A 56,469-nucleotide genomic window follows, 5' to 3' on the forward strand; every position below is an offset into this window, starting at 1 on the left:
CCGATTTGTTCAACGCCGTCGTCAGCCAGGTGCCGCTGCTCGACATGCGCCGCTATAACAAGATGCTGGCGGGTGCCTCGTGGATGGGAGAATACGGCGACCCGGACGTGGCGGAACAATGGGCCTACATCAGCAAGTACTCGCCGTACCAGAACGTCTTCAAGGACAAGAAATATCCGCGCGTGCTGTTTACCACCTCGACACGCGACGACCGGGTCCACCCCGGCCATGCGCGCAAGATGGTGGCGAAGATGGAAGAGCAAGGCCACGACGTGCTGTACTGGGAAAACACGGAAGGCGGCCACGCGGGTGCCGCCAACAACGACCAGCAGGCGCTGATGTGGGCGCTGACCTACACCTTCCTGCACGAGCAGCTGAAGTAAATGGTGATGTCGGATTACGCGCTCACGCGCTAATCCGACCTACCCGGCTACCGGGCTGTCGGCCGGCGTAGGTCGGCGTAGGTCGGCGTAGGTCGGCGTAGGTCGGCGTAGGTCGGCTTAGCCCAACGGGCGTAAGCCGACAACATTGTTGGCCCGCCCGCGATGATGTTGGATTACGCGTCCCGCTAATCCAACCTACGGGGCGTAGGTCGGCTTAGCCCAACGGGCGTAAGCCGACAACATAGTTGAAGCGGCCCGCACGCAAGGCCTACTTCGCCTGCGCGCTGGGCCGCTCGGCGATGCGGTCGCGGTAAGCCTGCAGGTTGGACAACCCTTCCGCGCCCGGCCGGTACTTCATCAGCCCGCGCACAAATTCCAGCGCGCAGAAGGCCGTGATGTCGGCAATCGTAAAGCGTTCGCCGGCGATGTAGGGCTGGTGGGCCAGCACCTGGTCCAGCCATTGCGCCGTCTCGCGCAGCTTGCCCGCCTGCGCCGTGGCGAAATCGGGAAACTGCGGGTTTTCCAGCGCCACCAGGGCCGGATGGCCGTGACGCACCCAGTTGGCGGCGGCGCTGAACAGATGCAGCTCCACGCGGCGGTCGGCCATTTCGATAAATGCGCGCTCCTCGAATCCCTCGCCCATCAGGTTCGGCTGCGGCTGCAAGCCTTCCAGGTAGGTGCAGATGGCGCGCGTCTCGGTCAGCACGCGCCCGTCGTCCAGTTCCAGCACGGGCACGCGGCCCAGCGGGTTTTTCGCCAGGAAGGCGGGATCGCGGTGCTGGCCCGCCATCAGGTCGAGCGCCACTTCCTCGATGCCGGTGATGCCCTTCTCGGCGATGAACATGGTGACGCGGCGCGGATTGGGCGTGCGGGGGCTGATAGTGAGTTTCATGTGCAGGTCTCGTCTCGTTATGGTGGTGGCCAATCAGGCGCGGCACCAGCCTGTGGCAATGCAGTCAGACGCCCATCATACCAGCGCACCGGCATGGTGCGGCGCCCCTGGCGCGTTGACTTTGCCCCCGTTTCGCCTTAGATTGCTGTACGGGAACGCTGGCCGCCAGTTCCAGCGATGTCCCCCACACGTCATCAACGCCCGCAGCCTATCCGGCTGGCGGGCGTTTTATCCATGAACCAAGGGCATACCATGCATCGCACACCGACTCCGCGCTTCCGGCGCAGCCAACTGGCCGCCGCCGTCCTGGCACTGGCTTCCATCACCGCAGCCCATGCGGACAATGCAGCTCCCGCCGCCAGGTACGTCTCGGCCAGCCATGCGCCCGGCACCACCACGCAGCTGCCGCGCGGCGTCACGCCCCTGCACTATATCGTGTCGATCACGCCGGACGCCGCCGCCTCTACCTTCAAGGGCGAGGTGGCCATCAGGGTGGCGGTCGACGCGCCGACGGCCAGCATCACCTTCAATGCCTTGAACCTGACGTTTGCGGCCGCCGCCATCGAAGGCGCGGGCGGCAGCAAGCAGGTGACGCGCAAGATCGCGTTCGATGCGGACAAGCAGACGGCCACCGTGCATTTCGCCGAACCCGTGGCGAAGGGCGAGTACCTGCTGCGCATCGATTACAGCGGCAAGATCGGCACGCAGGCCACGGGCCTGTTTTCGCTCGACTACGACACGCCGCAAGGCCGCCAGCGCGCGCTGTACACGCAGTTCGAAAATTCGGACGCGCGCAGCATGCTGCCATCGTGGGATGAACCGGACTACAAGGCCACCTTCGATCTCAACGTGGTCGTGCCGAGCAACCAGATGGCCGTCGGCAACATGCCGATCGCCAGCAGCGAGGAACTGGGCAATGGCATGAAGCACGTGTACTTCGCCACCACGCCGCGCATGTCGACGTATCTGCTGTTCTTCGGCCTGGGCGACTTCGAGCGGGCCACAACGATGGCCGACGGTACGGAGATCGGCGTCATCACGAAGAAAGGCGCGCTGGCGCAAAGCCGCTTCGCGCTCGACGAGTCAAGCGCCCTGCTGCGCGAATACAACGATTATTTCGGCGTGCGCTATCCGCTGCCCAAGCTCGACAACATCGCCGCGCCGGGCCGCAGCCAGTTCTTCGGCGCCATGGAAAACTGGGGCGCCGTCTTCACTTTCGAATATGGCCTGCTGCTTGACCCGGCCATCTCGACCCAGGCCGACAAGGAAAACATCTACACCACCCTGTCGCATGAAATGGCGCACCAGTGGTTCGGCGACCTGGTCACCATGCGCTGGTGGGACGACCTGTGGCTCAACGAAGGTTTTGCGTCGTGGATGGAAAGCCGCACCACGGAGCGTCTGCACCCCGAGTGGAACACGGCCCTGTCCAGCGTGGGCGGGCGCGAGTCGGCCATGAGCCAGGACGCGCTGCGCACCACGCATCCGGTGGTGCAGCGCATCGCCACCGTGGAGCAGGCCAGCCAGGCCTTCGACGGCATCACCTATCAAAAGGGCGAGGCGGTGATCCGCATGCTCGAAGCGTATGTCGGCGCCGACACGTGGCGCACGGCCGTGCGCAGCTATATGCGCAAGCATGCGTATGGCAATACGGTGTCCGACGACCTGTGGCGCGAAGTCGATGCGGCCGCCGGCAAGCCGGTCAGCGCCATCGCCCATGATTTCACGTTGCAGCCGGGCGTGCCGATGATCACGGTGGACAACGCCGTGTGCCGGAACGGCAATACGCGCGTGCGCCTGACGCAGACGGAATTTTCCAAGGACCAGCCGAACAAGAAACCGCTGTCGTGGAAAGTGCCCGTCATCGCCTCTACGGTCGGCAACGGCAAGCTGGCCACGGTGCTGGTCAGGAATGGCAAGGCGACCTTGAACGTGCCCGGCTGCGGCGCCCTGCTGGTGAACGCGGGCCAGAGCGGCTACTACCGCACCGTGTACGCGCCCGCCAACACGCGCGCGCTGGCGCGCAGCTTCGCGCGCCTGGCGCCGATCGACCAATTGGGCTTGCTGGCGGACAGCCAGTCGCTGGGCCTGGCCGGCGCGCAAAACCTGGCCGACTTCCTGGAACTGGTGAAAGCGACGCCGCTGTCGGCCGATCCGCAGGTACTGGGCAAGGTGGCCGCCTCCCTGGGCAGCCTGTACGAACAGTATGCGGGCGATAGCGCGGAAAGCAAAGCGCGCCAGCAGGCCTTCGGCCGCTTTGCCATGGCGCGCCTGGCGCCGATGATGGCGCAGACGGGCTGGGAAGCGCGCGCGGGCGAAGCCTCGAGCGTGGCGACCCTGCGCGGCCAGCTGATCGCCATCCTCGGCGACATGGGCGAACCGGGCGTGATCGCCGAGGCGCGCCGCCGCCATGCGGCCAGCGAGCAAGACCCGGCCGCCATGCCCGCACCGCTGCGCCGCACCATCCTGGGCGTGGTGGCCCAGCATGCGGACGCCGCCACCTGGGAGCAGCTGCACGCCAGGGCGCAGGAGGAAAAGACGCCGCTGGTGAAGAACCAGCTGTACGACCTGCTGGCCTCGAGCAACGATCCCGCCCTGGCGCGGCGCGCATTGGCGCTGGCGCTGACGGATGAACCGGGCGTGACCAACAGCCCGGCCATGATCTCGCGCGTGTCGCGCACGCATCCGGAACTGGCCTTCGACTTCGCGCTGGCGCACCTGGAGCAAGTCAATGCGCGCATTGACGCCAGCTCGCGCAGCCGCTACTTCCCGCGCCTGGCCGCTGGTTCGGCGCAGCTGGACATGATCGCCAAGCTGGAAGCATACGCGCAGGCGAACCTTCCGGCCGGCGCGCGCGGCGACGCCGACAGTTCCGTGGCCGGTATCAAGTACCGCATCAAGCTGCGCGCCGAACGGCTGCCGGCCGTCGATGCGTGGCTGGCGAAACAGGCGGGCTGATTGGCTTTCCCGGCGCCGCGGCGCCGGGAGTTGATGAAAACGCAGGCAAAAAAAACCGGCTTCGCAAAGTGCGGTAGCCGGTTGAAACGCTGTTTCAGAGCGCAGGGATAAAACGGGGAAAACACATGAAGAAGTGGAAATCGTGCCGGTCATTGAGGTGTCCGGCAACCTTGCGCTCGGGGTCTCCGTGCGCCATGTATCCACTATGCCAGCCCTGCCCAGAGACAGGCTTAGGACTTCATTAAATCCCCGGCCGATTCCTGCATTTCCCCTGCCCCACCCTGCAAATACTGCCATAAAACAATTTTTACATGTCTGGTGCCGATGGTTGAGCTCACCGGCTAAGCTGTTGAGTCATGCCTGCATCCTATCGCTCCCGGAGCGTAGTGATCTGCGCAATGCATGCTGTGTGCCAACGAAAGCATCATAACAGCGGCATATGACCGCCTTATGACGCAGGCTAAACTTTCATACTTTCATCGGCATTTCCAGCGCCGCCGGCATCATGCGCGAAACTGGTGCCGCTGTCCCGCGCCGCGCACGGCGTCCACCAGCGCCAGCACGGCCGGCGTATTGTTGCGTGGAAAGGCATAAAAACGGGCATCGGGTAATGGCGGCAAGCCCTCTTCCGCTCCCAGGATGCGCAAGCCGTCGCGCAACTGGCTGCGCGCCACGGGCGTCACGGCAAAGCCGGCCAGCGCCGCCGCCACGCAGCCGGCCATGCTGCCGCTGTCAAACGCCAGCCGCCAGGCACGGCCCGCCTGCGCCAAAGCGGCCAGCGCCGCTTCGCGGTACACGCACGGCGAGGGAAACAGCGCCAGCGGCACGGGCAGTTGCGGATCGGGCAGGCGGCCGGCCGCATACGCCCATACCAGCGGCTCGGCCCACAGCAATTCGCCCGCCCCTTCCGTGCGGCTGCATTGCTTGCCGAAAATGACATCGATCTGCTCGTGCGCCTGGCGCCGCAGCAGGTCGGCCGTGATGCCCACCTTCAACTCGATCGACGCTTGCGGATGCCAGCGCTGGAACGTCTGCAGCACTTGCGGCAGCCACGTGCCCGCGAAATCTTCCGACGCACCGAGGACCAGCCGCCCCTGCACCGATGCACCGCTGAGCCTGGCCCGCGCCTCGCGTTCCAGGTCGACGATATTGCGCGCATACATGTACAGCAGTTCGCCGGCCGCCGTCAGCTCCAGGCTGCGCGTCGTGCGCGCCAGCAACTGTTTGCCGGCGCTGTGTTCCAGGCGCTTGATATGCCCGCTGACAGCCGACGGCGTCAGCGCCAGGTTTTGCGCGGCCAGCGCGAAGCCGCCCGTATCGACCACTTCCAGCAGGCTGCGCAAGAGGACGATGTCCAGGGTCATTGCCGGCAAGGCGTGCATGGTACGCTCCAATTCATCAAGATATGATCATAATATCGATGAATTGCTCACGAATCAAATGCATTGCCGGCGCTACCATGACGTTCTCCCCTCACCTTCGTCAGGAATGCCATGCAAGACTATCACTACATCGCCACCCCGCTGCTGGACGTGGCCTACCTGGAATGGAACGCCGCCGGCAGCCGCTGCGCCGTGCTGGTACACGGCTGGCCCGACAGCCCGGAAAGCTGGGCCAAAACGGCGACGGCGCTGGCCGCCGCTGGCTACCGCGTGCTGGCGCCCGCCCTGCGCGGCTTCGCGCCCACGCGCTTTCGCCATGCGGACACGCCACGCAGCGGCCAGCTGGCCGCGCTGGGACGCGACTTGCTCGACTTTATCGATGCGATGCAACTGGATCGGCCCTTGCTGGTGGGCCATGACTGGGGCGCGCGCGCCGTCGCCAATGCCTGCGGCTTGCGCCACGATGCGGCATCCGGCCTCGTCATGCTGTCGGTAGGCTATGGCACGAATGACCCACGGCAAGAACTGTCTTACCAGCAGGCGCGCAACTACTGGTACCACTGGTTCATGGCCACGCCGCGGGGCCAGCATGCCGTCGAGCATGACCGCCACGCGTTTGCCCGCATGATGTGGGACAGCTGGTCGCCCGCCGGCTGGTATGGCGAAGCCGATTTCGCGCAGGCCAGCCGCGCTTTCGACGGTCCCGACTGGGCCGAGGTGGTGCTGCATTCCTACCGTCACCGCTGGGCGTTTGCCGAGGGCGACCCCGCGTACGCGGCCGACGAAGCGCGGCTGCACCCGGCGCCCGTCTTGCCGGTGCCTACCCTGGTGCTGCATGGCGCGGCCGACACCTGCAACCATCCGGACAGCTCGGCCGGGCGCGAACGCCATTTCAGCGGCGCCTACCAGCGCGTGCTGCTCGAAGGCATCGGCCACTTCCCGCAGCGCGAAGCGCCGCAGGTGGTCGCCAGCGCCATCCTCCTGTTTGTCGACGGACAGGCGCGGTAAACGCTATCCCTGTACTCCGTCCTTGCGCGGCCGCCTGCGAAGGGGCTAGCGCCGGGCAGGCTGGATCGCTTACTATCGCCCCATCGCGCCTTGCGCCTCTGCACGCGCTGTCCATGTCCAGCCAGGAGTTTTCATCGATGCACACTGTTCACCGCCGCATGCTGCTGGCCGGCGCCTGCGCCGTGCTGCTATCCTGCACGCCCTTGCCGCCCGCGCCGGCCCCCGCTTCCGCGCCGGCCGCCCCTGCCGCCGTGCCGGCGCCCGCGTGGCAGCGGCAAGACATGCAGCTGCTGCACATCGCGCCCGACGAGTCCCTGCTGACCATCACCGTGCGCCGTGGCGGCGCGCTGGCGCGGCTCGGGCATGACCACGTGGTGGCCAGCCGCAGCCTGCAGGGCATCGTGGTGCCCGCGCCGGGGCGCGCCCAGTTGCGCTTCCGGCTCGACGAGATGACTGTGGATGAAGAAAGCTTGCGGCGGGAGGCCGGCTTGACGACGACGCCGTCGGCCGATGCCATCGCCGGCACGCGCCACAACATGCTGGTGCGCGTGCTCGAGGCGGAACGCTATCCGTGGGTCAGCATCGAGGCGCGCCGCACGGGCGACCAGCAGGTGTTTGATGCGGACATCACCCTGCATGGCGTGACGCGCACGGTGCAGTTGCCCGTGCGGATCGAGCAAGCGGCCGACGGGCGCAGCCTGCAGGCCAGCGGCAGCCTGCTGCTGAAGCAGAGCGACTTCGGCATCGTGCCGTTCGCCATCCTGGGCGGCGCCATGGCCGTGCAGGACCAGATGGAACTGGCGTTCCGCATCACCGCCCGGCAAGAGGTCAGCGCGCCAGGATCAGGCGCAAGCCCAGGCCGATGAAGATGGTGCCGGCCACGCGGTCGAGCCACAGGCCGGCGCGCGGCCGGCGGTTCAGCCACAGGCCGACGGCGCCGGAAAAATAGCCGAGCAGGCCGAACAGCACGCACGCCTGCGCCGTGAAGACCAGGCCCAGCTGCGCCGTCTGCCAGCTGGCATTGCCCTGGCCCGCGACGATGAACTGCGGCAGGAACGAGAGGAAAAACAATACGACTTTCGGATTGATACTGTTGGCAAACAGTCCCTTGCCGAACAAACGCAGCAAGGATTCGTCGGGCAAGGCGGCCGCACCATCGACTCTGGCGCCGCCACGGCTGCGCAAGGCGCCGATACCCAGCCACACCAGATAGAGCCCGCCGGCCACTTTCAGCGCCGTAAAGGCCGTGGGCGAGGCGGCCAGCAGGGCCGACACGCCGATGGTCGCCAGCACGGTATGCGTGAGGCAGCCAAGGGCGCAGCCCAGGCCGAACGCCATGCCCTGACGGCGCCCGCGCGACATGCCCACGCCCAGCACCATCAGGTTGTCGGGGCCGGGACTGGCGGTGATCAAGACGGCGGCGGCCAGGAAGGCCAGGAACTGGTCGGGACTGAGCATGAATATCTCGCGGACAAAAGCGCCATGATACCGGAGCGGGCGCCAGGCGGACAGGACATGAATTTGCCCGTGTGTCACCGAGAGTCGATTAAAATGGACACTCCACAGCAAACGGCGTTGCCGCCAATTCCCGCGCGACCATCACCCACTCCATCGATGCCAGCCCACTCGCCCCCTCCCTGCCACCGCGCTTCCAGCTCCCGCGTCAGCGCCTGGCTATGCGGCTGGCCGCTCGTGCTCAGCCTGCTGTTCGGCCTGCTGGGTCTGGCGGGCGCGGCGCAGGCGACGCCCTTGCCTCTGAGCAAACAAGGCCTCGCTCACCTGGGCAAGGGCGGCCAACTATTTCTTGCCGAAAATGAAGCCGCGCCTGCCGATGTCGCCGCCCTGCCCGCCTGGCTGGCGCGCCAGCGCCCGGCCGACCAGGTCGACCTGTTCGGCGGCGCCTACTGGCTGCATGCGCAGGTGCGCAACGACAGCAGCGAAGCGGCCTGGGTCATCGACCCGAACGACACCCTGATCGACCTGGTCGACGTCTACGTGTATGGCCCGGGGCCGCACGCGGCGCCGCGTACCTTGCTGACGGGCTACCAGCGGCCGCACGACTATTTGCTGCACTACGGCATGAACGTGCAGCTGGCGCCGGGTGCCACGTACGACATCCTGATCCGCTTTTCCAGCCCCTACTACGCGCGCGCGCCCCTGTTCGGCGTGAAGACGCAGCACGACTACCGCAAGCTGGTGGGCAAGGAAAACTTCCTGATGGTGGCCTCCATCGGCGCCCTGCTGGCGCTGGGCCTGTTCAATTTCTTCATCTTTTCCATCACCCTGGAAAAGGCGTCGGCGTATTACGCGCTGTACGTGCTGACGTACGGCCTGGCCTGGGCCATGACCTTCCACGTGTTTGCCGACCTATTCGACTGGCACCAGCTGCAGCTGCATTACGTGCCGTTTTTCCTGCTGCCCGTCTTCAGCACCCTGTTCTACATGCATTTCCTGCGCCTGCGCGACTACTCCCTGCTGCTGTACCGTCTCAGCAAGGTCAACCTGGCATTGCCCTTGCTGCTCCTGCCCAGCTGCTTTTTCGCCCTGTCGTATGCGCACACGCTGGCCACCATCGCCATCAGCATCTGGATGCTGCTGGCGCTCATCTGCGGCATCGTCGTCTGGCGCCGCGGCTACCAGCCGGCGCGCTTCTTCGTGCTGGCCTTCGTCGCGCTGATGCTGCCCGGCTTTCTGATCCTGCCGGCCAACCTGGGCCTGATGCCGGCCATGGTCGCCAACGCCCAGCTGGTGACCCTGCTGGGCGGCACCTTCGACGGCCTGCTGCTGGCCTTTGCCCTGGCCGACCAGATCCGCCTGCTGCGCAACAACCTGGAACAGCGCGTGCAGGAACGCACGCTGGCCCTCACCCTCAGCAACGACGCCCTGCTGAAGGCCAAGGAGCACGCGGAAGTGGTCAGCCGCCACCGCATCGATTTTCTGTCCGCCATGAGCCACGACATCCGCACGCCGCTGGCCGGCGTGATCGGCATGCTGAAATTCGCCCTGCGCGACCAGTCCGTCAAGGGCCGCACGCAGGAATACCTGCGCATCGGCCTGCACAATGGCGTCTCGCTCCTGACCATCCTCAACGACATCCTCGATTTCTCGAAGATCGACGCGGGCAAGCTGACCCTGGAAACGGTGGACTTCGACCTGCTGGCGCTGATCGGCGACGCGGCCGGCATCGTGCAGGGCCAGGCCGACGCCAAGAGCCTGCTGCTGCGCCGCGAACTGGCGCTGGACCTGCCCCGCTACGTGCGCGCCGATCCCACGCGCCTGCGGCAAATCCTCATCAACCTGCTGGGTAACGCGCTGAAATTCACGGCCAATGGCGAGGTGCTGCTGGAAGTGCGGCGCGCCCGCACGCCGCCGCGCGGCGATGGCCGCAGCGACATCGAATTCATCATCAGCGATACGGGCCCCGGCATCGACGCGGACACCTTGCCGCGCCTGTTCCAGAAATTCGAGCAGGCCGACCACTCCACCACGCGCCGCTACGGCGGCACGGGCCTGGGCCTGGCCATCTGCAAGGAACTGGTCGAACTGATGCAGGGCACGATCGGCGTGGAAAGCCGGGTCGGCATCGGCTCGCGCTTCCATTTCACCTTGCCGCTGACGCCCGGCAGCGCGCCGGCGGCCGATGCGCGCCGGCCGGCACGCCAGGCGCGCCATGCCTGCCGCCTGCGCATCCTGTGCGCCGAAGACGTGCGCACCAACCAGATCATCATCGGCACCCTGCTCGAAAGCATGGGCCATGACGTGACCATCGTGGAAAACGGCGAACAGGCGCTGCGCGCGCTGGGATCGGGCCCCTACGACTGCGTGCTGATGGATGGCCGCATGCCGGAAATGGATGGCGAACAAGCCGCGCGCCTGATCCGCGACGGCGGCAATGCCCAATTCCCAATTCCCGACGCGCACATCCCCATCCTCGCGCTGACGGCCAACGCCAGCGAACATGACCGGCAACGCTACCTGGCCGCCGGCATGGACGACTTCCTCAGCAAGCCCGTCGACGAAGCGCTGCTGTTCGAGAAAATCGACGCCATCATCGACCTGCTGCTGGCGCGCGGCCACGCACTGCCGCAGGCCGCGCCCATCGACGACGATACCCTGGCGCGCCAGTTCGGCCTGGCCGACGCCGAGGACGCGCAGGCGCAAACGCCGGCGCCGCCCGATCCCATGACGGCGCCCGTGCACATCCTGCCGCTGGCAGGCCTGTCGGCGCAGCACTTGCAGCGCATCGCGCAAGCGTTCTTGACGGAAGCGCCGCGGCGCCTGGACCTGGCTTGCCACGCCGTGCGCGATGGCAATGCCAGCGCCGCGGCCGCCGCCTTCCACGCCTTGAAAGGCAGCGCCGGCTACCTGAGCCGCCCCACCCTGCACGGCCTGTGCCACCAGATGGAAACCCTGGCCTCGAACGGCCAGCTCGATAACGTGGAGCAATTCCTGCCGCAGCTGCAGACGGCGCTGGACGTGGCGCGGCGCGACCTGGAAAATCAACCGGGAGCTTGAGGCATCCAGCCATGCGATTGCAGCCACGCCAGCAGCAGTTGCGGCCACGCGGCCGGCTCGCTGCCCGGCTTGCCCAGGCCCCAGCCATGGCCGCCGCGCCGGAACTGGTGCAATTCAACAGGCACACCCGCGCGGCGCAAGGCCGCCGCCATCAATGTACTGTTCTCGGGTGGAGAAATGGGATCGTCCAGCGCCTGCGCGATGAAGGCGGGCGGCGTGCGCGCATCGACCTGCCATTCCACCGACAGCGCATCGCGCGCCGCCTGCGTGGGGTGGCTTCCCAGCAGCTCTTTCTTCGCATGCGTCGTATCGAACGGCGGCTGCATGGTCAGCACGGGGTATAGCAGCACGACGAAATCGGGCCGCGCGGAGACGCCATCGATCGCATCGACGGGCGCATACAGGGCGGCGTCCGGCTGGACGGCCGTCATGCCGGCCAGGTGCGCGCCGGCGGAAAAACCGAGCATGCCGATGCGCGCCGGGTCGATGCCCCACTCGGCCGCACGCGCCCGGATCACGCGCATGGCCCGCTGGCCATCCTGGAACGGCGCGCTGGCGCCACCGCCTTCCTGCGGCAGACGGTACACGAGTTCAAACGCCGTGACACCCTGCGCTTGCAGCCAGGCGGCGGCGGGGCCGCTTTCCTTGCCCGCCTCGATATGCGCATAACCGCCGCCGCTGACCAGCAGGATCGCCGTGCCGTCCGGGCGCGCCGGGCGGTGCGCGATCAGGTAAGGCTGCTCCACCTGCGTGATGGAGCCCTTGGCGCTGTCGCGCTGCGGACCCGGCGCCGCGCCGCCGGGCGGCGCGCCCGGCCACAACACAATGGCGCCCGGCGGCGCGGCGCCCACGTGCAGGTGGATCAGGACAAGGCACAGCAGCATCAGGCCTCGCATGCCTAGAAATCCGTCTCGCCCTGGATCACGGCCGGATAGCCCGTCATGGCGCGCGAGGTCTGCATGCCGGCCATCACGGCCGCCTCCACGCAGCCCGCGTTCAGGCCCGTCCTGATCCAGTCGCCCGTGAGGAACAGGTTACTGAAGCCCGACTGGTCGGTGGCCAGCCGGTACTGCGTGCTGCCCACCACCGACATCACGTAGCGCTCGGACGGATCGACGTTGGCGCGCCAGTACTGGCTGTCGAAGCGCGCCGGTCCCGTGCCAGCCTTCGCATCGACCAGCCATTGCCACGGGAACGCGCCGGGCGCGCCCGCCTCGGGCCACAGCGCGCCGATCTCGCGTTCCAGCTGGTGCTGCGCGCCCTGTTTCGCCCTGTCCGCGCAGCGGGCGGGAAAAGCCGTGTCGGTGACGGGCGGGTAGCTGTCGACGGGGAAGGCGCTGCAAAAATACGAGACGTTTTTCGGTTCCAGCCCCGCCGGCCAATCCTCGTGCGCCAATAACTGGTCCATCGGCGCCCACGTGTCGTACGGCTCCGTGAAGGCCGACAGCACCGGTTGCTGGCCCTTCGGCTGCGTGGTCCAGCCCATCTGAGACAAATCCTTGTTGAGCCACACCTGGTAAGCCTGCGTGGCCACCGTTTTCACCTTGTCGGCCGCCAGTTGCAGAGCCGGACTTTGCGCCAGCAGTTGCGGGCACAGGGCTTGCAGCGAGCCGATGGAAATGCCGAACACCACCTTGTCGAAATCGACGCCCTTCTTCAATACCGTGGCGGGCAGCGCGCGGCCGAACGCCTGCCGGTACTGCTGCGGCCAGTCGCTCCAGTACGATTCCAGGTTGACTTCCTGCTCCTGCAGCAGCGCCGCCTGGGCCGGTTCGATCTGCGCGTAATCGGGCGCACTGGGCCAGCACGCCAGGCCTTTGACGTCCACCAGCGGCGCATAGCCGGCGGCCGGGTCCTTCAATTGCACCTGCTGCGTGATGCGGATGCTGTCGATGTCGCCCGCGCCCGGCACCAGTTCCTCCACGCGCTGGAAGAACTTGAATTCCACGCCGCGCTTGCGCAGCACTTCGTACAGCGGTGTGAAGATGGTGTCGCCCATGCCGGCCTGCATCTTGAACATGATGCCGCCCTTGTAGGCCAGGCCGATGCGCGCCATCGAGCGCAGCAAGGTACCCGCCTCGATGTTCGGCTTGGCGAAATCGCCGCCCTCGTAGGCGAAGACCAGGTCGTAAAAGCCGCGCACCGGGGCTGAATTGACGCTGAACTGCTCGTCGCCGCCATGCTTGCGCAGCCAGGCGCGGAAATCGATGTCGTTGATGACGTCAAAACCGTTCTTGAACACGCCATCCTCGAACATGCCCTTCATGACCGTGATGCCCAGGTCCAGGCAGGTGAACAGGCGGCGCAACTCGTCGTCGCCGTCGATCAGGGCACGGTAGCGCAGGCGCAGCCAGGCGCGGATGCCGTTCAGGGTGCTGGCCAGCAGCTGGTGGCGGGCCTGGTCGTGGCGCGTGGAGTCCGGCGCCAGGTCGGTCACCAGGGCCACCAGCGCGCCCACGGACAGGCCCACGTCGAGCCCCAGTTCATCGGCCTGGCCCACCACTTCGTCGGCCAGGCGGCGCAGCCAGCCCGGCCATACGCCCTCGCCTTGCGATGCGCTGGCACGCACGATGCGCGCGTCGGCGTCCGCCACCTGGCGGATCTGGCGTATCCACTGCTCGATCCAGCCCACCATGGCGATGGCCATCTGCCACAGCGTGACGTCTTCGCCGCCCTCGCCCGGTTCGCCCGGCAAGGTGGGAAAGACGATGGACCAGTTGCGCCATTGTCCCTTGACGTCTTCCGACAGGGCCACGTAATCGTGTTGTTTAAAAGCGTCGCGCCAGGTGGCCAGCGGTGCGCCGGGCGGGCGTTCCAGGCTGGCGTAGGCTTCCTTGATCATCCTGAAGGCGTTCGCGTAGAAGCCGAACCAGATGTGCAGGCCATGCTCCTCGATGCGCTGGCCCGCCTGCGCATTGCGCCCGCTGGCGCCCTTGCCGCCCAGGCGCCAGCCCAGCTGGTAGACGGTGATGGCATGCCGGTTTTGCCAGCCCGGCTGGTTCGTCAGATAATACGCGGTGGTCATGGCGGCCACGCCGCCGCCGAGGATGGCGATCTTTTCCGGCGCGATGCGGGAATTGTCGACCAGCTCCTCGCCCGGCATGGCCGTGAAGTCGAAGTTCACATTGAAGGGCAAAATGGCCGCCTGCGGTCCCAGCTGCAAGCCCAGGGTCTGGTCCAGCGGGAAGCTGTCGAAGGCGTGCATCGTGCATTCGTATTCATAGCCGAGCAGGCGCGCGCTGTGCAGGCGGTTGATCTCGGCCGGCGCGGCCACCAGGGCCTGGTACACGGCTTTCACGCCCGCGCTGTCGGGGAATTGCTTGAGGAATATCTGGTCGATGCGCGGGTTGCGCAGCAGCGACAGGATGTCGGCCCAGCCGGCCTGGTCCATGTCGAAGAAATCGGGGATGGACAGGAAAATCTGGAATGCCTGCTCGATGAGCTCAAGGAAACTGTTGACGGGTTTGTGCGGTCCCGTCTGCACGGTGGCATTGACTTCGAGCAAAGGATGCAGGGCCAGTTTCGTTTCCGGAGAAAAATGCTGGAAGCCCTTGGCGGCGACGGAACAGCGCAGCGGCTCGCTGCCGGCGGCGGGAATCTCGTAGTCGCACAGGTATTTCGGATAGCCGAACAGCTCGCGCCCGTTGATCAGGGCCATGGCGTCATCGACGAAGATATGGCACGGATACCAGTAGATATGCGCAAGCTTGCCGTGTTCATCCATCTGGCCGACCATGATCCAGGTGACGATGTCGACTTCCGTGATCCAGCCCTTGGCCTGGTCGACGGAGTTGGCCGAGTCCGCATGGTTGACGCGCGTAAACGTCAGCATCACATACGGCGACAGGGCTTTCAATGTCATCTTGCTGCCCGCCACCTGGTTCAAGGTGGTATTCACCGTGGCCTGCAGCTTGGCCAGGTCGCCCCTGACGAAATAGCCGTACATTTCCGACTGTTTCAATTGCAGCGGCGAGTGCATCATCACCGAACCGCCCTGATAGATATACGAAGGTCTTGCCGAAGGTATCGCCGTCATTGCCCTGCCCCTAAATGAAGTTTCAGACAAACAAGATTGCTATAGTGTATTTGAGAAAGAACAATGAATGATATGAAATAAATTAAAGGCTTTGCCAAGATGCATAGGCTCAGCGGGAAAGCCGCTTGCGCACGGCAGCCGGGGCAAGCGCCTGCCATCGGGTGTACGATGAAGTATCTTGAGCATTCCGAGCACCATGCCATGGCAATGATTACCACCGACTACGTTTCCACCTATTCAGGCAACCGTTTTTATCCCTTGCGCCCGCATATCGACAAGGTAGCCATTGAAGACATTGCCCACGGCCTCGCGTACCAGTGCCGCTTCAATGGACAAACGCAAGTGTTTTACTCGGTCGCCCAGCACAGCCTGATCGTTGCCGAACTGGTGCCGCCCCATTTGCGCCTGGCCGCCCTGCTGCACGACGCGGCCGAAGCCTACTTGGGCGACATGGTGAAGCCCTTGAAAGTGTTGCTGCCGGAATTTGCCATGCTGGAAGACAAGGTCAGCGCCATCATCGCCGCCACGTATGGCCTGGACTTTTCCGATTACGCACCGATCAAGCGGGCCGACCTGATCGCACTGGCCACGGAAAAGCGCGACCTGATGCCGCACTCGGCCGAACGCTGGGCTTACCTTGACGGCATCGCCCCCCTGCCCGGTATAATCGAGGCCATGGGCCCGGCCGAAGCCAAGCAGCGCTTCCTGCATGCCTTTGCCCAGCTGAGCGGGCTCGGGCTGGCCGCATGACCGGGCGCTAAGCCCCGGTTTTTGCACGGCTTTTTCAGATATCCACAGCAACTGTGGATAAAGTTGTTGATAAGCCCCTCTTGACAAGCCGCAACACCAGTATTGATGCGGGTTTCAACAATTTGCTGATTTCACAGGCAATTTTTTACCCCAATGAAATCAATGACTTGCAATCACGAATTTGCGCTCAAGCAAAGTTACTTCGCCGTCATGAAAATATATTTTGCTGTGCATAAGCAATCCTGGCGCCAGGCCGTCTTGCTTGAACAGCATTGTTTTGACAAACCCCGTAGACTGGCATAGTGTGGAGTAGCAAGCACGATCAACGGTGGATAAACGCATGAACATGGATAGCGACAGCGCCGCCAAGGGGGCGGACGAACCGGACTGGCTGGTCGATGAGCCGTTGGCACGGGCAGACGCGGCGGCAGAGCCTGCCACCGCGGCGCCATGGCGCGTGCTGATCGTCGATGACGATGTCGACGTGCACGTGGTGACCAAGTTCGCCCTCAGCCAGGCCAGCTTCCAGGGCCGCAGGCTGAGCTTTTTGCACGCGTATTCGGGCGCCGAGGCGCTGGCCTTGCTGCGCGGCACACAAGATATCGCCGTGGTGCTGCTCGATGTGATCATGGAGACTCAGGATGCCGGGCTGCAAGTGGCACGCCAGATCCGCGAAGAGCTGCACAACAGTGCCGTACGCATCATCCTGCGCACGGGCCAGCCGGGCCAGGCGCTGGAACACCGCATCATCATCGATTACGATATCAACGATTTCTGGTGCAAGACCGACCTCACCACGCGCAAGTTGTTTACCACCGTGATCGCCTCGCTGCGTACCTACGCCACCCTGCGCGAAGCGGAGCAGCAAGTCGCCGAACTGGCCGCCGCCCTGGCCCAGTGCGGCGAAACGCCAGCGGCGCCGGCCGGCGGCACGCCCTGAACGCGGCCACTACTTTCAGTCATAAAAACAAGAGCACTGGATAGGCATACAGGCTTGTGCCATGCCCCATTTTGGCCCATCTTGCGCGCCGATGGCAGGCGCTGGCCCGTCCCATTTTCCTAAGTGGCGGATTGTTAAGCGCTTTTTCAGATATCCACACGGACTGTGGATATCTTTGTGGATAAGGGCCTATTGACAGCCTTCAAAGCCACAGCCCGTGCGGCTTTCAATAAACTGCTCAATCAAACAGCAAAAATAAAATCCATTAAAATCAAATACTTAGAAACTCACACATAATCACAAGAAAATTATTTCGCCAATTTCGTTAGCTCATCATTTGTGCATAACTGAGCCGTAATGAACAATCCGACAACACCGGACTGACGCTGCCGGCAACACAGTTGCCGCGAGGATACTCAGTGCACGGCCTGGCGGCGCTGCTCCGGATGCAGCAGCACGCGCTCGATCAGTTCAGGGGCGACATTGTATGACTTCAGGTATTCCAGCGCGCACAAGGTACTGAAGGCAGCCTGCACGGCGATGCCCAGATCGACGATATCGGACATCTTCTGATCGACCCGCGTATGCAGCATCACGGTTTTGACGGGCATATGCAGCGTTTCTGTGGAATGAGGCATGATGGATGACTCCTGCGAGAAAGTGACGATGGCGGGATACAGCGGCGGGGACCGGCACCAGCGTAGCCAGCGCGGAAAGTGACAGCGAAAGTATTGCCGAAAAACGCGCGATGTCAATGCCAGCCAGCTATTGCAATGCAGTTTTTTTCAGGGATGCAAGGCCGCGCACTTTAAGACAGGTCAAACGCCGCATGCGGCACCGGCCTACCATGGGGTTTGCCCGCCATCGCGCAGCACCCGCCCCGCCCGGCACAAGGAGACACGACATGAATACAACACCGTATCCTGAGCAACATCCTGGCGATATCGCCCCGCCCGGCACGCCCGGTACGGGCGAAAACGTCTGCACCCATTGCCGTGGCCGGGGCACCATGGACGACGGCCAGCCTTGCGCCATGTGCGGCGGCACGGGCGTGGTCATCGCCGGCGTGGGTGGCGGCTAAAGGCAGGGAGATAGGCATGGACAAGGCGCGGCAGGCACGGCCATAATCATGCATGCCCGCCGCCCCATCCACTCCCCAGCCCGACCAGCCCCGTCCCCAGCCGGCCTCGCTTGCCGACCTGTTCTTCTCGTTCACCTGGCTGGCCCTGCAAGGCTTTGGCGGCGTGCTGGCCGTGATCCAGCGCGAAATGGTGGAGCGCAAGCGCTGGCTGACGCAGGAGGAATTCCTCGAGGACTGGGCCGTGGCGCAAATCATGCCCGGGCCGAATGTCGTCAACCTGTCGCTGATGGTGGGCGGGCGCTATTTCGGCTTGAAAGGCGCGCTGACGGCGCTGGTCGGCATGCTGGCCGTACCCCTCGTCATCGTCCTGCTGCTGGGCGTGCTGTACACGCGCTTTGGCGACAACCCGCAGATGGCGGGCGCCCTGCGCGGCATGGCGGCCGTCTCGGCCGGCATGATCGCCGCCACGGGCGTGAAGCTGGCCACCGCACTGGCCAGGCATCCGCTGCCCCTGTGGCTGACCTTGTCCATCACCGTGCTGGGCGTGCTGATGGTGGCGATCTTCCGCTGGCCCCTGCTGTACATCCTGCTGGGCCTGGGCGGCATCGGCTGCCTGCTGACGTACCGGAAGCTGCCCGCATGACGCCGCCATTGCAACTGGCCTTGAGCGCGGGCGACTGGCTGAACCTGTTCGGCCACTACCTGATGCTGTCGCTGATGTCGATCGGCGGCGCCATTTCCACCACCTCCGAAATGCACCGCTTCCTCGTCGAACAGCATGGCTGGCTGACCCAGGCGCAATTCAACGAGTCGATCGCCATCGCGCAAGCCGCCCCCGGCCCCAACGTCCTGTTCGTCGCCCTGATGGGCTGGAACGTGGGCATGAATGCGGGCAGCTACACGGCCGCGTATCTCGGCGTGTTCATCACGATGGTGGGTATCATGCTGCCCAGCACCACCCTCACCTACGTGGCGGCCCAGTGGGGCTACCGCAACCGCGACCTGCGGCCCGTGCGCGCCTTCAAGCAGGGCATGGCGCCCATCGTCGTCGCCCTCCTGATTTCCACGGGCATGATCTTGGGCGGAGCCAACCACGACATCCACACGGACTGGCCCCTGTGGAGCCTGTCCATCGTGGCCGGCCTGATCATCTGGCGCACGAAGATCCATTTATTGTGGCTGCTGGCGGCTGGCGCGGTGCTGGGGTGGCTGCAGCTCGTTTAAGCTACACGGCCAGATGGCGCTTCACCTCCTCGCCATCCATCTGTTCCGCCTTGCCGCTGGCGACCACGCTGCCGCGCGACAGCACGATGAAGTCGTCGGCCAGTGCGCGGGCAAAATCAAAATACTGTTCGCACAGCACGATGGCCATGTCGCCCCGCTGTTTCAACAAGGAAATAACGCGGCCGATATCCTTGATGACGGAAGGCTGGATGCCCTCCGTCGGCTCGTCAAAGATGATCAATTGCGGCTCGGCCAGCAGGGCGCGGGCGATGGCCAGCTGCTGCTGTTGCCCGCCAGACAAATCGCCCCCGCGCCGCTGCAGCATCTCTTTTAGTACGGGGAACAGCTCATACACGTGGGGATCGATGCGCGAGGCCAGCCTGCCCCGCTTGCTCGCCATGCCCATCAGCAAGTTTTCCTCGACTGTCAGGCGCGCAAAGATGTCGCGTCCCTGCGGCACGTAAGCGATGCCCAGCTTGGCCCGTACATGCGGCGCCAGCCGGGTGATGTCGCGCCCATGGAAGACCACCTTGCCCTGCGCCACGGGCAGCACGCCCATCAGGCATTTCAGCAAGGTCGTCTTGCCCACGCCATTACGCCCCAGCAAGGCCAGGCATTCGCCCTTGCGCGCCGACAGGTCGATGCCGCGCAAGGTGTGCGAGGAGCCATAGTATTGATTCAATTGTTGCACTTCGAGCATGGCCTGCGATCTCCCCTTATTATCTTCCCAGATAGACTTCGATGACGCGCTCGTCGGCTTGCACTTCGTCCATGCGCCCCTGTGCCAGCACGGAACCCTCATGCAGCACGGTGACGATGCCTTGCTGGGCGATCTCCGTGACGAAACCCATGTCGTGCTCGACCACCATGATGGAATGCTTGCCGCGCAATTCATTGAGCAGTTCCGCCGTACGCGCCGTTTCCGCATCCGACATGCCGGCCACGGGTTCATCCAATAAAATCAGCTGCGGCTCCTGCATCAGGAGCATACCGATTTCCAGCCATTGCTTTTGCCCATGCGACAGTAGTCCGGCCGGCCGCGCTTCGTGGCCGTTCAGGCGGATCAGGCGCAAGATCGCTTCGATCCTGCCCGCCTGCTCGGACGACAAGCGCGCAAACAGGGTGGGCGCCACGCGCTTGTCCATCTTCATCGCCAGTTCCAGGTTGTCGAATACCGTGTGCTGCTCGAACACGGTGGGGCGCTGGAACTTGCGGCCGATGCCTGCGTGGGCGATTTGCGCTTCCGTCATGGTGGCCAGATTCATGGTCTGGCCGAACCAGGCCGTGCCGGACGTGGGCCGCGTCTTTCCCGTGATGACATCCATCATCGTCGTCTTGCCCGCGCCGTTCGGGCCGATGATGCAGCGCAACTCGCCCACGGAAATATCGAGGCTCAGCTTGTTGATGGCCTTGAAGCCGTCGAACGACACGCTGATGTCTTCCAGATACAAAATCGCGCCATGGGTCGTGTCGACGCCCTCGCCTTTTACGCGCGCATACGTGGCGCCAGCCTCGGTGCCGGCCATGCCGGGCAACATGCGGATGCTCATGCGGCCTCCTCTGCCACGGCGGCGACTTTTTTACGTTTGAGCTTGTTCAAGACACCGAGCATGCCTTGCTGCATGAACAGCGTCACGCCGATGAACAGCAAGCCCAGCGCAAACAGCCACAATTCCGGCAAGGCGGCCGTGAACCAGCTTTTCAAGCCGTTCACGGTGAAGGCGCCCACAATCGGACCGAGCAAGGTACCGCGCCCGCCCACCGCCACCCACACGACCATTTCGATGGAGTTGGCAGGCGACATCTCGGACGGGTTGATGATGCCCACTTGCGGCACGTACAGGGCGCCGGCGATGCCGCACAGCACGGCCGACAAGGTCCAGACGAACAGCTTGAACCACAGCGGGTTGTAGCCGAGGAACATCAGCCGCGCTTCGCTGTCGCGCACGCCCTGCAGCACCCTGCCCAGTTTCGAGCGGACGATGGCGCGCGCGCCGATCAAGGCGGTCAGCAGGAAAGCCAGGGTCAGCAGGAACAGCACGGCCCGGGTGGCGGGTGCCGTGATGTTATGGCCCAATATCGTCTTGAAATCCGTGAAGCCGTTGTTGCCGCCAAAGCCGGTGTCATTGCGGAAGAACAAGAGCATGAAGGCATACGTCATCGCTTGCGTGATGATGGAAAAATACACGCCCTTGATGCGCGAACGAAACGCGAAATAACCGAAGACGAAGGCCAGCACGCCCGGCACCAGCACGACAAGGGCCATGCAGTACCAGAAGTGTTCCGTGAAGGCCCAGTACCACGGGTAGGTCTTCCAGTCGAGAAAGACCATGAAGTCGGGCAAGCTGCTGCGGTACTGGCCCTGGTCGCCGATGGCGCGCATCAGATACATGCCGTGCGCATACGCGCCCAAGGCAAAGAACACGCCGTGGCCCAGCGACAAGATACCCGTGTAGCCCCAGACGAGGTCCAACGCCAGCGCGGCCAGTGCATAGCACATGAACTTGCCCACCAGCGCCACCGTGTAGGCGGACACATGCAAGGCATGGCCTTCGGCAAACGCCAGATTAAACATCGGCAACAGCGCTGCCAGCACGCTGCAGGCGGCAATCGCCAGCCACACGGGCCGCGTGAACAGGCCCTGTTTGATCGGGTAGGAGGTAGTCATTCGACGCTGCGTCCCTTCATGGCAAACAGGCCCTGCGGCCTGCGCTGGATGAAAATGATGATGAAGACGAGAATGGCGATCTTCGCCAGCACGGCGCCCGCCACCGGTTCAAGGAATTTGTTGACTTCGCCCAGGCCCAGCGCGGCGATCACGGTGCCGGCCAGCTGGCCCACGCCGCCGAGCACCACCACCATGAAAGAGTCGACGATGTAGCTTTGCCCCAGGTCCGGCCCCACATTGCCCAGCTGCGACAGGGCCACGCCGCCCAGGCCCGCGATGCCGGAACCGAGGCCGAAAGTGAGCATGTCGACCTTGCCCGTGGCCACGCCCACGCAATCGGCCATGCGGCGGTTTTGCGTAACGGCCCGCACGAACAGGCCCAGGCGCGTCTTGTTGAGGATCAGCCACACGGCCACCACGACGACGACGGCGAAGGCGATGATGGCCAGCCGGTTGTACGGCAACACGAGGCCGCCCAGTACCGTCACGCCGCCCGACATCCAGGCCGGATTGGCCACTTCCACGTTTTGCGCGCCGAATATCGTGCGGACCAGCTGCATCAGGATCAGGCTGATGCCCCAGGTAGCCAGCAGGGTTTCCAGCGGCCGGCCGTACAGCCAGCGGATCACCGTGCGTTCGAGCGCCACGCCCACCAGGCCGGCAACAAAAAAGGCGGCCGGCAAGGCGGCCAGCAGGTAGGCATCCTGCAGGCCCGGCAGGTAGGCGCGGAAGAACAGCTGGCATAAATACGTCGTGTACGCGCCTATCATCAGCAATTCGCCATGCGCCATATTGATGATGCCCATCAGGCCGAAGGTGATGGCCAGGCCCAGCGCCGCCAGCAGCAGCACGCTGCCCAGCGAGATGCCATAAAACACGTTGCCGGCCAATTCCATGCGCGCCACTCGGCCCTTGATCTGGCGCATGGTGTCGATGGCCGCCAGCTGCACGGCTTCGTCGGGTTCGCCGCCCTGCTCCAGCATGGCTTGCAGCACAGGCAGCAGGCGCGCATCGCTGCTGCCCGCCAGCGCCTGCACGGCGGCCTTGCGCGTGGCGGCGTCGGGTGCATGCAGGTTGGCGCTGGCGATCAGCACTTGCAATAGTTGTTGAATTTCAGCGTCGCTTTCCCGCGCCAGCGCGGTGCGGATCAGGGGGAGCTGCGCGGGGTCGACCGCCTTTTGCAAGGCTTGCGCGGCGGCCAGGCGGGCGCTGCGCTCCGGCGCCAGCAGCTGCAAACCCGACAAGGCGCCTGCCACAGCCGCGCGCAAGCGGTTGTTGACCATCACGCCATCGATGCCGTCGGGCAGCGGCACGTTCCGTCCGATTGCCGGGTCAACCGCCTGCTCGCCGTCAACGATGTATACCTTGCCGTCGGGCGCGGCGTACAAGGCGTCGTCCTGCAGCGCTTGCAGCACCTTGGCAGCCTCGGGCGTGGCGAGGGCGGCGATCTGCGCCACGGCGGCGACCCTGGCGTCGGAATCGTCGCCGGCCAGCAGCTTGAGCAGGTCGGGAGGGATGGCGGCCTGCGCCAGCGAGGATAGCAACAGGCAGGCGAGGACCAGCAGTTTGGGGAGAAGCTGCATGTGCATGGATTCCATGTAGTAAAGCCGATGTCTTGATAGGTATCCTTCCCCCAAAGACAAGGACAGGGGTCAGACCCGCCGGGTCTGACCCCAGCTCTTTGCCTGGGGTTGCGGCGACGAATCGACGCGCAAGCTTTTTACAGCTTCTGCTTGCCCTCATTGCCCTTGATAAACGGGCTCCACGGCTGGGCGCGTATCGGTTCCTTGGTTTTCCACACGACATTGAATTGCCCATCGGCCTTGATCTCGCCGATCATCACGGGCTTGTGCAAGTGGTGGTTCGTTGCATCCATGGTCAGGGTGAAGCCCGATGGCGCCTTGACGCTCTGGCCCGCCATGGCGGCGATCACCTTGTCCGTGTCCGTCGATTTCGCCTTTTCCACGGCTTGCGCCCACATGTGGATGCCCACATAGGTCGCTTCCATCGGGTCGTTCGTCACCACAGAACCCGCGTTCGGCAGCTTTTGCGCCACGGCGTACGCCTTCCACTGCTTGATGAAAGCGGTATTCACGGGGTTCTTGACGGATTCAAAGTAATTCCACGCCGCCAGATGGCCGAGCAAGGGTTTGGTATCGATGCCGCGCAGCTCTTCCTCGCCCACGGAAAACGCGACGACGGGCACGTCCGTGGCTTTCAGGCCCGCATTGCCCAGTTCCTTGTAGAACGGCACGTTGGAATCGCCATTGATGGTGGAAATGACGGCCGTCTTGCCGCCAGTGGAAAACTTCTTGATGTTGGCAACGATGGTTTGATAGTCGGCGTGGCCGAACGGCGTGTAGACCTCGCTGATATCGCTATCCTTGACTCCCTTGCTTTTCAGAAAGGCGCGCAGGATCTTGTTGGTGGTGCGCGGATACACATAATCCGTGCCCAGCAGCACGAAGCGCTTGGCGCCGCCGCCATCTGTGCTCATCAGGTATTCGACGGCGGGAATCGCCTGCTGGTTGGGCGCGGCGCCCGTATAAAACACATTCTTTTCCAGCTCCTCGCCCTCGTATTGCACCGGGTAAAACAGCAGGCTGTTGAGTTCCTTGAAGACGGGCAAAACCGACTTGCGCGACACGGACGTCCAGCAGCCGAATACCACGGCCACCTTGTCTTGCGCTACCAGTTGTCTCGCTTTTTCCGCGAACAAAGGCCAGTTCGACGCGGGGTCGACGACGACGGCTTCCAGCTTCTTGCCCAGCACGCCACCCTTGGCATTGATCTCGGCAATCGTCATCAGCGCCACATCCTTGAGCGATGTTTCGGAGATGGCCATGGTGCCCGACAGGGAGTGCAAGATGCCGACCTTGATCGTATCAGCGGCCAGGGCTGCCTGCATATAAGTGGACGTGGCCAGGGCGAATGCGCCGGCGGCGGCCGCTTTCAGGATGATGCGTCGTGACATGGGGACTCCTGTGATGGGTTCGTGGGGTCGAGCTGGGCCTGCCATGTTGTTAAAGCAGAATGCGTGCCAGCGCCTACAGCTGTCCGCCATGGTGCACGCGGCGCTCGCCGCACGAAAAAAAACCTGGCTGCACAAGGACTGTGCAGCCAGGTTTCAAATTGCCGTAAAACGGTGCGCCGGAGGCTTTAATCCTTGCGCGGCAAGCCTCTCAAGCGGCGCCAGCCCTTGCGGCCCAGCGGGAACAGCAGCACGAAAGCGATCAGCCACGGCAGGATGTAAGCCATGGCCGTGATGGCGTTGGCCACGCCTTCCGACAGGTTGTCCGTGAAATTGCCCAGCGCACGCTTGACGGGGCGCCAGAACGATTGCTTGCCTTCAGCGCTGATCATTACGTTCAGCAAGTCCGTGTCGATGCGCTGCATTAATAGCGCATTGGCCGCCGTCGCCTGCTCCAGCTCCACTTGCACGGTGGCCAGCTCCTTCGTCACCTTGATCAGGGCGTCGACGTTCGCGCCAGAGCGCTTTTCCAGGTCTTGCAGCTGCGCCTGGTACTGTTTCAGCATCTCCAGGCGCTTCTTGCTGTCGAGCACAGGACGGCCCAGGTCTTCCACCTTGGTGCCCTGGCTGGTGACGTCGCCTTCGGCCGCGACCAGCGCGACGAGCTTTTTGATGCCGGCCGGCTTGGCGCGCATGCTGATGCGCGCATGCACGTAGCGGCCGCTGTCGAGGCTGGAATCGAACAGCAAACAGCCGTTTTCCGTATCGGCCTTGCAGGCGGCGACCACTTTTTCATACAGAGGCCGCACTTGCGCCTCGCTCGTATCGACGCTGACATTGTGTTCATAGGCAAGAAACTCGCTGCCTTTTTCCTTGCCGTCGAGACGCGCGGCGCTCGATTGCCCGCCGCTCTCGCCCTTGCCGCCGCAACCGGCCAGCAGCAACAGGCCGAACAGACCAAGATACACTTTTTTCATGATTTCTTTCTGAGATTATTTTTTCAGCGGCAACAATTCGATATCGGGCAAGTGCGCGGCCACATCCTGCACGGTCGCATGGCCGGTCAGCGAGGCGATCACCTGGGGCAGCGGTGCCGGCCAGATTTCCGGCAGATCGCGCTCTTCCGGCGCTAGCACGGGGAACGCCAGTTGCTCCTGCGGCGGCGTGAAGGCGGCATTGACCCCGGGCTTGTTGCCCCGCGCATCGATGCGGTACCAGCCAAATTCTTGCAAGTACACGGCATTCAAGCCGTGCAGGCAAAACGGCGGCCCGATTTCGCCCACCGCCAGGCGCTGGTAGCACAGGCCGGCGGGAATGCCGTTGGCGCGCAGCAGCGCGGCCAGCAGATGGCTCTTCGCATAACAGTAGCCCGTGCCATGCTGCAACACGTCGGAAGCGCGGCAGGTGACGGGATTGCGCTGGTAGTCCCAGCTGTGGGCGACTTCGTCGCGCACGAAGGCAAAGCAGCGGGCCGCGATGGCGGCGTCGCCCACAGCGCCTGCCGCCAGTTCGGCCGCCTTGGCGCGCACGGCCGGATGATCGCTATTGATATACAGGCTGCTGGCTAGATATACGGAAAAGTCGGGGGAAAAGTCGGTAGACATGGCATAAAGGCAATGCGAAAAGATAATGCGCGATTTTAGTCGAAGCGGCGCAACATTCAGCGTTTCTTTGCGCAGGAACAAAGAAAATCCACGCCTCAGGCTCGCTGCGCGGGGGCCGGTGACTTTGGCGCCGGCCCGGTAGCTGGTATCATGCGGGCAAACGCAGCCGGCCATATTGGCGCGGCACATGCACTACCCTGCGAAGCGGCCCCGCCACCGGGCGCGCCGCCGACGCCTCCCTACAGATCAGAGAAACGAGTTCCCTATGAGCACCTCATCGTCCCACCCATCGTTCTGGCGCCGTGTCCCGCTGGCCTTCGGCGCCTTCTTCAACACCCTGTCGGACGCCGCCTATGCGGCCCGCGTGGAAAAGCTGTCGCTGCCCGAGGCCGCCCCCGTGGCACCCGTGGCCCCTGCTCCGGCGCCCGTGCCGACGCCGGCAGCCGTCCCCGTCATTTTGAAAGAAGCGACACCGGACGCGGCCCTGCAATTGCTGGCCCTGCTGCAACGCGAAGCGCGCTTGATCGACTTCACCCAGGAAAACCTGGGCAGCCATGCCGATGCCGACATCGGCGCGGCCGCCCGCGTCGTGCATGAAGGCTGCGCCAAGGTCATGCGTGAATACTTCACCATCGACGCCGTGCGCCAGGAAGCCGAGGGCAGCCGCATCGTGCTGCAGGAAGGTTTTGATTCCGCGCAAGTACGCCTGACGGGCAACGTGGTCGGCTCGGCGCCGTTCACGGGCACCCTGAGCCACCGCGGCTGGCGCGCCTCCAGCGTGCGCCTGCCTAAACTGAGCGAGCAACACGATGCCGCCATCCTGGCGCCAGCCGAGGTGGAACTGTGAGCGATCAAGCCAACAACACCCCGCGCTACGCCATCGGCATCGACCTGGGCACCACCCACAGCGCCCTGTCATATGTGAACCTGGTCGAGAGCGACGGCGAGCAATCCAGCCACGGCGTGCTGAAAGTGCCGCAACTGTCGGCACCGGGCACCGTCGAAGAATTGCCGCTGCTGCCGTCCTTCGTTTACCTGCCGCACGCCGACGAAGTGGCGGCGGGCGACCTGGCCCTGCCCTGGGTCACCGAGGAAGCCGAAGCGCCGTTTGTAGTGGGCGAAATGGCTCGCAGCCGCGGCGCCACCACGCCGATCCGTTTAGTGTCCAGCGCGAAAAGCTGGCTGTGCCATCCGGGCGTGGACCGCCGCGCAGCGATCCTGCCGAACGACGCGCCGGCGGAAGTGGCGCGCATTTCGCCGATCACGGCCGCCACGCGCTACCTGACGCATTTGCGCCAGGCCTGGGACAACGCCCACCCGCAAGCGCCGTTCGCCGAGCAGGAAATCACGGTGACGATACCCGCCTCGTTCGACCCGGCCGCGCGCGAGCTGACGATGGAAGCGGCGCAGGCGGCCGGCTACACCTCGCTGACCCTGCTGGAAGAGCCGCAGGCGGCTCTGTACAGCTGGATACAGACCAGCGAAGGCCGCTGGCGCAAGGAAGTCAAACCGGGCGACATCATCCTCGTCGTCGACGTGGGCGGCGGCACCAGCGACTTTTCGCTGATCGCCGTGCTCGAGCGCGACGGCGTGCTGGAACCGCACCGCGTGGCCGTCGGCGAACACATTCTGCTCGGCGGCGACAATATGGACCTGGCGCTGGCCCACCTGGTGGCGCGCAAGCTCGCCGCCAACGGCACCCAGCTGGACGCCTGGCAAATGCGCGCACTCACTTATGGCTGCCGCAGCGCCAAGGAAAGCCTGCTGGCCGACAGCGGCCTCGATGTGGCACCGATCGTCGTGCCGAGCCGCGGCTCGAAACTGATCGGCGGCTCCATCCGCACGGAACTGACGCGCGCGGAAGTGTCCACCTTCATCCTCGACGGCTTCTTCCCGCAGGTGGAAGCGTCGAGCCGCCCTGCCGTGCGCACGCGCGCCGGCCTGACGCAACTGGGCTTGCCGTATGCGCAGGACGCGGCCATCACGCGCCACCTGGCCGCCTTCCTGGGCCGCCAAGTGGCGGCGACCAGCGAACTGGAAGGTTTTGCGGGCCGCCAGGCGGAAGGCGCCAGCTTCTTGCATCCGACGGCCGTGCTGTTCAACGGCGGCGTCTTCAAGTCCGACCTGCTGGTCCAACGCATCATGGCGACCGTCAACGACTGGCTGTACATGGAAGGTGCGGAACCGGCGCGCATGCTGGCCGGGGCCGACCTGGACCTGGCCGTCGCCCGTGGCGCGGCCTACTACAGCTACGTGCGGCGCGGCCACGGCGTGCGCATCCGCGGCGGCACAGCCAGCGCCTTTTATGTGGCCATCGAATCGGCCATGCCCGCCATCCCCGGCATGGAACCGCCGATCCAGGCCCTGTGCGTGGCGCCGTTCGGCATGGAAGAAGGCAGCGAGCTGGAACTGCCGGGCCAGCAATTCGGCCTCGTCGTGGGCGAACCCGTGCATTTCCGCTTCTTCGCCTCGTCCACGCGCCGCAACGACCAGATCGGCGACTTGCTCGACTTCTGGGGTCCCGATGAATTGCAGGAGCTGAGCGAAATCCAGGCGACCCTGTCCGCCGAAGGCCGTCAGGCCGGCGACGTCGTGCAAGTCAAGCTGCACGCCAGAGTGACGGAAGCGGGCACCCTGGAGCTGCTGGCCGTTTCCCCTGACGGCGCCGAGCGCTGGAAGGTGGAATTCGACGTGCGCGGCACGCCGCAGCAATAAACATGGGCAACGCTGCGGGCAAGCCGGCCTTCCTGGTCGGCATCGACCTGGGCACCACCAACACGGTGGTGGCGTATGCGGCGGCTGGCGATGCGCAGGCAGGAATAAACCTGTTCGCCATCGAGCAGCTGGTCGCGCCCGGCGAAGTGGGCGCACGCCCCCTGCTGCCGTCCCTGCGCTACCACCCCGCCGCCGGCGAACTGGCGGCGGGCGATTTGCCGCTGCCGTGGCCGCAGCAGGAGGTGGAGCATGCCGTGCTGGGCGCATTCGCGCGCCAGCTCGGCGCCCAGGTGCCGGGCCGGCTGGTCACCAGCGCGAAGAGCTGGCTGTCGCATGCGAACGTGGACCGCCAGGCGCCGATTTTGCCGTGGGGCGCCGATGCCGACGTGGCCAAGGTCTCGCCCGTGGCGGCCAGCGCCAGCTACCTCGCCTACGTACGCGCCGCGTGGAATCACCGCTTCCCGCAGGCGCCCCTCGAAGAGCAGGAACTGGTGCTGACCATCCCCGCCTCGTTCGACGAGGGTGCGCGCGCACTCACATTGGCAGCGGCGCGCATGGCGGGCTTGCCCACCTTGCGCCTGGTGGAAGAGCCGCAGGCCGCCTTTTATGACTACCTGCACCGCCGGCGCGCCACCCTGCGCGCAGACTTGTCCAATACGCGCCGCATTTTGGTGTGCGACGTGGGCGGCGGCACCACCGATTTCAGCCTGATCGACGTGGATTTTGCCGACGGCGCACCGCAGCTCACGCGCAGCAGCGTGGGCAACCACCTGATCCTCGGCGGCGACAATATGGACCTGGCGCTGGCCCACCTGGTGGAAACGCGCATGGCCGCAGGCAGCGAAGGCGGCATGAAGCTGTCCGCCGCGCGCTTGTCGCAACTGATGGAGCGCTGCCGCGCCGCCAAGGAATTGCTGCTGTCGAGCGACGCGCCCGACAGCGTCACCGTGACCCTGCTGGGCGCGGGATCTCGCCTGATCGGCGGCAGCCGTTCCGCCGACGTCACGCGCGAGGAAGTGGCGGCCATGGTGGTCGACGGCTTCTTTCCGAAGGTGGAACTGGGCGACACGGCAAAAAAAGGCCGTGCCGGCATCGTTGCATTCGGCCTGCCGTATGCGCAGGACGCGGCCATCACGCGCCACCTGGCCAGCTTTTTGCAGCAGCATCAAGGGGCACTGCCCGACACCCTGCTGCTCAATGGCGGCGTGTTCCGCTCCGACGCGCTGGCGCGCCGCCTGGCCGAGACGCTGGCGCACTGGCGGGGCCAGCCCCTCACCATTCTGCACAACGATAACCCCGACGTGGCCGTGGCCTGTGGCGCCGTCGCCTACGCGCTGGCCCGGCGCGGCCAGGCGCCGCGCATCGGCGGCGGCTCGCCGCGCAGCTATTTCATCGTGCTGGGCGAGGCGGGCAAGGACCATCGCGCCGTCTGCATCCTGCCCCGTGGCAGTGCCAGCGGCGAGGAAATCCGCCTGACGGAGCGCCTGTTCGCGCTGCGCCTGGGCCGGCCCGTGCGCTTCCACCTGGCCACTTCCCTCTTTGAGTCGGGCACGCCACCCAAGCTGGGCGAGATCGTCGACCTGAACGCCGGAGAATACTTGCGCCTGCCGCCGCTGGCCAGCGTGCTGCACGCCAGCGACGGCAATGACAAGCGCGAGATCACCGTGCAGCTGGCTACAGTCATGACCGAGGTAGGGACTTTGGAAGTGCACTGCGTGGCCGAAGCCGATGCCGGCCAGCGCTGGCTGCTGGAATTCCAGTTGCGTGGCGAGGAGGAAACGCAGGCCGACACGTCCAGCGTGCCGCCGCGCGTGAAGGAAGCCATCGAGAAGATCGAGCGCATCTTCGGCGGCAAGGCGCAAAAGGTCGAGACCAAGGAAGTGCGCCAGCTGCGCCAGCACCTGGAACGGGGACTGGGCGGGCGCGAGAGCTGGGAGACGCCGCTGCTGCGCCAGCTGTTCGACGCCCTCCTGCTGCGCGCCCGTGGCCGGCGCCGCTCCGCCGAGCATGAGCGGGTGTGGCTGAACCTGGCCGGCTACTGTTTGCGGCCCGGTTATGGCGATGCGCTCGACCCGTGGCGCATCGAGCAGCTGTGGGCCCTGTTCGATGCGGGCGTCCAGCATCACAAGGACAACCAGGTGTGCGCCGAATGGTGGACCCTGTGGCGCAGGGTCGCCGGCGGCTTGAGCACGGAGCAGCAATTGCGCCTGCTCGACGACTTCGCCTTCAACCTGCAAGCCGATGCGGCCCAGCGCGGCAGCCGCCCCGTCACCCTCGTGAACGGCAGCGACGACGACATGCTGCGCCTGGGCGCATCGCTCGAGCGCATCCCCGGCGCCTACAAGGCCGAAGTGGGCGCCTGGCTGATCAAGCGCCTGCAAAAGGCTGATAAAAGGGGCGAAGCGGCGGACACAAATACCCTGTGGGCGCTGGCCAGGGTCGGCGCGCGCCAGCCCTTCCACGGCAGCGCGCACGAAGTGGTCGACAGCGCCATCGTGGCCGAATGGCTCACGATGCTGCTGGCGCTGGACTGGAAAAAAGTGGAACCGGCGGCGTTTGCCGCCGCCCACCTGGCGCGCATGACGGGCGACCGCTCGCGCGACATCGCCGACGACCTGCGGGCCACCATCCTCGCCCGCCTGAAAGCCGTGGGCGCACCGCCCCTGTGGCAAACGATGGTCAGCGAAGTGACGCAGCTGGATGAAACAGCTACCCGGCGCATGCTGGGCGAGGCGCTGCCGCCGGGCTTGAAGCTGATCGGCTGAAACCATGGCTCACGTAGGTCGGATTAGCGTAGCGTAATCCGACAATGCCACTATCATCCAAAAATAGGGCAATGGCGCGGCAGTGCGCTCGCCGACAGAATGCCGCGTCCTTGAGCGGCAACGACACGTCGGATTACGCCCGCTGGGCTAATCCGACCTGCTCGCCTTCCCTCCAGGCTCCTCCTCCTCGCTGCGCGAGCCCCGATAGCGCGGCAAGCCATCGTCGAGCTTCACCCACTCCAGCTGCGTGCCCGTATAGATATGGCTGTGCGGCGGCAGCTGTTCGGGATTGTCCAGGCTGCAGGTAGTCACGTCGACTTCATCGGGATAGGCACTGTCTTCAAAGGTCAGCTGCGTGCCGCAGCGGGGACAAAAGCTGCGCGTGCCATGGACGCTGGACGCATACGACATGGCTTGCCCCTGCCGCCAGCGAAAGTTCGCCCGTGGCACGCTGAACCAGGCGACAAACGGCGCGCCCGACGCGCGGCGGCACACGGAACAGTGGCAGGCGCTTTGATGAAAGCTGTCCGCGCCGGCGTCATAGCGGACCTCGCCACATAAACATCCTCCCGTCAGCATGGCATCCTCCTGCGATATGAAAAAGGCGCCCAGTTTAGCGCCGCCGCGGCGCCACGGTTTGCGCTATATCAGGGCGACGATCAACAGCAGCAGCGCCAGCGGCGCCTGCACCAGCACGATGCCCGGATGCGTGCGGCGCAGCTGGGCCCACACGGACAGGCCCGGCACTTCCTCGTGCGGGTGGTGGGCTTCGTCGCGCAGCGACATCGCGTGCAGGAACATGCCGGCGATCAGGGGCCCGGGATTGACCCACCAACCCTGCTCGAGCAAGCCGCGCGACAGGTAGATGGCCAGCGCGCCGATGGCGAACGGCGAAGCCCACACCAGCGCCAGCATCAGGCGGATGCCATAGAATTCCGCCAGGGTGCCCACGCGGTGCAGGCGGCTGAAATCGTGGTCTTCCATGCGCTTGTCGATGGCCAGCTCGGCGCGGCCGTACAGGGTCCACAGGCCGCCGAACAGGCAGCCCAGCAGCACGCCGATGACGATGTCGGCCGCGAACACCACGTATTTATTCACGTCGGCCGTGCCGATGCCCAGCGACGTGTGGGCGGCCGCGTGCAGGTGCAGGCCGGCCTGCTCACCTTCGGCCGTCGTATAGCGGTCGCGCACGTCATAGGTGCCGCCGATATACACGACATTCTTGCGTAGTGCATTCGCCGCCACGCCGGCCTGCCCATCGATCAGTTGTACGCGCGTGCGCGTGGGGTTCAGGAAGGCCGGCGCCACGGCGGCCGGGTGAAACGGCGCGGTGACGGCGTTCTGTTCGGCCGCCGCCCTGGCGTCGCCGTGGATGACGGGTTCGAACGCCCAGCGCGCCAATTCCTTTTCGCTGCCCGTGCGCCGCGCCAGCTGACACACGCGGCCGGCCAGCGCCAGCCCTTCCTTTTGCTCGGACAGGACGGCCGGCATGGGCTGCTGTTGCTCCTGCTCGTCGGCGCCATGCGCCAGCTCGAAGGCCACTGCCGCCAGCACGGGACTTTTCAGTTCGATACGCGTGACGGCGCCCATGCGCTCGCGGATCCGCGGGCTGGCGAAGTGGATGCCGGCAGCGCAGCGCGCGCGTATCCACGCCAGGTTCGCATTCTGATCCGATTGTTCGGGCAGGATCAGCACCAGTTTCCGGCCCTCGGCGGCCAGCCGGTCGAGCAGGCGGTCGAGCGGCCGCTCGCCATCCTTGTGTTGTTCATACACGGCCGGCGCCAGGTCCAGGTCGATGGCCAGCACCTTGCTGCCGCGCGCTGCGGCGCTGGCGATCACTTGTTCCAGGCGCGTGCGTTCCAGCGGTTCGCGCTCGTCGAACACCTGTTCGAACGCGGGCTGGTCTATTTCGATGATGCCGGGCCGGTAGGCGGCGCCCGGGTCCTTGCCCCGGTTCAGCAGTTGCCCCTGTTCCGCGCTGGCGCGCAGCATGGCCGCATCGAGCCATTCGAGCACGTGAAAACCTTCCAGCACCAGCATCAGCGCGGCGATCAGGCTGGCGCCGATCACGTGATGCAGCAGATGCGTGCCCGTCAGCTTGAAGGCCGAGCCCAGCTGGGCGACCGGCCACAGCAGGCGCCGCCACAGCGGGGGGCGCAGTTGGTCCGGCTGGCTGGTTTCCACGGTGCGTTCCCTTCGCGTGCGTTGCATGAATTATCATTCAAGCAACAAATGATGACGAAAGGATAGTATATTGCAGTTGTGCCCGTTCAGCCGCACTGCTGGCAACCTACTTCGGCTTGGCCAGCAGCAGCTTGCCCAGCGCTTCGAAGGCCGGCGTGGTGGTCGGGTCGTTCGCCGCATTGGCCGCCGTCGGCGTCGAGGAGAAGCGCACGATCACCATTTCCGCCTTCGGATCGACATAGATGCGCTGGCCGTACACGCCGCGCGCCATGTAGGCGCCATGGTCGTTATGCGTGACCCACCACATGTCGCGGTAGCTCCAGCCCTTGAGCAAATCGTAGCCGCCCTTGGCGAACAGCTGCTTGTCGCCGCCGCGGCGGATATCGTCGACGGCCGCCTTGGGCAAAATCTGCTGGCCGTTGTAGCGGCCATCGTTGCGCAGCATTTCGCCGAAGCGCGCCAGATCGCGCAAGCCCGCATTCAGGCCGCCGCCGGCAAACGGCGTGCCCGTCGAATCGACCGTCATGTAGGCATCCTGCTCGGCGCCCAGCTTTTGCCAGACATGCTCGGACAGGTAGTCGTTGACGTTCTGCCCCGTGACACGGGCGATGATCCAGCCCAGCACGTCGGAATTGACCGTGCGGTAGCCGAACGCCTCGCCATGCCGGCCCTCGTGCCGCACCGTCTGCAGGTACTCGAAATAGCTGCGCGGCCCCGTGTAATCCTTGGGCTTGGGCAGCGGGCTGCCGGCCGCCGCGTGCTGCCACACTTCCGCTTTCGGGTCCGCGTAATCTTCGCTGAATTGCAGGCCCGTGGTCATGTCGAGCACCTGGCGCACGGTGGCGTCGCCAAACGCGGACTTGGCCAGTTCCGGCACGTAATCGGCCACTTTTTTGTCCGGATCGAGCTTGCCTTCGGCCACCAGCGCCGCGCCCAGGGTGCCCATCACGGACTTCGTCACGGACATGGCGCCGTGCTGGCCGCTTTCCTTCAGCACGCCGAGGTAACGCTCATACACGATGCGGCCCCGGTGCAGCACCACGATGCCGTCCGTGTAGTTGGCGCCCAGCGACTGCTCCCAGGTCATCGTTTCCTTCGCGCCCAGAGGCGTGAAGCGCAGGCTGTCGATATCCGTGCGCAGCGCGCGTTTCAGGGGCACGGGTGCCTTCAAGCCGCGCGAGACATCCACCGTCGGCATCAGCTGGCGGAAGTGCGACACGCTCCAGCGCAGCTGCGGGAAATTGAAATAGCTGCCATCGTCGAAACGGATGATCTTGTCGGCCGGCGGCGGCGCGCCCACCATCCATTGCAATGCGGCCGGATCGCTGGCGGCGGCCGACAGCGGCGCCGTCGCCTCTGCCGCGTGGGCGCCGGCGGACAGCGCCAGGCAGGCGGCGGCCAGGGCCAGGCGTTTCATGCTGGGAAAATCGTTCATGCGATGCTCTCCTTGATAGACAGAATATTTAATAAACCCATACCACGTTCGCCAGCCATCCCCTCCAGGTCCTGGCCTGCCCGTTCACCAGCTGGTTCACGCCCGACTGCGCGAACGAGGCGCTGAAGCCCAGGGTCAGGTAGGTATTCGGGTTCACCACGCGCACGTATTTGACGAAGACGTCGTTGGCCAGCATCGGGCGCAGCACGCCGGCGATCACCAAGGGCGCGCCGCCCGGCACGTCGAGGCGCGTGGCCTGGCCGAACTGCAGCGGGCTGCCCATCTGGTTGGCCCGCACCTGGGCCAGGTAGGCGGTCACGGTGTCCTTCGGCGTCGGGTGCAGCTCGATGGTGGCCTGCAGCGCATTCACGTTGGCATTGACGAAGACCCAGGTCGCCTTGCTGCCCGAAGCCCAGGCGCCCGGCGTGCCTTCGAAGAACAGCGGATCGAAGCGCTCATTGCGCGCCGTGCGCGGATCGTCACCGAAAAAGCTCTGGTAGCCAAGCGTGAACTTCGGCGTCCACGCCACGTCGGGCAGGGAAAAGCCCCCTTCCGTGCGCCAGCCCCAGGCCCGCATCGGCTCGCGCGTATTCCACTCGCGCGCGGCATCGACGCCGAACCAGCCTTTCGACAGCACGGTGGGCAGCACGGGAACGCGCGCGTAGCCATACACGAACTGCAAGTCCTTGCGGCCGTCAGGCACGGCCAGCGGTGCGCCGATGCCGCCTGGCGCCGCCTGCGGATACGCCGCATGCGAACGGGGCACCTTGCCATACGCGACGCCGGCCTTGCGGTCGTTCGCGGGCGCGTAGCTGACGTCAACGCCGACGACGCGCGTGCCGCTATCGTTGTCGGGATTTTCATTCGGGTCGAGATAAAACGCCTGGGCGCTGAACGCGTCCTGGCTTATTCTGGCCACCACGGAATTCTGGAAAGCCTTGCGCGGCCCCAGTTTCAGCGCGCCGCGGTCAAAGCCGTTCGAGCCGCCATTGGCGATCAGCATGCCGGTACCCAGCGTGAAATTCTGCGCGCCGGCCGACACATCGACCATGGCGCGCGTGCCGCCGAGCGGCATGCGGATGCCGGCGACGAATTCCTCGATCGAGATGCGGCCCGTGTCGCCCGCGCCAAACGGATCGTGGCGCAAGGTGCCCGAGCCGACGGCGGACACGCGCGCATACAGCTGCTTGCCGTCGCCCACGTTGCGCTTGAAACCGAGCGCCGGCTTGACATAGAACTCGTACCAGTAGGGATTGAAATCGAAGCCGGGATTGCGCGCCGGCGTATTCGACAGCTTCCAGAACAGATTGCTCTCGCCGGCCACCTGCACGCCCGCTTCCACGGAACGCATCATGTGCCAGCCGGCGGCCATGGCCGGTTCAACGGCGGCGCGCCGGGCTACCTCTTTTTCCATGCTGCTCTGGCCATCGGGATCGAGCTGGCCGGCGGCGGCGCAGGCGGCGCTCCAGCCCAGCAGGGCCAGGACGAGTGAGCTGCGCACGGGGAACATCGCTTGCGTTGTCATAGGTATCCCTTGCGATAGCTGACCTCAGATTTGAACGGATGTTATCAGAGATGCTCTTTTTTATTGTTGTAAAGCATCCTATTGTGCGGCGCCAGGCGTTGAGACGAACGTCTCACGGCAGCCGATGCTGCAGCGCAGGATGCGCCATCCGGGGCTTCGTGCTACAAACGAAATACCATAAAGCAGATACCGAGATACCGGAGAGCGCCATGCCCTACGTCCGCCAGACCAGCCATATCGAGCGCGTGCGCGACCTGATCACCGGCCGCGTCGTCAATCCTGGCGCCGATACGGCCAGGCTGGCGTCGTCGTACCGGCGCTCGCTGGACGACTACCGGCTCGATCCCGCGTCCACCACCGGGCCGCGCATCCTGACGGGCGCCGAACTGCGCGCCATCCAGCAGTCGGAGGAAAATTTTCTGCGCTCCACGGGCCAGTGCCTGCCGCGCCTGCACGCCATGGTGCGCGAAGCGGGCTACTGCGTCATCCTCGCCAATGCGCGCGGCGTGACGATCGACTACATGGTCGACACGGACCAGCGCAAGGATTTCAAGAAGGCGGGCCTGTACCCGGGCTCGTGCTGGTCGGAAGAGGAAGAAGGCACGTGCGGCATCGCCTCCGTGCTGCTCGACCAGGAAGCGATCACCGTGCACAAGACCGACCACTTCCGCGCCGCCTTCACGGGCCTGACCTGCAGCGCCGCACCAATCTTTTCTCCGCACGGCGACTTGATCGGCGTGCTCGATGCCTCGGCCTTGAATTCGCCCGATGCGCGCGACAGCCAGCGCCTGGTGAAACAGCTGGTGCGCCAGGGCGCGACCCTGATCGAGGACGGCTTTTTTCTCACCTCCTATGGCCATTGCTGCATCCTGCTGGCGCACCGCAACCGCCACTTCGTGGAAGTGCAGCCGGAGATGCTGCTCGCCATCGACGAGCATGGCGACATCGTCGCCGCCAACCGCTGCGCGCGCGACGTCATCGGGGGCCTGGACGCCCTTCCCCGCCCCGTCGCCGAGGTGCTGGAAGTGCGCGCCGAACGGCTGTTCGATGCGCGTACGGGACACAATCTGCTGTCGCTGCGCCTGGCCGGCGGCGGCACCTGGCTGCACGCGCGCGTGCGCGCGCCGCTGCGCCAGGCCAGCGCGCGGGTACGCATCAAGAATGCCGCTCCCGTGACGCAGGACGCGCCGGCCTGCACGCCGCCGGAACTGGCCGAGCGCACGCGCATCGTCAACGCCATGAACGCCGCCAAATGGCGCCCGCTGCAGGCGGCCGCCATGCTGGGCGTCTCGCGCGCCACCCTGTACCGGCGCATCAAGCAGCTGCACATCGTGCCGCCGCACCGCCAGTAGGCATCCGGCAAGCTGAGATTTCCGTCTCATATTCCGCCATGCTGCGCTGCGGGATGCGGGTTCAAAACGCCAGTGTTACAACATCGTCAGCGGCAACACAGCCGCATCCCATCATAAAGTCAGCAGACTTGGAGGAGACACGATGCAAACCGAAATCAACCCGCACGACTTGGCCGTGGCCGGCATCCTGGAGCAGCTCGAAGGCTGTCTTCGCGCCAGCGACGGCACGGGCGCCGCACAGCTGTTCGAACAGGATGGCTACTGGCGCGACCTGGTGCTGTTTACCTGGAACCTGAAAACCCTGGAAGGCCGCGGGCAGATCGCCGCCATGCTGACCGCCCAGCTGGGCGCCGTGCAGCCGGTTGCCATCCGCATCGCCGACGGCGAACATGCGGTGGAAGCGGGCGGCGTGCTGCAAAGCTGGATCACGGTGGAAACGGACGTGGCGCGCGGCGTGGGCTTCATCCGCATCCGCGACGGCAAGATCTGGACCCTGCTCACCACCATGAGCGAATTGAAGGGTTTTGAGGAAGCCAAGGGCGGCCGGCGGCCCATGGGCGCCGAACACGGGGCGCGCACCAACCGCAGCAGCTGGCTGGAGCACCGCGAACAGGAAGCCAAGGAACTCGGTTACGCACGTCAGCCCTATTGCGTCATCATCGGCGGCGGCCAGGGCGGCATCGCGCTGGGCGCGCGCCTGCGGCAATTGAACGTCCCCACCATCATCATCGAGAAAAACGCCCGCCCCGGCGACAGCTGGCGCAAGCGCTACAAATCGCTGTGCCTGCACGACCCCGTCTGGTACGACCACATGCCGTACATCCCTTTCCCCGACAACTGGCCCGTCTTCACGCCCAAGGACAAGGTCGGCGACTGGCTGGAAATGTACACCAAGGTAATGGAGCTGAACTACTGGGGTTCGACGTCATGCGAATCGGCCAGCTTCAACGAGGCCAGCGGCGAGTGGACGGTGCAGGTGCTACGCGATGGCCAGCCCGTCACCCTGAAGCCGCAGCAGCTGGTGCTGGCGACGGGCATGTCGGGCAAGGCGAACATGCCGAAGTTCAAGGGCATGGACGTGTTCCAGGGCGAGCAGCAGCACTCGTCGCAGCATCCGGGACCGGACGCGTATGCCGGCAAGAAGGTGGTGGTCATCGGCGCGAACAATTCCGCGCACGATATCTGCGCCGCCCTGTGGGAAGCGGGCGTGGACGTGACCATGGTGCAGCGCTCGTCGACGCACATCGTCAAGTCCGATTCCTTGATGGACCTGGCACTGGGCGACCTGTATTCGGAACGGGCGCTGGCGGCCGGCATGACCACAAACAAGGCCGACCTCACGTTCGCCTCGATCCCATACAAGATTTTGGCCGACTTCCAGAAGCCCGTCTTCAAGGCCATCCGCGAGCGCGATGCGGACTTTTATGCGCGCCTGGAAGAACGTGGCTTCATGCTCGATTTCGGCGACGACGATTCGGGCCTGTTCATGAAATACCTGCGCCGCGGCTCCGGCTACTACATCGACGTGGGCGCCTCCGAGCTGGTCGCCGAGGGCAAGATCAAGCTGAAAAGCGGGGTCGGCGTGCAGGAACTGAAAGCCCATTCCATCGTGCTGTCCGACGGCACGGAGCTGCCCGCCGACCTCGTGGTGTACGCCACCGGCTACGGCTCCATGAACGGCTGGGCGGCCGACCTGATCTCGCCCGAGGTGGCGAATAAAGTGGGCAAGGTGTGGGGCCTCGGTTCGGCCACGACGAAGGACCCGGGCCCGTGGGAGGGCGAGCAGCGCAATATGTGGAAACCCACGCAGCAGCAATCGCTGTGGTTCCACGGCGGTAACCTGCACCAGTCGCGCCATTATTCGCAATACCTGTCGCTGCAGCTGAAGGCGCGCATGGAAGGGTTGAACACGCCCGTATATGGGCAGCAGGAAGTGCATCACCTGGCGTAAAGGCGATGCAACCCATGTAGGTCGGATTAGCGCGGGAAGCGCGTAATCCGACACCTTGTTGGCGGCTCATGTCGGATTACGCGCGGCGTTGCCGCACTAATCCGACCTACCGCCACCACCCACTCAAAAAAAATGGCGGCGGACCGAAGTCCGCCGCCATTTTTACGTCATGCAGCCAACGATTACTGCTTGATGGCTTCGATCGCAAACGTCAAAGTGACGTCATCGCTGACGGCCGGCGCATATTTGCCGGCGTTGAATTCCGAGCGCTTGATCTTGGCCGTGGCGTTGGCGCCGCACGCGTCTTTTTTCAGCATCGGGTGCGGTGCGCAATTGAACGAGGTGACGGTCAGGGTCACTGGCTTGGTCACGCCTTTCAGGGTCAGGTTGCCTTCCACGGAGGCCAGCTTGTCGCCGTCGAAATTGAACCTGGTCGATTTGTACGTGGCGACGGGATACTTGGCCGTGTCGAGGAAGTCTTCGCCCTGGATGTGCGAGTTGAACAGGGTCGAACCCGTATCGACGGACTTGGTGTCGATCAGCACTTCGACGGCGCCCGTCCTGGCGGCGCGGTCCAGGGTGACCTTGCCGGTGGTGTTATTGAAACGGCTTTGCTGCGTCGAGAAACCCATGTGGGTGTATTCGAAACGGGGGAAAGTATGGCTGCCATCGATGACATAGACTTCCGGAGCGGCAAAGGCGGACAGCGAGAAGCCGGCGGCGGCGATAAAAGCGAGCAGTTTTTTCATTGTAAATTCCTGTTTGGAGTGGAGGATGTCAAAACCGCAACCGGCGGCAGGCGGGAAGCGCTGCGGCTGATTGTCTGGCTTCAGTTGCAACAGATTATGCATGGCATGAAGATCGATGTAAAACGGAAAATATACCTAGTTAGCATCGAAAAAATCGATAATAACGGTAAGGATGTCCACGACAACGTCTTCTGTTGCCGATTATTGTCTGCATTGCCAAAAATATCCAGCGTTATCCGGCGCCTCAGACCAGGCCGCAAATGAGAATGATTCTTGTTATTACCCTACAGGATTGTTATCATTGCGGCCCCGGCAAGCCTGCAGCTTCGCCTTGATTCCTCCATAATAGCGCAGCACATACGGCAGAAAAACATGACGGCCACCCGCCACGATACGCACACCTTGAACGCACAGCCCATCGTTTCCCCGCCCCGCAGCCAGGGCCTGACAGCCGGCGCCCTCGCCTGATGGGCGAGCCGCACGCCCAGGCTTCCCTGCGCGAAGCGCACGGCGCGCGCCTGCGCCGCTGGGCCTGGACCGCTGCCGGCGCCCTGATGGTGCTGCTGGGGATCATCGGCGCCATGCTGCCCGTCATGCCGACGACGATTTTCCTGATCCTCGCCCTGGCCTGCTTCAGCCGCGCCTCGCCGCGCCTCGAGCACTGGCTGCTGCACCATCCGCGCTTCGGCCCATCGCTGCTCCAGTGGCGCGAACACCGCGCCGTGTCGCGGCGCGGCAAGGCCATGGCTTGCCTGGGCATGGCCATCGGCTTTGTCGCCATGTGTCTCGGCCATCCGCCGTGGTGGGTCATCGCCATGGTGGGCGCCATGGAGCTCGCCGTGCTCATCTACCTGTTGCGCCGTCCCGAAGGTCCTGCGGCCAGCGGAGCAGAATCTGCCCGTGAAGAGGACAATCGCAGGCAGTAAACGGCCCTGCCCGCGACGAAAAAACGGCAACTGAGCCGAACCGCACATAAAATCACCGCGATGCCTGCACAGGGCGCGTCGAACTTTTCACCAAGATGTGGCTCCGCCACGCCAGTCCACGCGATTAAATTCGGCAAGAACGCCGCTTTCCCGCTTTTTTCACTTGAAAACAGTCGCATAGACATTATTTGCATATTCAAAGCAAGATTCTGTCGTAGGAGTAATAACACGATCGGAGGTATACTACGCAACCGACGTAACAGGCTGGGCGATTTGGCCCCTGCAAGCAAGCCTGTGACGGTCCAATAAAAAAGGAAACACTGCATGACCACACCACACCGTACGCCGGTGATTCGCATCGATGGCGCGAACAAGACCTTCGCGCTGCCCAAGGGCGAACAATTCCACGCGGTCAAATCGGTCACGCTGGAAGTCTATCCCGGTGATATTTTCGGCCTGATCGGCAAGAGCGGCGCCGGCAAATCGACCCTGCTGCGCCTGATTAACCTGCTCGAGCGCCCCGACAGCGGCACCATTACCGTGGCCGGGCGCGAACTGACCCGCCTGGGCAAGAGCGAGCTGCGCGACGCGCGCCAGAATATCGGCATGATTTTCCAGCAATTCAATCTGCTGCAAAACGCCAGCGTCTTCGACAACGTCGCCTTCCCCCTGAAAATCCATGGCACGACCAAGGGCGAGCAGATCGCCGCCAGAGTCGAGGAATGCCTGGCGCTCGTCGGCCTGTCCGACAAGCTGCACAGCTATCCGGCGCAATTGTCCGGCGGGCAGAAACAGCGCGTGGCGATCGCCCGCGCCCTGGCCAGCCACCCCGACGTGCTGCTGTGCGACGAGCCGACGTCCGCGCTGGACGCGGAAACGACGCGCGCCCTGCTCGACACCCTGCGCGACATCAATGCGCGCCTCGGCGTGACCATCGTCATCGTCAGCCACGAGCTGTCGGTGCTGGGCGCCATCTGCAACCGCGTGGCCGTCGTGGAAAACGGCGCCATCGCCGAACAATTCGACTTGAGCGACACGGCCACCCCGCGCAAGACGGCGCTGGGACGCGAGCTGGCGTATTACGGCACCGAGGCGTTTGAAGCCACCGCATGGAAGGATGCAACACATGTTTGAAGAATCGATCAATAACGTCGTCAACCTGCTGCCGGAAATCTGGGTGGCGCTGGGCCAGACCATGACCATGCTGGGCATCGGCTTGACCGCCGCCATCCTGATCGGCGGCCCGCTGGGCATTTTGCTGTTCCTCGTCTCGGAAGGCCAGTCGCTGGAAAACCGTCCCCTGTCGACGATCCTGGGCTGGCTGGTCAATACCGTGCGCAGCTTCCCCTTCATCATCCTGCTCGTCGCCCTGACGCCGTTTACGCGCATCATCGCGGGCACCTCGATCGGCCCGCTGGCGGCTGCCGTGCCGCTGTCGTTCGCCGCCATTCCCTACCTGGCGCGCCTGGTGGAACAGAACCTGCGCGAAGTGCCGCGCGGCGTGATCGAAGCGGCGCACGCCATGGGCGCGTCGGAAATGCAGATCATCTTCCGCGTGCTGCTGGTCGAAGCGCGCTCCGGCCTCGTGCTGGCGCTGACCGTGTTGTCGATCAGCTTCCTGTCGTATTCGGCCGTGGCCGGCGTGGTGGGCGGCGGCGGTATCGGCGACCTGGCCATCCGTTACGGCTACTACCGCTTCGAGACGGACATCATGGTCGCCACCGTGGCCATCCTGATCGTGCTGGTGCAAACCATCCAGTTCGCCGGCACGCGCATCGCCAAGCGCCTCGACAAACGTTAATTCATATTCAGAAACAAGGACCTGCATGAACCACCTTCGCCGTAATTTGCTCCTGGCCGCCGCCAGCCTCGCCTTCGCCACCGCCGCCCATGCCAAGGACCCGAAAGAACTCGTCATCGGCACCAGCTCCGGCCCGTATTCCGACCAGCTGAAGCTGGGCATCAAGCCTATCCTGGAAAAACAGGGTTACAAGGTCAAGATCGTGGAATTCAACGACTACGTGCAGCCGAACTACGCGCTGGCCGAAGGGTCGCTGGACGCCAACGTGTTCCAGCACATCGTCTACCTGACCAAATTCGCCACCGATAACAAGCTGCCATTGAGCGCCCTGATCACCGTGCCGACCATGCCGATCGGCCTGTACGGCGGCAAGCAGAAAACCCTGGCCGAAGTCAAGAACGGCGCCACCATCACCATGCCGAACGATCCTACCAACCAGGCGCGCGCGCTGGTGATGCTGGCCAAGATGGGCTGGATCAAGCTCAAACCGAACGTCGATCCGCTGCGCGCGTCCGAACGCGACGTGCTGGAGAACCCGAAGAAGCTGAAACTGGTGCCGCTGGAAGCGGCGCAGCTGCCACGTTCGCTGGCAGACGCCGACTACGCCTTTGTGAACGGTAACTTCGCCCTGGCCGCCGGCATGAAGCTGACCTCGGCCCTGAGCGTGGAAAAGATCTCGGACAGCTACATCAACCTGGTCGCCATCCGCACCGCCGACAAGGCCAAGCCATGGGTGAAGGACCTGGAAGCGGCCTACCGCTCGCGCGCCTTCCTCGACGCGACGAACAAATACCTGGCCGGCTACGAAAAGACGGACTACCAGCTGGCGCTGGAAAAGACGCTGAAAAAATAAACGGCGTGCACCAAACGTAAAAAGGACGGCCAAGGCCGTCCTTTTTTATTGTCCGCGCCTTGCGGGCGCCATCACTATTTAGAAGCGGTAGCCGACGCCTACGCCGATCAGGATAGGATCGACTTTGACTTCGCTGATCTTGGCGCCGCCGGCCAGTACGTCGCTGCGGATCTGTACTTTCTTGATGTCGAAGTTCAGCGACCAGTTTTTGTCCAGTTTGTAATCGACACCGGCTTGCAGCGAGTAGCCCCAGCTGTCATGCTCCAGGCGGCCTGCGCCGTTCAGCAATTTCACGTCCGAGATATTCGTGTAGTTCACGCCGGCACCTACGTATGGGCTGAACTGTTTTTCAGGCATGAAGTGGTATTGCAGCGACAGGGTCGGCGGCAAATGCTTGAAAGTACCGATCTTCGTGCCGGACAAGGTAACGTCATGCTTTTGCGGATACGTCAGGATCAGCTCGGCAGCGATGTTAGGCGTGAAGAAATACGAAATATCGATTTCAGGAATCGTCTTGCTGCTGACGTGAATAAGGTCGGATGCGCCGACGCCACCAACAGGAGCAGATTTGTTGGCCGGATCGATGTGCACGGCGCGGGCACGGACCAGCCATGGGCTTTCCTGTGCCATTGCGTTGCCGGCGAAGGCGCCGATGGCGGCCAGGACGATTGCTGCTGCAGTTGCGGACTTTTTCATTCTAGTTCCCTCTTTTTGTCGTTAAGTAACGCTGCGAAGTCTAAGAGTGCAGTGCAACAAAAACTTTGATCCACATCAAATAGTGCTAGATGGCATCACTAGACGGATTTTTTCCTTTGCCCAAGTCAAGAAAATGCGGCAATGCAGCGTGACCGGATGCAAGGTCCCCTATTTCAGCGGCCAGCCAGCCGCGCAATGCTGAGACAAGTTGCGCGCCGCGCAATGGTTACTTGCGCCGATGTCACTGGATTGCCGCCGGCCCCTGCAGCATACTATTTCCAGTGCACACATGAGAATGGTAATGATTATCATTTGCGATATAATGGCTTACCTCGCTCAGCGACTACAAAAAGGAATGGGAGACATGGATATATTGAGGGAACTGCGTGAATCGGGCTTGAAAGTGACCATCCCCCGCTTGCGGATTCTGCAGCTGTTCCAGGAAGGCACGATCAAGCACCTGAGTGCGGACGATGTCTACAAACTCTTGCTGGCTGAAAAGATCGACGTGGGCCTGGCCACCATCTACCGCGTGCTGATGCAGTTTGCCGAGGCCGGCATTCTGTTTCGCCGGCACTTCGAATCGGGCCACGCCGTGTTCGAACTGAATGAAGGCCAGCACCACGACCACCTGGTCTGCACGGGTTGCGGCAAGGTCGATGAATTCGTCGACGAAGGCATCGAACTGCGCCAGAACGAGATTGCCGCCGAACGGGGCTTCGTGCTGCACGAGCACGCGCTGTCGCTGTACGGCACCTGCGCCGAGTGCACGGCGAAGAAAGTCCCGCCGCGCAAAGCCTCCTGAGGCAGCGCGGAAGGTAGCGCCTGGCAAGCCACCTGCGCTACACTGCGTGCGCCGCAGCTCAACAAGGGACAAGCATGTACATCGGAGAAATCGCCCGCCTGGCGGGCACCTCGCCCAAGGCCTTGCGCCACTATGAAGCGCTGGGCTTGCTGGGCGACGTGCGCCGTTCCGGCGCCTATCGCGTCTACACGCAGCAGGACCTGGCGCAGGTCAAACTGATACGCCAGGCGCAGGTCCTGGGCTTCCGCCTGGCCGAACTGCTGCCCGTCCTGGCCGGCGACGATACGGACTGGGCCGCCCTGTCACGGCACATCGACGCCAAGCGCGCGCAGGTGCGGCAGGATATCGCCCGCCTGCGCCAGCTCGACGTGCAGCTGGCCGACATCGACACGGAAATCCGTGACTGCCTGGCGCGCCAGCAACTGCAGGCAGCCTGACACTGCGCGCTTGACTCTGCCCCCAGGGGCAGGCTTTAGCATGCAAGCTCTTCTTTAACGGAAAGCCTGCAGCATGAGCAAAATTACACCGAAGCGCATTTTAATTCTCCTCGGCCACCCGTCCAGCGACAGTTTCTGCGCCGCCCTGGCCGAGGCCTACGCCGCCACGGCCCGCAGCGCAGGCCATACCGTGCGCGAACTGCGCCTGGGCCAGCTGGACTTCGACCAGAACCTGCATGAAGGCTACCGCCAGGTGCAGCCGCTGGAGCCAGACTTGCTGGCCGCGCAGGAAGCCATCAGCTGGGCCGAACACCTGGTGTTCGCCTACCCGATCTGGTGGGGCGGCGCGCCGGCCCTGCTGAAAGGTTTTGTCGACCGTATCTTCCTGCCCGGCTTTGCCTTCAAATACCGCCCGGGCAAGGCCTTTCCCGCCCAGCTGCTGAAGGGCCGCACGGCGCAGCTGCTGGTGGCGATGGACACGCCGCCCTGGTATTTCCGCTGGGTCTACCACATGCCCGGCATCCACCAGCTGCGCAAGACGACCCTGGAATTTTGCGGCGTCAAGCCCGTCAAGGTGGCCTGCTTCGGCCCCATGATCGATTCCACCGGCACGCAGCGCGCGCGCTGGCTGGAGCAGGCACAGGCGCTGGCCAGGCGTCTGTAAGCCCGGCAACGGATTGCCATGCAGCCATCTTGCATACGGTTTTGACAAGCCGGTAATCAAGCCGTCATATTCAGCGGCTACCATGATGATATTGCCTGTTTGTCAGTCGCCTTGCTCTCGCGACAACAAAGGTCCGATCGTCATGTAAAGGTAGCCGCTGTGGAGTTCAACGCTTCTCGATTGCATCTTCCCCGTTATCGCACGTCCGTGGCGCTTGATCTGTGCGTTCCCACGGAATCCGTGCAGGCCGACGCCAGCAACTTCGCCGTGCTGGAATTGTTCACGGAACGGCGTGACATGATGAGCCTGCCCGTCACGGAGCAGCAGAAGCCGATCGGCTTAATCAGCCGCAATATCTTCATGTCGCAGATGTCCAAGCCCTTTTATCACGAGGTGTACGGCAAGAAGAGTTGCATCGCCTTCATGGACAAGGAACCGCTGATCGTCGATGGCGCCATGAGCATCGAAGACCTCACCTTCCGCGCCGTGGAAGCGGGAGAGAAGGCGCTGGCCGACGGCTTCATCATCACCGAGGATGGCGCGCTGGCCGGCGTGGGCTTCGGCCTGCAGCTGATGAACGTGGTGGCCACCATGCAGGCGGAAAAGAACCGGCAGATCATGCACAGCATCGATTACGCCAGCGTGATCCAGCGCGCGCTGCTGCGCACCTCCGATGCGGAATTGCGCGCCACCCTGCCCGACGCGCACCTGGAATGGCAGCCGCGCGACGTCGTCGGCGGCGACTTCTACTTTTTCGAACGCCACGAAGGGGGCTGGTTCGCCGCCATCGCCGACTGCACGGGCCACGGCGTGCCGGGCGCCTTCATGACCCTGATCGCCTCGTCGGCCCTGAGCCAGGCCTTGCGCGAACGGGGGCCGCGCGATCCGGCCGCCCTGATCGGCGCCGTCAGCCGCGCCATCAAGACCCTGCTGGGCCAGGACGGCGCCGACAGCGGCGCGGCCACCGGCCACGCCGGCTCGAACGACGGCATGGATTGCGCCTTTTTATGCTACGACACGGCCAGCGCCAGCCTGCGTTTCGCAGGGGCGAAACTGGCGCTCTACGTGGTGGCGCCGGGCGAAGAAGCCGTGCGCGCCATCGATGGCGCGCGCATGGGCGTGGGCTACGTTGACACGCCGGCCGGCTACTGCTGGCACAACGAGACACCCGACATTCCCGCCGGCAGCCTGCTGTTCCTCACCACCGACGGCTTGCTCGACCAGATCGGCGGCGCGCGCGACATCGCCTACGGCAAGCGGCGCATGCGCGAACAGCTGCTGGCGCGGCGCGACGCTCCGGCCGGCGACGTGGCGGCGGCCCTGCTGCAGGACAGCGCCGCCTGGCAGGGAAAACAGCCACGCCGCGACGACCTGACCTTTTTCTGTTTCCGCCTGTAGTCTGGGCGCCATCGAGCCACCTTATCAACAAGACACCGGGTCACCGGCTAGCCAGGAGCACGCACGTGCTGTACGAAGAATTCAACGAGTTTTGGGATGTGGCCCGCAAGCGCAACATCATCTTTTTTTACGTGGGCTATTTCTCGCAGCACGTGGTGAGCGCCATTTCCGAAACCATCAAGGCGCGCCTCGATACGGCCGGCGCGGCCGGGCCCACCCGGCGGCGCATCTTTTCCTCGTTCATCGAGATGTCGCAAAACATCATGCATTATTCAGCCGACAGCCTGACGCCCGATGCGCAGCTGGACCAGCAGATGCGGCGCGGCTCGTTTTGCATCGGCACGCGCGGCGACAGCTTTTTTCTGCTGTGCGCCAACCCCGTCTCGACCGACAACGTGGCGCAGATCCGCGCCCGCCTGGAACCGCTGCACACGATGACGATGGAAGAAATCCGCCTCGCCTACAAGAAGGCCCTGCGCGAGGAAGCGCCATCGGACAGCAAGGGCGCGGGCCTGGGTTTTCTCACCATGGCGCGCGATGCCAGCGAGCCGCTGGAATTCGAATTCGTCCAGGACCCACAGGAACCTGGCCACACCATCTTCTGCATCAAAGCCATCATTTGAAAGAGCCGACTCAGGAAAGCATATGCAATTACCGTCACCACTGTTCATCGCCGCGACCCCGAGTTCGCCCGAAATCGACTTCCGTTTCGAGCAGCACACCCTGTCGATCAAGGGCGAGTCGTATCCGGAAAACGCGGCCGCCTTCTATGGTCCGCTGATCGCCGCCGTGCGCGCCTATCTGGAAGGCTGCCGCGAAGCTGCCATCACCGTCAACGTCTCGCTGGCCTACTTCAACAGCTCCAGCACGAAGATGCTGTTTACCCTGTTCGACACCCTGAACCAGGCGGCCGTGGACGGCAACCAGGTGCGCCTGAACTGGTATCACGACGAGGACGACGACACCATCCTGGAATTCGGCCAGGAGCTGCAGCAGGATTTTACGGCCCTCGACTTCCACGACCATCCCGTGCAGGGCAGCTAGGGCATGCGCGCCGCCATCTCCGAGTCCGGCCTGGAGCCCGACCTGTTCACCGTGGAAGCGGCAGCGCTGGCCACCGCGCGCCGCATGCACGCCGACGCCAACGCCTCGGGCGCGGAACAACGGCGCGTGCTCGGTGAACTGATCGTTCACTACGAGCGGCTGATGCGCGAGACGCGCCGCCTGATCGGCCGCAGCGACCGCGCCGAGCGCGACATGCATCTGCTGAACCGCCAGCTGCAAACCCTGGCCGGCCAGCTCGAATACCGCGCCACGCACGACCCGCTGACGGGCGCCCTGAACCGCGGCGCCGTGATCGACCACGCCTCGCGCTGCCTGGCGCAGGGTGACATGGCGCTGATCGTGCTCGATATCGACCTGTTCAAGCAAGTCAACGACGACTTCGGCCACCCGGCCGGCGACGGCGTGATCCAGGCCGTGGTCGACTGTTTAAAAGGGTTGTTGGGACAGGAAACGGCCATCGGCCGGGTCGGCGGCGAAGAATTTTCCGTGGTCTGGCCCACCTCTTCGCGCGACGAGGCGGCGCAAGTGGCGCAGCGCATCTGCGAGACGGTCGGCCGCCAGCGCCATGCGGCGCCCATCACGCGCGCCATCACCATCAGCGTGGGCCTGAGCTGGAACCGCGCCGGCACGCCGTTCGACACGGCCTACAGCCATGCGGACCAGGCCCTGTACCAGGCCAAGCGCGAAGGACGCAACTGCGTGCGCCAGTGGCTGGAAAGCTGAAGCGGCGCAATCAGCGCAGCTGTTCGCGCGCCATGCTGCCATCGCGGCGCATGGCCGCTGCCGCCCGCTGCATGGCGGCCACCTGCGCCTCGGGCACCTTGAGGTTACAGGCCAGGTAAGTCTGCACGCGGTTGAAGGTCAGCAGGGGCACCACCTTGCCCTCCCACTCCTTGCCGACGAAAGGCTTGCTGCCCACCGCCAGGCCGACGGCCCACAGGTCGATGCGCCCGAGCAGCAGCTTTTGCGGATTGATCCACTCCTGCGTCACGGGCGCCACGTTCATGCCGTGCTGGCGCAGATAATCGTCGCGCGCGTCGCCGAGCACCGTGCCGATCACCAGGCCGCGCGCATCGGCCAGGGTGCGCAGCGCCATATGCCGCTCGGCCAGGCCATACAGTATCCATTCCGCTTCGTTGAGGGGGCCGATCCAGCGAAATTGCGCTTCGCGCTCTTGCGTGCGCGTGGTGGAAAAGATGCAGGTGTCAGGCTCGCGCAGCGCCTGCGCATACGCGCGTTTCCACGGCAGCAGTTCCATCGTATAGCCGATGCCGGCGCGCGCCATGATGTCGCGCACCTTCAGCGTTTCGCGTCCCACGACGACATTGCCTTCCATCATGCTCGACGGCGGCAAATGCTCGCCGACGATGCGCAGGCCCGCCGCCCCGGCCGCCGCCGGCAGCAACAGCGCCGCCAGCAGCCATGCCATGCTTGCTTGTTTCATGCTTGCCTTCTTCTACCACAGGGGATACGCAGCCCTGCACCTGCAGGATGGTACCATCGGCCCCCGCCGGCCATGGCCAAAGGTTGTCAGCTAAACCATTATTTTTCCGTAACGTGGCTCAGGGCCAACGCCGGGATCATCATGCGAGGGGAGGATGGCGAGAAAAACAAGTGGCGGAAAACAGTAGGAGTCGAACCTACGGGAGAACGTCTGACGCCCTCCACCGGGTTTGAAGCCCGGCCACATCACCGGATGAGTGTGCTTTCCGCGGTGCCTGAGCTAGCTGTTGGGGCTGCGGTGTAGGACCACAACGCCTGCGGGCGCAATAGATGCCCATTGCCAACACGGCGAGTATAACCGACGCGGTCGAAGAATTCCAAGACCTGGATCGCCCGCTTGCGGCCCAAGCCGCTGGCGTCGCGGAAAGTGGCCGCGCCCACAGCGCCATTGCCTGCCGGTAAGCCGGCATCCTCTTCCGCCTTGCGCGCCAGTTCCCGCACCAGTTGCGCCAGCCCGGCCAGCGCCGCCTGGTGATAGAACAGGTCATGCACGACCTGGCTGATCTGCCCCGCCTTGGCAAGCTTGCGCAACAGCCGGCGCGTTTCGTCCTCGGTCAGGCCGAAACCGCGCGCCAGGTCGCGCGTCCACGGCGGATCGGCACGCCCCTGCTCCAGCGCGGCCAGCAAGGGCTCGGCCATGGCCTGCTCCTGCGGCGTCAGTTCCACGCTGTGCGTCGGCAAGTGCAGGCTGGCGCCGCGCGCCAGGATGCCGCCCTGCGCCAGCAAGCCTTCGACCAGATGGCTCCACAAGGCGTCTTCCATCTCCGCGTCGACGATGCGCTTCAGCCGCCACAGTTCCGGCCCTGCCTCGTCGGGCGCGCGCGCGTGGAAGGCCGCCAGTGCGGTGAGCACCCGCTCTTGCAGCGCCAGCAACGCGGGCGGCGCCACCAGCAGTGCATCGCCGCCGCGCAGGGCGATGCGCCGCGTGTCGGGCGGCAGCGCCAGGGCATGCGCCGGCAGCAGGGACAGGCGCACCAGCAGCGACTCGCGCAGCCCCAGCGGGCTTTGCGCCAGCAGGGCCGCATAGTCGCCGTGCGCGACAAACGCCGCCAGCGCATCGAGCCACGCCAGCCTGGCCGGGCTGCGCCGCTTGCGCGCCGGGCCGAACGGATCGAGCACCATGCCGCCGCCCACCGTCTGCGTCGCCTGCGCGTTGCGCACGACGAAGCGGTCGCCCGGCACGCCGTGCATGGGCGCCTCGAACACCAGTTGCACCCTGCCCGTCTGGCCCGGCGACAGGGTTTCGCCATCGAGCATGACGGCGCGCGCCAGCTGGTGCGCCGCGCCCAGGTGCACGTGCAGCGGCGACCAGGCTTTCAGCTGCACGCCGGCGTCGGGCAGCAGGGTCAGTTCCACGTCCAGGCGCTCGGAACACTGCGCCAGCTCGGGCGCGACGATCCAGTTGCCCCGTTCGATGCGCTCGCGGTCGATGCCGGCCAGGTTCAGCGCCAGGCGCTGGCCTGCCATGCCCGTCTCGGCCGCGCGGTTCTGCGCATGGATGCTGCGCACGCGCGCAGGCGCGCCGCCGGGCGCCAGCTGCAGCATGTCGCCCACCTGTGCGCATCCCGCCAGCGCCGTGCCGGTGACGATGGTGCCCTGCCCCGACAAGGTGAACACGCGGTCCACGCCCAGGCGGAACAGCCGGCGCTCGTCGCGTTGCGGCAGGCTGCGCGCCACCTGCGTCAGGTGCGCCAGCAAGGCGGCCACGCCCGCATCGTTGTCGCGATGGGCGGCGGTGGGGAAGACCGGGCTGCCCGCCAGCGGCGTGCCGGCCAGCAGCGCTTCGATGTCCGCCTCCACCTGCGCCACGCGGGCGCTGTCTGCGCGGTCGATCTTGGTCAATGCCACGGCGCCGCGCGTCACGCCCAGCAGCTGCAAGATGGCCAGGTGCTCGTGCGTCTGCGGCATGACGCCGTCGTCGGCCGCCACCACGAGCAGTGCGAAGTCGATGCCCGTCACGCCGGACGCCATGGTGCGGATGAATTTTTCGTGGCCTGGCACGTCGATCACGCCCAGCACCGTGCCATCGGCCAGCGGCAGATAGGCGTAACCGAGTTCAATCGAGATGCCGCGCGCCTGCTCTTCCTTGAGGCGGTCCGTGTGCACACCGGTCAATGCGCGCGTGAGGGTCGTCTTGCCATGGTCGATATGGCCTGCGGTGCCGACGATCATGCGGACAACTCGGCGAGCTGCGCGATGAAGGCCGTCTCGTGCGCCGCTTCCAGGCAGCGCAAATCGAGCCACAACGTGTCTTGCCCGATGCGCCCGATCACGGGGCGCGGCATGGCGCGCAGGCGCTGTTCCAGCGTTCCCAATGGATTGCTCAGGCGCGAACCGGGGGCGCTGCGGACGGCCAGGCCAAAGCTGGGCAGCTGGTCGACGGGCAAGGCGCCGCTGCCGATCTGGCTGGTCACGGTTTCGGCGCTGACCACATAGGCGGCACCGAGTACGTTTTGCAGCAGCGGCAGCAGGGTTTGCGCCTGCGCGCGCATGGCGCAAGCGGGACGCGTTAGCAGGCGCAAGGTGGTCAGGCGTTCGGCCAGCAAGTCCGGCGCGCGGTACAGCTGCAGCACGGGGGCCAGGGCCGCCAGGGTGAGTTTGCCCACGCGCAGCGCGCGTTTCAGGGGATTGCGCTTGATCTTCGCGATCAAATCGGCACGCCCGACGATGACGCCGCATTGCGGGCCGCCCAGCAATTTGTCGCCGCTGAAGGTCACCAGGTCGGCGCCCGCCTCGATGGTTTCGCGCACCGTCGTTTCATGCGGCAGCCCGTATTGCGCCAGGTCGACCAGGGTACCGCTGCCCAGGTCCACGGCCGTCGGCACGCCGTGTTGTGCCGCCAGCGGCACCAGTTCGTCGAGCTCCACGCTTTTCGTGAAACCGGTGATCGCGTAATTGCTGCAATGAACCTTCATCAGCAGGCTTGTCTGCGCGTTGATCGCGTCCGCATAATCGGCCAGGTGCGTACGGTTGGTGCTGCCCACTTCGCGCAGCACGGCACCCGCGCGCGTCATCACGTCCGGGATGCGGAAGGCGCCGCCGATTTCCACCAGCTCGCCGCGCGAGACGATCACCTCTTTGTTCTGCGCCAGGGTATTCAACATCAGCAGCACGGCGGCCGCATTGTTGTTGACGATGGTGGCCGCTTCGGCCCCCGTCAGTTCGCGCAGCAATTCCTCGACCAGGTCGTCGCGGTCGCCGCGCTTGCCCGTTTCCAGGTCGAATTCCAGGTTCATCGGCCACTGCAGCGCCTCGACCACGGCTTGCACGGCGGCGTCGGGCAGCAACGCGCGGCCCAGGTTCGTGTGCAGCACGGTGCCCGTCAGGTTGAACACGGGGCGCAGCCGCGGGCGCGCTTGCGATTGCAGCCGTTCGTCCACCTGCGCGACGATGGCGGCGATCGACGCGCCCTCTTCGCAGAAGTTACCAAAACCCGCACCGGCCAGCATGGCGGTGCGCAGTTCGGCCAGCACGGCGCGCGCGCAGGCCAGGGTCTGCACGCGGCCGTAGTGCGCAATCAGGGCCAGGCAAGCCGCGTCGCCCAGGATGCGGTCTACCGATGGCAGGCGCACGGTCTGCCCCGTCGTCATGCTGGCTGGCCCTCGCCGCTTTCGCTCTTCCCCAGCCACAGCAGCGGATTGCCGCTGGCGCGCTGGTAGCCCGCTTCGCCCACCAGCAGGTCGAGCATCAGGCTGGCCAGGTCGTCGGCCAGCGGTTCGACGTTGTAATCGTGTTCCTGGTTGAAGACTTTTCGATAGGTATGGCAATCGTCGCAGGTTTCCGCGCGCGCCACCTTTTTCGGGTCATTCGCCTTGTTCGGCAATTTGTCGTCCTTCGCCGTCACGGGGTCGAACGGGGCGGCATCGGCCGCATCGAGGCCCTGGTAGGCGATCTTGCCGTTCTGTTCGCAGGTCGAGCATTTCACGCGCACCATATGCCATTCGCTTTCGCAGATGCCGCAATGCAGGTAGCGGTAGCCCTGTGACTGGCCGCCGATGCGGATCACGCTGGCGACCGGGTGCGAACCGCAGACGGGGCACAAGGTGCCCGTTTCCAGGTCCGGCACGCGCGCGGCGCGCAATTCGCTGGCCGATACCGACCACAGGATTTGCAGGGCGGCCGCGACGAACGGCGCGTGCATGGGATTGAGGTTGTCGCCGTTTTCATCGAGCACGGCATCGGCGCAGGCGTCCAGCGCTGTCGCGTCGAGCGCGCGCAGCTGGGCCAGCACCTGCGTCAGGCCGCCGGACAGGGCCGGCTGGCGTGCCGCCGTGGCGGCCAGTTCGTCGAGCAGGCTGGCAAAGATGTCGCGCCAGACGGGCGGACGGGCGCCGCTGACGGGCAGCACCGGCATACGGTGGGCGATGGCGCGGCGCAGCGCGTCGGAGTCGGCGGCAGGCACGGCGCCGGGCGCCAGTTTTCCCACCACGGCGGCCTGCGCATCGGCCAGCGCGGCCATCAGCAGCAGATAGCCCTGCATGCCCGCGTCGACGGGGATGCCCTTGATATTGCCCTGCGCCAGTTCGCGCAAGCGCTGTGCGCGCGCCGTAAACAGGCTGACTGGCTGCGGCAGCAGCAGGCGCGGAATCGCGTTATGGTCCAGGCCTTCGATTTCGCCTGGCTGGAGTATGCGTTGTACCAATGGAGTTTTCCCATCAAAAAAAGCACAACACGGCCAGCGGAGTTGGCTGTGCTGTAAAAGTATTTTAATCGATAAAAAGAAAGGGGCCAGTCCTGGGGGACTGGCCCTGGCTGTCGCTGGCAGAGAAAAACGCCGGCGGCGGAGCGGGTCGGCTTACGCGAAGCTAAGCCGACCTACCCTTCTGCCTACTTTTCCGTATGACGGATCACGGCCTCAAACCACTTCGGATGGTGCTTGCGCGCCCAGCCGTAGGTGACGGTGCCGCGCACCATGGCGCCGATCGAGCCCTTGACCCACAAGGCCGCATAGATGTGCACGATGATGGCGCAGATGATGCCGAACGCGCAACCGGCATGCAGCAAGGCGGCAAAGCGCACGACGTCGATCGGGAAATAGAACGCGAAGTACGCGCGCCAGATCACGATGCCCGACAGCAGCAAGCCCACCATGCAGAACAGCAGCACGAAGAACAGGATCTTCTGGCCGGCATTGTATTTGCCGATCTTCGGAAGCTTCTCCTCGCGGTTGTTGAGCACGTCGTCCATCTGTTTCAGCCACTGCTTGTCGCCGTCCTCGAACTTGTTGTGATGC

At 64.8% G+C, this 56,469-nt stretch carries 50 protein-coding genes and 1 tRNA gene (2 of these 51 cut by a window edge); 26 read left to right on the plus strand and 25 right to left on the minus strand.

Features of this window, described 5'->3' with window-relative positions; translation table 11 throughout:
- Window positions 1-383, plus strand: the 3' end of a protein-coding gene (locus D9M09_RS17050; RefSeq protein ID WP_121669967.1) for a prolyl oligopeptidase family serine peptidase. 1,723 nt of this gene lie to the left of the window's left edge; 383 of the gene's 2,106 nt are visible here — the last part of the coding sequence; its start codon lies off the left edge, out of view; its stop codon occupies window positions 381-383.
- Window positions 384-651: 268 nt separating this feature from the next.
- Here D9M09_RS17050 and D9M09_RS17055 read toward each other — a convergent pair whose 3' ends face one another.
- Entirely contained in the window at window positions 652-1,275 is a 624-nt protein-coding gene (locus tag D9M09_RS17055) for a glutathione S-transferase family protein (protein ID WP_099411902.1), read from the minus strand.
- Between the two features lie 252 nt (window positions 1,276-1,527).
- Between D9M09_RS17055 and D9M09_RS17060 the strand changes: the two genes are divergently transcribed.
- Entirely contained in the window at window positions 1,528-4,233 is a 2,706-nt protein-coding gene (locus D9M09_RS17060; protein WP_121669968.1) for a M1 family metallopeptidase, read from the plus strand.
- A 503-nt stretch (window positions 4,234-4,736) separates the two neighbouring features.
- Here D9M09_RS17060 and D9M09_RS17065 read toward each other — a convergent pair.
- Window positions 4,737-5,615 carry a LysR substrate-binding domain-containing protein gene (locus tag D9M09_RS17065; RefSeq protein ID WP_121669969.1) on the minus strand — a complete coding sequence of 293 codons (879 nt, stop codon included), beginning with the start codon at window positions 5,613-5,615 and terminating at the stop codon, window positions 4,737-4,739.
- A gap of 111 nt (window positions 5,616-5,726) precedes the next feature.
- On the opposite strand from D9M09_RS17065, the gene D9M09_RS17070 reads away from it, so the two are divergent.
- The gene (locus D9M09_RS17070; RefSeq protein ID WP_121669970.1) at window positions 5,727-6,623 is read left to right on the plus strand and encodes an alpha/beta fold hydrolase; all 897 of its coding nucleotides are present in this window, start codon (window positions 5,727-5,729) and stop codon (window positions 6,621-6,623) included.
- A 137-nt stretch (window positions 6,624-6,760) separates the two neighbouring features.
- The gene (locus D9M09_RS17075) at window positions 6,761-7,489 is read left to right on the plus strand and encodes a YceI family protein (protein ID WP_240453404.1); all 729 of its coding nucleotides are present in this window, start codon (window positions 6,761-6,763) and stop codon (window positions 7,487-7,489) included.
- Here the strand turns inward: D9M09_RS17075 and D9M09_RS17080 are convergent.
- Window positions 7,452-8,081: a LysE family translocator gene (locus D9M09_RS17080; protein WP_034754929.1), complete on the minus strand. Its 630-nt coding sequence runs from the start codon at window positions 8,079-8,081 to the stop codon at window positions 7,452-7,454. The genes D9M09_RS17075 and D9M09_RS17080 overlap by 38 nt on opposite strands.
- 156 nt (window positions 8,082-8,237) lie before the next feature.
- Between D9M09_RS17080 and D9M09_RS17085 the strand changes: the two genes are divergently transcribed.
- Complete coding sequence (locus D9M09_RS17085) at window positions 8,238-11,138, plus strand: hybrid sensor histidine kinase/response regulator (RefSeq protein WP_227742004.1); 2,901 nt, start codon at window positions 8,238-8,240, stop codon at window positions 11,136-11,138.
- Here the strand turns inward: D9M09_RS17085 and D9M09_RS17090 are convergent.
- Window positions 11,123-12,034: an alpha/beta hydrolase gene (locus D9M09_RS17090; RefSeq protein WP_083286969.1), complete on the minus strand. Its 912-nt coding sequence runs from the start codon at window positions 12,032-12,034 to the stop codon at window positions 11,123-11,125. The two genes, D9M09_RS17085 and D9M09_RS17090, sit on opposite strands and share 16 nt — an antisense overlap.
- 2 nt (window positions 12,035-12,036) lie before the next feature.
- Window positions 12,037-15,174, minus strand: a complete 3,138-nt coding sequence (locus D9M09_RS17095; RefSeq protein ID WP_240453405.1) for an NAD(P)-binding protein — start codon at window positions 15,172-15,174, stop codon at window positions 12,037-12,039.
- A 201-nt stretch (window positions 15,175-15,375) separates the two neighbouring features.
- Here D9M09_RS17095 and D9M09_RS17100 point away from each other — a divergent pair, with 201 nt between their 5' ends.
- Complete coding sequence (locus D9M09_RS17100) at window positions 15,376-15,924, plus strand: phosphohydrolase (protein ID WP_121669972.1); 549 nt, start codon at window positions 15,376-15,378, stop codon at window positions 15,922-15,924.
- A 340-nt stretch (window positions 15,925-16,264) separates the two neighbouring features.
- Entirely contained in the window at window positions 16,265-16,864 is a 600-nt protein-coding gene (locus D9M09_RS17105; RefSeq protein ID WP_240453406.1) for a response regulator, read from the plus strand.
- Window positions 16,865-17,280: 416 nt separating this feature from the next.
- Here D9M09_RS17105 and D9M09_RS17110 read toward each other — a convergent pair whose 3' ends face one another.
- A complete protein-coding gene (locus D9M09_RS17110) occupies window positions 17,281-17,502 on the minus strand; it encodes a hypothetical protein (RefSeq protein ID WP_121669973.1) in 222 nt (73 codons plus the stop codon).
- Window positions 17,503-17,768: 266 nt separating this feature from the next.
- Between D9M09_RS17110 and D9M09_RS29125 the strand changes: the two genes are divergently transcribed.
- From D9M09_RS29125 to D9M09_RS17120, 3 genes are read left to right on the plus strand one after another with little or no spacing between them, the layout of a single operon-like run.
- Window positions 17,769-17,945, plus strand: a complete 177-nt coding sequence (locus D9M09_RS29125) for a hypothetical protein (protein WP_162995736.1) — start codon at window positions 17,769-17,771, stop codon at window positions 17,943-17,945.
- A 52-nt stretch (window positions 17,946-17,997) separates the two neighbouring features.
- Complete coding sequence (locus tag D9M09_RS17115; RefSeq protein WP_121669974.1) at window positions 17,998-18,588, plus strand: chromate transporter; 591 nt, start codon at window positions 17,998-18,000, stop codon at window positions 18,586-18,588.
- Window positions 18,585-19,169 carry a chromate transporter gene (locus tag D9M09_RS17120; RefSeq protein ID WP_121669975.1) on the plus strand — a complete coding sequence of 195 codons (585 nt, stop codon included), beginning with the start codon at window positions 18,585-18,587 and terminating at the stop codon, window positions 19,167-19,169. The genes D9M09_RS17115 and D9M09_RS17120 overlap by 4 nt, the downstream gene beginning before the upstream one ends.
- A 1-nt stretch (window position 19,170) precedes the next feature.
- On the opposite strand, the gene urtE is transcribed toward D9M09_RS17120, so the two are convergent.
- From urtE to D9M09_RS17155, 7 genes are all read right to left on the minus strand, one after another.
- The gene (urtE, locus tag D9M09_RS17125; RefSeq protein WP_121669976.1) at window positions 19,171-19,869 is read right to left on the minus strand and encodes an urea ABC transporter ATP-binding subunit UrtE; all 699 of its coding nucleotides are present in this window, start codon (window positions 19,867-19,869) and stop codon (window positions 19,171-19,173) included.
- A gap of 19 nt (window positions 19,870-19,888) precedes the next feature.
- On the minus strand, window positions 19,889-20,719 hold the full coding sequence (gene urtD, locus D9M09_RS17130) for an urea ABC transporter ATP-binding protein UrtD (RefSeq protein ID WP_121669977.1): 831 nt from the start codon (window positions 20,717-20,719) through the stop codon (window positions 19,889-19,891).
- Window positions 20,716-21,837, minus strand: coding sequence for an urea ABC transporter permease subunit UrtC (gene urtC / locus D9M09_RS17135; RefSeq protein ID WP_121669978.1), 1,122 nt, complete (start codon window positions 21,835-21,837; stop codon window positions 20,716-20,718). The genes urtD and urtC overlap by 4 nt, the downstream gene beginning before the upstream one ends.
- Window positions 21,834-23,420: an urea ABC transporter permease subunit UrtB gene (gene urtB / locus D9M09_RS17140; RefSeq protein WP_121671134.1), complete on the minus strand. Its 1,587-nt coding sequence runs from the start codon at window positions 23,418-23,420 to the stop codon at window positions 21,834-21,836. The genes urtC and urtB overlap by 4 nt, the downstream gene beginning before the upstream one ends.
- A gap of 137 nt (window positions 23,421-23,557) precedes the next feature.
- Complete coding sequence (urtA, locus tag D9M09_RS17145) at window positions 23,558-24,811, minus strand: urea ABC transporter substrate-binding protein (protein ID WP_121669979.1); 1,254 nt, start codon at window positions 24,809-24,811, stop codon at window positions 23,558-23,560.
- A 185-nt stretch (window positions 24,812-24,996) separates the two neighbouring features.
- Window positions 24,997-25,785, minus strand: a complete 789-nt coding sequence (locus tag D9M09_RS17150) for a DUF4349 domain-containing protein (protein WP_121669980.1) — start codon at window positions 25,783-25,785, stop codon at window positions 24,997-24,999.
- Between the two features lie 15 nt (window positions 25,786-25,800).
- Complete coding sequence (locus D9M09_RS17155) at window positions 25,801-26,412, minus strand: transglutaminase-like domain-containing protein (RefSeq protein WP_121669981.1); 612 nt, start codon at window positions 26,410-26,412, stop codon at window positions 25,801-25,803.
- 265 nt (window positions 26,413-26,677) lie between these two features.
- Here D9M09_RS17155 and D9M09_RS17160 point away from each other — a divergent pair, with 265 nt between their 5' ends.
- The 3 genes from D9M09_RS17160 to D9M09_RS17170 are packed head-to-tail and all read left to right on the plus strand — an operon-like array spanning window position 26,678 to window position 31,892.
- Entirely contained in the window at window positions 26,678-27,259 is a 582-nt protein-coding gene (locus D9M09_RS17160; protein WP_121669982.1) for a DUF2760 domain-containing protein, read from the plus strand.
- Window positions 27,256-29,127 (plus strand): Hsp70 family protein, encoded by a 1,872-nt coding sequence (locus D9M09_RS17165; RefSeq protein WP_121669983.1) that lies wholly within the window; start codon window positions 27,256-27,258, stop codon window positions 29,125-29,127. Before D9M09_RS17160 ends, D9M09_RS17165 begins: the two co-directional genes overlap by 4 nt.
- A gap of 2 nt (window positions 29,128-29,129) precedes the next feature.
- Complete coding sequence (locus D9M09_RS17170; protein ID WP_121669984.1) at window positions 29,130-31,892, plus strand: Hsp70 family protein; 2,763 nt, start codon at window positions 29,130-29,132, stop codon at window positions 31,890-31,892.
- Between the two features lie 147 nt (window positions 31,893-32,039).
- Here D9M09_RS17170 and D9M09_RS17175 read toward each other — a convergent pair whose 3' ends face one another.
- From D9M09_RS17175 to D9M09_RS17190, 4 genes are all read right to left on the minus strand, one after another.
- Window positions 32,040-32,471 (minus strand): GFA family protein, encoded by a 432-nt coding sequence (locus D9M09_RS17175; RefSeq protein WP_070313205.1) that lies wholly within the window; start codon window positions 32,469-32,471, stop codon window positions 32,040-32,042.
- Between the two features lie 63 nt (window positions 32,472-32,534).
- Entirely contained in the window at window positions 32,535-34,103 is a 1,569-nt protein-coding gene (locus D9M09_RS17180; RefSeq protein WP_121669985.1) for a CHASE2 domain-containing protein, read from the minus strand.
- A 79-nt stretch (window positions 34,104-34,182) separates the two neighbouring features.
- Window positions 34,183-35,511, minus strand: coding sequence for a serine hydrolase domain-containing protein (locus D9M09_RS17185; RefSeq protein ID WP_121669986.1), 1,329 nt, complete (start codon window positions 35,509-35,511; stop codon window positions 34,183-34,185).
- A gap of 28 nt (window positions 35,512-35,539) precedes the next feature.
- The gene (locus tag D9M09_RS17190) at window positions 35,540-37,036 is read right to left on the minus strand and encodes an alginate export family protein (RefSeq protein ID WP_121669987.1); all 1,497 of its coding nucleotides are present in this window, start codon (window positions 37,034-37,036) and stop codon (window positions 35,540-35,542) included.
- A gap of 209 nt (window positions 37,037-37,245) precedes the next feature.
- Between D9M09_RS17190 and D9M09_RS17195 the strand changes: the two genes are divergently transcribed.
- Window positions 37,246-38,388, plus strand: coding sequence for a sigma-54-dependent Fis family transcriptional regulator (locus D9M09_RS17195; RefSeq protein WP_121669988.1), 1,143 nt, complete (start codon window positions 37,246-37,248; stop codon window positions 38,386-38,388).
- A 142-nt stretch (window positions 38,389-38,530) separates the two neighbouring features.
- A complete protein-coding gene (locus tag D9M09_RS17200; protein WP_121669989.1) occupies window positions 38,531-40,339 on the plus strand; it encodes an NAD(P)/FAD-dependent oxidoreductase in 1,809 nt (602 codons plus the stop codon).
- 182 nt (window positions 40,340-40,521) lie between these two features.
- On the opposite strand, the gene D9M09_RS17205 is transcribed toward D9M09_RS17200, so the two are convergent.
- Entirely contained in the window at window positions 40,522-41,088 is a 567-nt protein-coding gene (locus tag D9M09_RS17205) for a YceI family protein (protein ID WP_121671135.1), read from the minus strand.
- A 467-nt stretch (window positions 41,089-41,555) separates the two neighbouring features.
- On the opposite strand from D9M09_RS17205, the gene D9M09_RS17215 reads away from it, so the two are divergent.
- The 4 genes from D9M09_RS17215 (at window position 41,556) to D9M09_RS17230 (ending at window position 44,668) form a co-directional block, all read left to right on the plus strand.
- A complete protein-coding gene (locus tag D9M09_RS17215) occupies window positions 41,556-42,014 on the plus strand; it encodes a YbaN family protein (protein WP_121669991.1) in 459 nt (152 codons plus the stop codon).
- Between the two features lie 324 nt (window positions 42,015-42,338).
- Window positions 42,339-43,148, plus strand: a complete 810-nt coding sequence (locus D9M09_RS17220; protein ID WP_070222288.1) for a methionine ABC transporter ATP-binding protein — start codon at window positions 42,339-42,341, stop codon at window positions 43,146-43,148.
- On the plus strand, window positions 43,141-43,815 hold the full coding sequence (locus tag D9M09_RS17225) for a methionine ABC transporter permease (protein WP_121669992.1): 675 nt from the start codon (window positions 43,141-43,143) through the stop codon (window positions 43,813-43,815). Before D9M09_RS17220 ends, D9M09_RS17225 begins: the two co-directional genes overlap by 8 nt.
- Before the next feature lie 25 nt (window positions 43,816-43,840).
- Window positions 43,841-44,668 (plus strand): MetQ/NlpA family ABC transporter substrate-binding protein, encoded by an 828-nt coding sequence (locus tag D9M09_RS17230; RefSeq protein WP_121669993.1) that lies wholly within the window; start codon window positions 43,841-43,843, stop codon window positions 44,666-44,668.
- A gap of 78 nt (window positions 44,669-44,746) precedes the next feature.
- Here D9M09_RS17230 and D9M09_RS17235 read toward each other — a convergent pair whose 3' ends face one another.
- Window positions 44,747-45,364, minus strand: coding sequence for an OmpW/AlkL family protein (locus tag D9M09_RS17235; RefSeq protein WP_070222294.1), 618 nt, complete (start codon window positions 45,362-45,364; stop codon window positions 44,747-44,749).
- 364 nt (window positions 45,365-45,728) lie between these two features.
- Between D9M09_RS17235 and fur the strand changes: the two genes are divergently transcribed.
- From fur to D9M09_RS17270, 7 genes are all read left to right on the plus strand, one after another.
- On the plus strand, window positions 45,729-46,169 hold the full coding sequence (gene fur / locus D9M09_RS17240; RefSeq protein WP_034756687.1) for a ferric iron uptake transcriptional regulator: 441 nt from the start codon (window positions 45,729-45,731) through the stop codon (window positions 46,167-46,169).
- A gap of 74 nt (window positions 46,170-46,243) precedes the next feature.
- Window positions 46,244-46,606 carry a MerR family transcriptional regulator gene (locus D9M09_RS17245; protein ID WP_121669994.1) on the plus strand — a complete coding sequence of 121 codons (363 nt, stop codon included), beginning with the start codon at window positions 46,244-46,246 and terminating at the stop codon, window positions 46,604-46,606.
- A 73-nt stretch (window positions 46,607-46,679) separates the two neighbouring features.
- Entirely contained in the window at window positions 46,680-47,270 is a 591-nt protein-coding gene (locus D9M09_RS17250; RefSeq protein WP_205602263.1) for an NAD(P)H-dependent oxidoreductase, read from the plus strand.
- Window positions 47,271-47,450: 180 nt separating this feature from the next.
- Window positions 47,451-48,668 (plus strand): SpoIIE family protein phosphatase, encoded by a 1,218-nt coding sequence (locus tag D9M09_RS17255; protein WP_070222300.1) that lies wholly within the window; start codon window positions 47,451-47,453, stop codon window positions 48,666-48,668.
- A gap of 65 nt (window positions 48,669-48,733) precedes the next feature.
- Complete coding sequence (locus D9M09_RS17260) at window positions 48,734-49,291, plus strand: SiaB family protein kinase (RefSeq protein WP_070222302.1); 558 nt, start codon at window positions 48,734-48,736, stop codon at window positions 49,289-49,291.
- 22 nt (window positions 49,292-49,313) lie between these two features.
- A complete protein-coding gene (locus D9M09_RS17265; protein WP_070222304.1) occupies window positions 49,314-49,712 on the plus strand; it encodes a DUF1987 domain-containing protein in 399 nt (132 codons plus the stop codon).
- 3 nt (window positions 49,713-49,715) lie between these two features.
- Window positions 49,716-50,456: a GGDEF domain-containing protein gene (locus D9M09_RS17270; RefSeq protein WP_121669995.1), complete on the plus strand. Its 741-nt coding sequence runs from the start codon at window positions 49,716-49,718 to the stop codon at window positions 50,454-50,456.
- Window positions 50,457-50,466: 10 nt separating this feature from the next.
- Here D9M09_RS17270 and D9M09_RS17275 read toward each other — a convergent pair whose 3' ends face one another.
- From D9M09_RS17275 to D9M09_RS17300, 6 genes are all read right to left on the minus strand, one after another.
- Window positions 50,467-51,177, minus strand: coding sequence for a substrate-binding periplasmic protein (locus tag D9M09_RS17275; RefSeq protein ID WP_240453407.1), 711 nt, complete (start codon window positions 51,175-51,177; stop codon window positions 50,467-50,469).
- A gap of 171 nt (window positions 51,178-51,348) precedes the next feature.
- A tRNA-Sec gene (locus D9M09_RS17280) sits at window positions 51,349-51,444 on the minus strand.
- A complete protein-coding gene (selB, locus tag D9M09_RS17285) occupies window positions 51,423-53,408 on the minus strand; it encodes a selenocysteine-specific translation elongation factor (protein ID WP_121669997.1) in 1,986 nt (661 codons plus the stop codon). The genes D9M09_RS17280 and selB overlap by 22 nt, the downstream gene beginning before the upstream one ends.
- Window positions 53,405-54,826, minus strand: coding sequence for an L-seryl-tRNA(Sec) selenium transferase (selA, locus tag D9M09_RS17290; RefSeq protein ID WP_121669998.1), 1,422 nt, complete (start codon window positions 54,824-54,826; stop codon window positions 53,405-53,407). Before selA ends, selB begins: the two co-directional genes overlap by 4 nt.
- Window positions 54,823-55,878 (minus strand): formate dehydrogenase accessory protein FdhE, encoded by a 1,056-nt coding sequence (gene fdhE / locus D9M09_RS17295; RefSeq protein WP_070222313.1) that lies wholly within the window; start codon window positions 55,876-55,878, stop codon window positions 54,823-54,825. The genes selA and fdhE overlap by 4 nt, the downstream gene beginning before the upstream one ends.
- Before the next feature lie 185 nt (window positions 55,879-56,063).
- Window positions 56,064-56,469, minus strand: the 3' portion of a protein-coding gene (locus tag D9M09_RS17300; protein WP_121669999.1) for a formate dehydrogenase subunit gamma. 266 nt of this gene lie beyond the right edge of the window; the window shows 406 of its 672 coding nt (coding positions 267-672); its start codon lies beyond the right edge, outside the window — the gene reads right to left on this strand; it ends in the stop codon at window positions 56,064-56,066.

This window comes from Janthinobacterium agaricidamnosum, assembly GCF_003667705.1.
GTDB lineage: Bacteria > Pseudomonadota > Gammaproteobacteria > Burkholderiales > Burkholderiaceae_D > Janthinobacterium.

What these genes read in the sequence shown, in the direction of transcription:
- urtA (WP_121669979.1), bottom strand. Translation starts at nt 24,811, where the DNA reads ATGTCACGACGCATCATCCTGAAAGCGGCCGCCGCCGGCGCATTCGCC.
- D9M09_RS17225 (WP_121669992.1), top strand. Translation starts at nt 43,141, where the DNA reads ATGTTTGAAGAATCGATCAATAACGTCGTCAACCTGCTGCCGGAAATC.
- D9M09_RS17195 (WP_121669988.1), top strand. Translation starts at nt 37,246, where the DNA reads ATGCCCTACGTCCGCCAGACCAGCCATATCGAGCGCGTGCGCGACCTG.
- D9M09_RS29125 (WP_162995736.1), top strand. Translation starts at nt 17,769, where the DNA reads ATGAATACAACACCGTATCCTGAGCAACATCCTGGCGATATCGCCCCG.
- D9M09_RS17185 (WP_121669986.1), bottom strand. Translation starts at nt 35,511, where the DNA reads ATGAACGATTTTCCCAGCATGAAACGCCTGGCCCTGGCCGCCGCCTGC.
- D9M09_RS17070 (WP_121669970.1), top strand. Translation starts at nt 5,727, where the DNA reads ATGCAAGACTATCACTACATCGCCACCCCGCTGCTGGACGTGGCCTAC.
- D9M09_RS17265 (WP_070222304.1), top strand. Translation starts at nt 49,314, where the DNA reads ATGCAATTACCGTCACCACTGTTCATCGCCGCGACCCCGAGTTCGCCC.
- selB (WP_121669997.1), bottom strand. Translation starts at nt 53,408, where the DNA reads ATGATCGTCGGCACCGCAGGCCATATCGACCATGGCAAGACGACCCTC.
- D9M09_RS17065 (WP_121669969.1), bottom strand. Translation starts at nt 5,615, where the DNA reads ATGCACGCCTTGCCGGCAATGACCCTGGACATCGTCCTCTTGCGCAGC.
- D9M09_RS17270 (WP_121669995.1), top strand. Translation starts at nt 49,716, where the DNA reads ATGCGCGCCGCCATCTCCGAGTCCGGCCTGGAGCCCGACCTGTTCACC.
- D9M09_RS17080 (WP_034754929.1), bottom strand. Translation starts at nt 8,081, where the DNA reads ATGCTCAGTCCCGACCAGTTCCTGGCCTTCCTGGCCGCCGCCGTCTTG.
- urtC (WP_121669978.1), bottom strand. Translation starts at nt 21,837, where the DNA reads ATGACTACCTCCTACCCGATCAAACAGGGCCTGTTCACGCGGCCCGTG.
- D9M09_RS17120 (WP_121669975.1), top strand. Translation starts at nt 18,585, where the DNA reads ATGACGCCGCCATTGCAACTGGCCTTGAGCGCGGGCGACTGGCTGAAC.
- D9M09_RS17150 (WP_121669980.1), bottom strand. Translation starts at nt 25,785, where the DNA reads ATGAAAAAAGTGTATCTTGGTCTGTTCGGCCTGTTGCTGCTGGCCGGT.
- D9M09_RS17060 (WP_121669968.1), top strand. Translation starts at nt 1,528, where the DNA reads ATGCATCGCACACCGACTCCGCGCTTCCGGCGCAGCCAACTGGCCGCC.
- D9M09_RS17110 (WP_121669973.1), bottom strand. Translation starts at nt 17,502, where the DNA reads ATGCCTCATTCCACAGAAACGCTGCATATGCCCGTCAAAACCGTGATG.
- D9M09_RS17245 (WP_121669994.1), top strand. Translation starts at nt 46,244, where the DNA reads ATGTACATCGGAGAAATCGCCCGCCTGGCGGGCACCTCGCCCAAGGCC.
- D9M09_RS17175 (WP_070313205.1), bottom strand. Translation starts at nt 32,471, where the DNA reads ATGCTGACGGGAGGATGTTTATGTGGCGAGGTCCGCTATGACGCCGGC.
- D9M09_RS17105 (WP_240453406.1), top strand. Translation starts at nt 16,265, where the DNA reads ATGAACATGGATAGCGACAGCGCCGCCAAGGGGGCGGACGAACCGGAC.
- D9M09_RS17200 (WP_121669989.1), top strand. Translation starts at nt 38,531, where the DNA reads ATGCAAACCGAAATCAACCCGCACGACTTGGCCGTGGCCGGCATCCTG.
- D9M09_RS17100 (WP_121669972.1), top strand. Translation starts at nt 15,376, where the DNA reads ATGGCAATGATTACCACCGACTACGTTTCCACCTATTCAGGCAACCGT.
- D9M09_RS17190 (WP_121669987.1), bottom strand. Translation starts at nt 37,036, where the DNA reads ATGACAACGCAAGCGATGTTCCCCGTGCGCAGCTCACTCGTCCTGGCC.
- D9M09_RS17095 (WP_240453405.1), bottom strand. Translation starts at nt 15,174, where the DNA reads ATGACGGCGATACCTTCGGCAAGACCTTCGTATATCTATCAGGGCGGT.
- D9M09_RS17275 (WP_240453407.1), bottom strand. Translation starts at nt 51,177, where the DNA reads ATGAAACAAGCAAGCATGGCATGGCTGCTGGCGGCGCTGTTGCTGCCG.
- D9M09_RS17220 (WP_070222288.1), top strand. Translation starts at nt 42,339, where the DNA reads ATGACCACACCACACCGTACGCCGGTGATTCGCATCGATGGCGCGAAC.
- D9M09_RS17205 (WP_121671135.1), bottom strand. Translation starts at nt 41,088, where the DNA reads ATGAAAAAACTGCTCGCTTTTATCGCCGCCGCCGGCTTCTCGCTGTCC.
- urtB (WP_121671134.1), bottom strand. Translation starts at nt 23,420, where the DNA reads ATGCAGCTTCTCCCCAAACTGCTGGTCCTCGCCTGCCTGTTGCTATCC.
- D9M09_RS17230 (WP_121669993.1), top strand. Translation starts at nt 43,841, where the DNA reads ATGAACCACCTTCGCCGTAATTTGCTCCTGGCCGCCGCCAGCCTCGCC.
- D9M09_RS17075 (WP_240453404.1), top strand. Translation starts at nt 6,761, where the DNA reads ATGCACACTGTTCACCGCCGCATGCTGCTGGCCGGCGCCTGCGCCGTG.
- D9M09_RS17055 (WP_099411902.1), bottom strand. Translation starts at nt 1,275, where the DNA reads ATGAAACTCACTATCAGCCCCCGCACGCCCAATCCGCGCCGCGTCACC.
- urtD (WP_121669977.1), bottom strand. Translation starts at nt 20,719, where the DNA reads ATGAGCATCCGCATGTTGCCCGGCATGGCCGGCACCGAGGCTGGCGCC.
- D9M09_RS17090 (WP_083286969.1), bottom strand. Translation starts at nt 12,034, where the DNA reads ATGCGAGGCCTGATGCTGCTGTGCCTTGTCCTGATCCACCTGCACGTG.
- D9M09_RS17085 (WP_227742004.1), top strand. Translation starts at nt 8,238, where the DNA reads ATGCCAGCCCACTCGCCCCCTCCCTGCCACCGCGCTTCCAGCTCCCGC.
- D9M09_RS17155 (WP_121669981.1), bottom strand. Translation starts at nt 26,412, where the DNA reads ATGTCTACCGACTTTTCCCCCGACTTTTCCGTATATCTAGCCAGCAGC.
- D9M09_RS17160 (WP_121669982.1), top strand. Translation starts at nt 26,678, where the DNA reads ATGAGCACCTCATCGTCCCACCCATCGTTCTGGCGCCGTGTCCCGCTG.
- D9M09_RS17250 (WP_205602263.1), top strand. Translation starts at nt 46,680, where the DNA reads ATGAGCAAAATTACACCGAAGCGCATTTTAATTCTCCTCGGCCACCCG.
- D9M09_RS17115 (WP_121669974.1), top strand. Translation starts at nt 17,998, where the DNA reads ATGCCCGCCGCCCCATCCACTCCCCAGCCCGACCAGCCCCGTCCCCAG.
- D9M09_RS17170 (WP_121669984.1), top strand. Translation starts at nt 29,130, where the DNA reads ATGGGCAACGCTGCGGGCAAGCCGGCCTTCCTGGTCGGCATCGACCTG.
- selA (WP_121669998.1), bottom strand. Translation starts at nt 54,826, where the DNA reads ATGACGACGGGGCAGACCGTGCGCCTGCCATCGGTAGACCGCATCCTG.
- fur (WP_034756687.1), top strand. Translation starts at nt 45,729, where the DNA reads ATGGATATATTGAGGGAACTGCGTGAATCGGGCTTGAAAGTGACCATC.
- D9M09_RS17235 (WP_070222294.1), bottom strand. Translation starts at nt 45,364, where the DNA reads ATGAAAAAGTCCGCAACTGCAGCAGCAATCGTCCTGGCCGCCATCGGC.
- urtE (WP_121669976.1), bottom strand. Translation starts at nt 19,869, where the DNA reads ATGCTCGAAGTGCAACAATTGAATCAATACTATGGCTCCTCGCACACC.
- D9M09_RS17215 (WP_121669991.1), top strand. Translation starts at nt 41,556, where the DNA reads ATGGGCGAGCCGCACGCCCAGGCTTCCCTGCGCGAAGCGCACGGCGCG.
- D9M09_RS17180 (WP_121669985.1), bottom strand. Translation starts at nt 34,103, where the DNA reads ATGCAACGCACGCGAAGGGAACGCACCGTGGAAACCAGCCAGCCGGAC.